The sequence below is a fragment of the Frondihabitans sp. 4ASC-45 genome (genome assembly GCF_049472575.1).
In the GTDB taxonomy this organism is placed as follows: Bacteria; Actinomycetota; Actinomycetes; order Actinomycetales; family Microbacteriaceae; genus Frondihabitans.
The window spans coordinates 1-53460 of the sequence record NZ_JBCEBN010000014.1 but is presented as its reverse complement, the minus strand read 5'-3'; the positions used below and the strand labels follow the sequence as shown (position 1 = coordinate 53460).

The 53460-nt window shown below is 69.1% G+C and carries 73 protein-coding genes; 47 read left to right on the top strand and 26 right to left on the bottom strand.

All coding sequences use genetic code 11. The features are described 5' to 3' along the window. Positions 1-345 precede the first annotated feature (345 nt). A complete protein-coding gene (locus tag VH571_RS16315) occupies positions 346-2151 on the top strand; it encodes a hypothetical protein (RefSeq protein ID WP_423265476.1) in 1806 nt (601 codons plus the stop codon). Positions 2152-2188: 37 nt separating this feature from the next. Here the strand turns inward: VH571_RS16315 and VH571_RS16310 are convergent, their stop codons facing one another. After that, on the bottom strand, positions 2189-2512 hold the full coding sequence (locus VH571_RS16310) for a hypothetical protein (RefSeq protein WP_423265475.1): 324 nt from the start codon (positions 2510-2512) through the stop codon (positions 2189-2191). A gap of 77 nt (positions 2513-2589) precedes the next feature. Between VH571_RS16310 and VH571_RS16305 the strand changes: the two genes are divergently transcribed. Next, positions 2590-3246, top strand: a complete 657-nt coding sequence (locus VH571_RS16305) for a hypothetical protein (protein ID WP_423265474.1) — start codon at positions 2590-2592, stop codon at positions 3244-3246. Positions 3247-3259: 13 nt separating this feature from the next. Here VH571_RS16305 and VH571_RS16300 read toward each other — a convergent pair whose 3' ends face one another. The 4 genes from VH571_RS16300 to VH571_RS16285 all read right to left on the bottom strand — a co-directional run bounded on the left by VH571_RS16300 (position 3260) and on the right by VH571_RS16285 (position 5568). Further along, positions 3260-3664: a hypothetical protein gene (locus tag VH571_RS16300; RefSeq protein ID WP_423265472.1), complete on the bottom strand. Its 405-nt coding sequence runs from the start codon at positions 3662-3664 to the stop codon at positions 3260-3262. A gap of 64 nt (positions 3665-3728) precedes the next feature. Further along, entirely contained in the window at positions 3729-4271 is a 543-nt protein-coding gene (locus tag VH571_RS16295) for a hypothetical protein (protein ID WP_423265471.1), read from the bottom strand. Beyond that, positions 4268-5107, bottom strand: a complete 840-nt coding sequence (locus tag VH571_RS16290) for a hypothetical protein (protein ID WP_423265470.1) — start codon at positions 5105-5107, stop codon at positions 4268-4270. The genes VH571_RS16295 and VH571_RS16290 overlap by 4 nt, the downstream gene beginning before the upstream one ends. A gap of 2 nt (positions 5108-5109) precedes the next feature. Beyond that, positions 5110-5568, bottom strand: coding sequence for an HD domain-containing protein (locus VH571_RS16285; RefSeq protein WP_423265469.1), 459 nt, complete (start codon positions 5566-5568; stop codon positions 5110-5112). 146 nt (positions 5569-5714) lie between these two features. Here VH571_RS16285 and VH571_RS16280 point away from each other — a divergent pair, with 146 nt between their 5' ends. The 4 genes from VH571_RS16280 to VH571_RS16265 are packed head-to-tail and all read left to right on the top strand — an operon-like array spanning position 5715 to position 9226. Beyond that, on the top strand, positions 5715-6377 hold the full coding sequence (locus tag VH571_RS16280; RefSeq protein WP_423265468.1) for a ParA family protein: 663 nt from the start codon (positions 5715-5717) through the stop codon (positions 6375-6377). Then, a complete protein-coding gene (locus VH571_RS16275) occupies positions 6374-6766 on the top strand; it encodes a hypothetical protein (protein ID WP_423265467.1) in 393 nt (130 codons plus the stop codon). Before VH571_RS16280 ends, VH571_RS16275 begins: the two co-directional genes overlap by 4 nt. Positions 6767-6806: 40 nt before the next feature. Next, positions 6807-8462, top strand: a complete 1656-nt coding sequence (locus VH571_RS16270; RefSeq protein ID WP_423265465.1) for a hypothetical protein — start codon at positions 6807-6809, stop codon at positions 8460-8462. Then, entirely contained in the window at positions 8459-9226 is a 768-nt protein-coding gene (locus VH571_RS16265) for a hypothetical protein (RefSeq protein WP_423265464.1), read from the top strand. Before VH571_RS16270 ends, VH571_RS16265 begins: the two co-directional genes overlap by 4 nt. 556 nt (positions 9227-9782) lie before the next feature. On the opposite strand, the gene VH571_RS16260 is transcribed toward VH571_RS16265, so the two are convergent. From VH571_RS16260 to VH571_RS16235, 6 genes are all read right to left on the bottom strand, one after another. Next, a complete protein-coding gene (locus VH571_RS16260; RefSeq protein WP_423265462.1) occupies positions 9783-11357 on the bottom strand; it encodes a hypothetical protein in 1575 nt (524 codons plus the stop codon). A 225-nt stretch (positions 11358-11582) separates the two neighbouring features. Then, on the bottom strand, positions 11583-11819 hold the full coding sequence (locus tag VH571_RS16255) for a hypothetical protein (protein ID WP_423265461.1): 237 nt from the start codon (positions 11817-11819) through the stop codon (positions 11583-11585). 62 nt (positions 11820-11881) lie between these two features. After that, positions 11882-13975 carry an FtsK/SpoIIIE domain-containing protein gene (locus VH571_RS16250; protein WP_423265460.1) on the bottom strand — a complete coding sequence of 698 codons (2094 nt, stop codon included), beginning with the start codon at positions 13973-13975 and terminating at the stop codon, positions 11882-11884. Beyond that, the gene (locus VH571_RS16245) at positions 13972-14259 is read right to left on the bottom strand and encodes a hypothetical protein (protein WP_423265459.1); all 288 of its coding nucleotides are present in this window, start codon (positions 14257-14259) and stop codon (positions 13972-13974) included. The genes VH571_RS16250 and VH571_RS16245 overlap by 4 nt, the downstream gene beginning before the upstream one ends. 89 nt (positions 14260-14348) lie before the next feature. Then, entirely contained in the window at positions 14349-15062 is a 714-nt protein-coding gene (locus tag VH571_RS16240) for a hypothetical protein (RefSeq protein ID WP_423265458.1), read from the bottom strand. Positions 15063-15071: 9 nt separating this feature from the next. Further along, positions 15072-15803: a hypothetical protein gene (locus VH571_RS16235; protein ID WP_423265456.1), complete on the bottom strand. Its 732-nt coding sequence runs from the start codon at positions 15801-15803 to the stop codon at positions 15072-15074. A gap of 265 nt (positions 15804-16068) precedes the next feature. Between VH571_RS16235 and VH571_RS16230 the strand changes: the two genes are divergently transcribed. The 7 genes from VH571_RS16230 to VH571_RS16200 are packed head-to-tail and all read left to right on the top strand — an operon-like array spanning position 16069 to position 24167. Further along, a complete protein-coding gene (locus VH571_RS16230) occupies positions 16069-16296 on the top strand; it encodes a hypothetical protein (protein WP_423265455.1) in 228 nt (75 codons plus the stop codon). Then, a complete protein-coding gene (locus tag VH571_RS16225) occupies positions 16293-17315 on the top strand; it encodes a conjugal transfer protein (RefSeq protein ID WP_423265453.1) in 1023 nt (340 codons plus the stop codon). The genes VH571_RS16230 and VH571_RS16225 overlap by 4 nt, the downstream gene beginning before the upstream one ends. A gap of 2 nt (positions 17316-17317) precedes the next feature. After that, positions 17318-17665 carry a hypothetical protein gene (locus tag VH571_RS16220; protein ID WP_423265451.1) on the top strand — a complete coding sequence of 116 codons (348 nt, stop codon included), beginning with the start codon at positions 17318-17320 and terminating at the stop codon, positions 17663-17665. 5 nt (positions 17666-17670) lie between these two features. Further along, positions 17671-18309, top strand: coding sequence for a hypothetical protein (locus VH571_RS16215; protein WP_423265450.1), 639 nt, complete (start codon positions 17671-17673; stop codon positions 18307-18309). Positions 18310-18364: 55 nt separating this feature from the next. Beyond that, the gene (locus VH571_RS16210; RefSeq protein ID WP_423265449.1) at positions 18365-20965 is read left to right on the top strand and encodes an ATP-binding protein; all 2601 of its coding nucleotides are present in this window, start codon (positions 18365-18367) and stop codon (positions 20963-20965) included. Beyond that, a complete protein-coding gene (locus VH571_RS16205) occupies positions 20962-23031 on the top strand; it encodes a hypothetical protein (RefSeq protein WP_423265448.1) in 2070 nt (689 codons plus the stop codon). The genes VH571_RS16210 and VH571_RS16205 overlap by 4 nt, the downstream gene beginning before the upstream one ends. After that, complete coding sequence (locus VH571_RS16200) at positions 23028-24167, top strand: C40 family peptidase (RefSeq protein WP_423265447.1); 1140 nt, start codon at positions 23028-23030, stop codon at positions 24165-24167. Before VH571_RS16205 ends, VH571_RS16200 begins: the two co-directional genes overlap by 4 nt. A 9-nt stretch (positions 24168-24176) precedes the next feature. Here the strand turns inward: VH571_RS16200 and VH571_RS16195 are convergent, their stop codons facing one another. The 3 genes from VH571_RS16195 to VH571_RS16185 all read right to left on the bottom strand — a co-directional run bounded on the left by VH571_RS16195 (position 24177) and on the right by VH571_RS16185 (position 26042). Further along, complete coding sequence (locus tag VH571_RS16195) at positions 24177-24884, bottom strand: hypothetical protein (protein WP_423265446.1); 708 nt, start codon at positions 24882-24884, stop codon at positions 24177-24179. 4 nt (positions 24885-24888) lie between these two features. Further along, positions 24889-25623, bottom strand: coding sequence for a hypothetical protein (locus VH571_RS16190; RefSeq protein WP_423265445.1), 735 nt, complete (start codon positions 25621-25623; stop codon positions 24889-24891). Positions 25624-25736: 113 nt separating this feature from the next. Beyond that, positions 25737-26042 carry an ArsR/SmtB family transcription factor gene (locus VH571_RS16185; protein ID WP_423265444.1) on the bottom strand — a complete coding sequence of 102 codons (306 nt, stop codon included), beginning with the start codon at positions 26040-26042 and terminating at the stop codon, positions 25737-25739. 176 nt (positions 26043-26218) lie between these two features. Here VH571_RS16185 and VH571_RS16180 point away from each other — a divergent pair, with 176 nt between their 5' ends. The 18 genes from VH571_RS16180 to VH571_RS16095 all read left to right on the top strand — a co-directional run bounded on the left by VH571_RS16180 (position 26219) and on the right by VH571_RS16095 (position 39748). Further along, positions 26219-26875, top strand: a complete 657-nt coding sequence (locus VH571_RS16180; RefSeq protein ID WP_423265443.1) for an SAF domain-containing protein — start codon at positions 26219-26221, stop codon at positions 26873-26875. A 2-nt stretch (positions 26876-26877) separates the two neighbouring features. Next, on the top strand, positions 26878-27714 hold the full coding sequence (locus tag VH571_RS16175; RefSeq protein ID WP_423265442.1) for a hypothetical protein: 837 nt from the start codon (positions 26878-26880) through the stop codon (positions 27712-27714). Continuing rightward, positions 27714-29339 (top strand): ATPase, T2SS/T4P/T4SS family, encoded by a 1626-nt coding sequence (locus tag VH571_RS16170; protein ID WP_423265441.1) that lies wholly within the window; start codon positions 27714-27716, stop codon positions 29337-29339. The genes VH571_RS16175 and VH571_RS16170 overlap by 1 nt, the downstream gene beginning before the upstream one ends. After that, positions 29339-30208, top strand: coding sequence for a type II secretion system F family protein (locus tag VH571_RS16165; RefSeq protein ID WP_423265440.1), 870 nt, complete (start codon positions 29339-29341; stop codon positions 30206-30208). The genes VH571_RS16170 and VH571_RS16165 overlap by 1 nt, the downstream gene beginning before the upstream one ends. Further along, the gene (locus VH571_RS16160; RefSeq protein WP_423265439.1) at positions 30205-31089 is read left to right on the top strand and encodes a hypothetical protein; all 885 of its coding nucleotides are present in this window, start codon (positions 30205-30207) and stop codon (positions 31087-31089) included. The genes VH571_RS16165 and VH571_RS16160 overlap by 4 nt, the downstream gene beginning before the upstream one ends. A gap of 20 nt (positions 31090-31109) precedes the next feature. Continuing rightward, complete coding sequence (locus VH571_RS16155; protein WP_423265438.1) at positions 31110-31325, top strand: hypothetical protein; 216 nt, start codon at positions 31110-31112, stop codon at positions 31323-31325. Between the two features lie 10 nt (positions 31326-31335). Then, the gene (locus VH571_RS16150; protein WP_423265436.1) at positions 31336-31758 is read left to right on the top strand and encodes a hypothetical protein; all 423 of its coding nucleotides are present in this window, start codon (positions 31336-31338) and stop codon (positions 31756-31758) included. Next, entirely contained in the window at positions 31740-32198 is a 459-nt protein-coding gene (locus VH571_RS16145; protein WP_423265435.1) for a hypothetical protein, read from the top strand. Before VH571_RS16150 ends, VH571_RS16145 begins: the two co-directional genes overlap by 19 nt. Before the next feature lie 4 nt (positions 32199-32202). Continuing rightward, complete coding sequence (locus VH571_RS16140; protein WP_423265434.1) at positions 32203-32580, top strand: hypothetical protein; 378 nt, start codon at positions 32203-32205, stop codon at positions 32578-32580. Between the two features lie 19 nt (positions 32581-32599). Then, complete coding sequence (locus VH571_RS16135; RefSeq protein WP_423265433.1) at positions 32600-33256, top strand: hypothetical protein; 657 nt, start codon at positions 32600-32602, stop codon at positions 33254-33256. Continuing rightward, a complete protein-coding gene (locus tag VH571_RS16130) occupies positions 33250-34263 on the top strand; it encodes a hypothetical protein (RefSeq protein WP_423265432.1) in 1014 nt (337 codons plus the stop codon). Before VH571_RS16135 ends, VH571_RS16130 begins: the two co-directional genes overlap by 7 nt. Before the next feature lie 13 nt (positions 34264-34276). After that, positions 34277-37351 (top strand): hypothetical protein, encoded by a 3075-nt coding sequence (locus tag VH571_RS16125; protein ID WP_423265431.1) that lies wholly within the window; start codon positions 34277-34279, stop codon positions 37349-37351. An 11-nt stretch (positions 37352-37362) separates the two neighbouring features. Further along, a complete protein-coding gene (locus VH571_RS16120) occupies positions 37363-37929 on the top strand; it encodes a prepilin peptidase (protein ID WP_423265430.1) in 567 nt (188 codons plus the stop codon). A gap of 69 nt (positions 37930-37998) precedes the next feature. Continuing rightward, positions 37999-38628: a hypothetical protein gene (locus VH571_RS16115; protein WP_423265429.1), complete on the top strand. Its 630-nt coding sequence runs from the start codon at positions 37999-38001 to the stop codon at positions 38626-38628. Between the two features lie 60 nt (positions 38629-38688). Further along, positions 38689-39024, top strand: a complete 336-nt coding sequence (locus VH571_RS16110) for a hypothetical protein (protein ID WP_423265428.1) — start codon at positions 38689-38691, stop codon at positions 39022-39024. After that, positions 39021-39188 (top strand): hypothetical protein, encoded by a 168-nt coding sequence (locus tag VH571_RS16105; protein ID WP_423265427.1) that lies wholly within the window; start codon positions 39021-39023, stop codon positions 39186-39188. Before VH571_RS16110 ends, VH571_RS16105 begins: the two co-directional genes overlap by 4 nt. A gap of 6 nt (positions 39189-39194) precedes the next feature. Next, positions 39195-39488 carry a hypothetical protein gene (locus VH571_RS16100; RefSeq protein ID WP_423265426.1) on the top strand — a complete coding sequence of 98 codons (294 nt, stop codon included), beginning with the start codon at positions 39195-39197 and terminating at the stop codon, positions 39486-39488. Continuing rightward, the gene (locus VH571_RS16095; protein ID WP_423265425.1) at positions 39488-39748 is read left to right on the top strand and encodes a hypothetical protein; all 261 of its coding nucleotides are present in this window, start codon (positions 39488-39490) and stop codon (positions 39746-39748) included. Before VH571_RS16100 ends, VH571_RS16095 begins: the two co-directional genes overlap by 1 nt. Before the next feature lie 9 nt (positions 39749-39757). Here the strand turns inward: VH571_RS16095 and VH571_RS16090 are convergent, their stop codons facing one another. After that, a complete protein-coding gene (locus VH571_RS16090) occupies positions 39758-40000 on the bottom strand; it encodes a hypothetical protein (RefSeq protein ID WP_423265424.1) in 243 nt (80 codons plus the stop codon). A 251-nt stretch (positions 40001-40251) separates the two neighbouring features. Between VH571_RS16090 and VH571_RS16085 the strand changes: the two genes are divergently transcribed. Next, positions 40252-40416 (top strand): hypothetical protein, encoded by a 165-nt coding sequence (locus VH571_RS16085; protein WP_423265423.1) that lies wholly within the window; start codon positions 40252-40254, stop codon positions 40414-40416. A 1-nt stretch (position 40417) separates the two neighbouring features. On the opposite strand, the gene VH571_RS16080 is transcribed toward VH571_RS16085, so the two are convergent. After that, entirely contained in the window at positions 40418-40639 is a 222-nt protein-coding gene (locus tag VH571_RS16080) for a hypothetical protein (protein ID WP_423265421.1), read from the bottom strand. A 72-nt stretch (positions 40640-40711) separates the two neighbouring features. Here VH571_RS16080 and VH571_RS16075 point away from each other — a divergent pair, with 72 nt between their 5' ends. Genes VH571_RS16075 through VH571_RS16025 form a run of 11 tightly spaced genes read left to right on the top strand, consistent with a single transcriptional unit; the run spans position 40712 to position 44731 of the window. Beyond that, positions 40712-41122 (top strand): hypothetical protein, encoded by a 411-nt coding sequence (locus tag VH571_RS16075; RefSeq protein WP_423265419.1) that lies wholly within the window; start codon positions 40712-40714, stop codon positions 41120-41122. A gap of 28 nt (positions 41123-41150) precedes the next feature. Further along, complete coding sequence (locus tag VH571_RS16070; protein WP_423265418.1) at positions 41151-41531, top strand: hypothetical protein; 381 nt, start codon at positions 41151-41153, stop codon at positions 41529-41531. Next, on the top strand, positions 41528-42025 hold the full coding sequence (locus VH571_RS16065; RefSeq protein ID WP_423265417.1) for a helix-turn-helix domain-containing protein: 498 nt from the start codon (positions 41528-41530) through the stop codon (positions 42023-42025). The genes VH571_RS16070 and VH571_RS16065 overlap by 4 nt, the downstream gene beginning before the upstream one ends. Beyond that, entirely contained in the window at positions 42022-42453 is a 432-nt protein-coding gene (locus VH571_RS16060; protein ID WP_423265416.1) for a hypothetical protein, read from the top strand. Before VH571_RS16065 ends, VH571_RS16060 begins: the two co-directional genes overlap by 4 nt. Beyond that, positions 42450-43202, top strand: coding sequence for an HNH endonuclease family protein (locus VH571_RS16055; RefSeq protein WP_423265415.1), 753 nt, complete (start codon positions 42450-42452; stop codon positions 43200-43202). The genes VH571_RS16060 and VH571_RS16055 overlap by 4 nt, the downstream gene beginning before the upstream one ends. A gap of 10 nt (positions 43203-43212) precedes the next feature. Next, on the top strand, positions 43213-43635 hold the full coding sequence (locus VH571_RS16050; RefSeq protein WP_423265413.1) for a hypothetical protein: 423 nt from the start codon (positions 43213-43215) through the stop codon (positions 43633-43635). Further along, the gene (locus tag VH571_RS16045; protein WP_423265412.1) at positions 43632-43823 is read left to right on the top strand and encodes a hypothetical protein; all 192 of its coding nucleotides are present in this window, start codon (positions 43632-43634) and stop codon (positions 43821-43823) included. Before VH571_RS16050 ends, VH571_RS16045 begins: the two co-directional genes overlap by 4 nt. Then, positions 43820-44053, top strand: coding sequence for a hypothetical protein (locus VH571_RS16040; protein WP_423265410.1), 234 nt, complete (start codon positions 43820-43822; stop codon positions 44051-44053). Before VH571_RS16045 ends, VH571_RS16040 begins: the two co-directional genes overlap by 4 nt. Before the next feature lie 14 nt (positions 44054-44067). Further along, the gene (gene nrdH / locus VH571_RS16035; RefSeq protein WP_423265409.1) at positions 44068-44292 is read left to right on the top strand and encodes a glutaredoxin-like protein NrdH; all 225 of its coding nucleotides are present in this window, start codon (positions 44068-44070) and stop codon (positions 44290-44292) included. Then, positions 44289-44498 carry a hypothetical protein gene (locus VH571_RS16030; protein WP_423265407.1) on the top strand — a complete coding sequence of 70 codons (210 nt, stop codon included), beginning with the start codon at positions 44289-44291 and terminating at the stop codon, positions 44496-44498. Before nrdH ends, VH571_RS16030 begins: the two co-directional genes overlap by 4 nt. Positions 44499-44515: 17 nt before the next feature. Continuing rightward, positions 44516-44731 (top strand): hypothetical protein, encoded by a 216-nt coding sequence (locus VH571_RS16025; RefSeq protein ID WP_423265406.1) that lies wholly within the window; start codon positions 44516-44518, stop codon positions 44729-44731. Between the two features lie 4 nt (positions 44732-44735). Here VH571_RS16025 and VH571_RS16020 read toward each other — a convergent pair whose 3' ends face one another. Then, positions 44736-45908, bottom strand: coding sequence for a competence protein CoiA (locus tag VH571_RS16020; RefSeq protein WP_423265405.1), 1173 nt, complete (start codon positions 45906-45908; stop codon positions 44736-44738). 140 nt (positions 45909-46048) lie between these two features. On the opposite strand from VH571_RS16020, the gene VH571_RS16015 reads away from it, so the two are divergent. Both VH571_RS16015 and VH571_RS16010 read left to right on the top strand, forming a co-directional pair. Next, a complete protein-coding gene (locus tag VH571_RS16015; RefSeq protein WP_423265404.1) occupies positions 46049-46507 on the top strand; it encodes a hypothetical protein in 459 nt (152 codons plus the stop codon). 4 nt (positions 46508-46511) lie between these two features. Continuing rightward, on the top strand, positions 46512-46748 hold the full coding sequence (locus VH571_RS16010) for a hypothetical protein (RefSeq protein WP_423265403.1): 237 nt from the start codon (positions 46512-46514) through the stop codon (positions 46746-46748). Here the strand turns inward: VH571_RS16010 and VH571_RS16005 are convergent. Both VH571_RS16005 and VH571_RS16000 read right to left on the bottom strand, forming a co-directional pair. Beyond that, positions 46737-47660 carry a hypothetical protein gene (locus VH571_RS16005; protein ID WP_423265401.1) on the bottom strand — a complete coding sequence of 308 codons (924 nt, stop codon included), beginning with the start codon at positions 47658-47660 and terminating at the stop codon, positions 46737-46739. The genes VH571_RS16010 and VH571_RS16005 overlap by 12 nt on opposite strands. 9 nt (positions 47661-47669) lie before the next feature. Next, entirely contained in the window at positions 47670-48095 is a 426-nt protein-coding gene (locus VH571_RS16000) for a hypothetical protein (RefSeq protein WP_423265400.1), read from the bottom strand. 55 nt (positions 48096-48150) lie between these two features. On the opposite strand from VH571_RS16000, the gene VH571_RS15995 reads away from it, so the two are divergent. Next, on the top strand, positions 48151-49068 hold the full coding sequence (locus VH571_RS15995; RefSeq protein WP_423265399.1) for a hypothetical protein: 918 nt from the start codon (positions 48151-48153) through the stop codon (positions 49066-49068). A gap of 27 nt (positions 49069-49095) precedes the next feature. Here VH571_RS15995 and VH571_RS15990 read toward each other — a convergent pair whose 3' ends face one another. Further along, the gene (locus tag VH571_RS15990; protein ID WP_423265398.1) at positions 49096-49335 is read right to left on the bottom strand and encodes a hypothetical protein; all 240 of its coding nucleotides are present in this window, start codon (positions 49333-49335) and stop codon (positions 49096-49098) included. A gap of 74 nt (positions 49336-49409) precedes the next feature. Here VH571_RS15990 and VH571_RS15985 point away from each other — a divergent pair, with 74 nt between their 5' ends. Then, complete coding sequence (locus VH571_RS15985; protein ID WP_423265397.1) at positions 49410-49853, top strand: hypothetical protein; 444 nt, start codon at positions 49410-49412, stop codon at positions 49851-49853. Between the two features lie 348 nt (positions 49854-50201). On the opposite strand, the gene VH571_RS15980 is transcribed toward VH571_RS15985, so the two are convergent. From VH571_RS15980 to VH571_RS15955, 6 genes are all read right to left on the bottom strand, one after another. Further along, on the bottom strand, positions 50202-50627 hold the full coding sequence (locus VH571_RS15980) for a hypothetical protein (RefSeq protein ID WP_423265396.1): 426 nt from the start codon (positions 50625-50627) through the stop codon (positions 50202-50204). Continuing rightward, positions 50624-51022, bottom strand: coding sequence for a hypothetical protein (locus VH571_RS15975; RefSeq protein WP_423265395.1), 399 nt, complete (start codon positions 51020-51022; stop codon positions 50624-50626). The genes VH571_RS15980 and VH571_RS15975 overlap by 4 nt, the downstream gene beginning before the upstream one ends. Beyond that, positions 51019-51273, bottom strand: a complete 255-nt coding sequence (locus tag VH571_RS15970; RefSeq protein ID WP_423265394.1) for a hypothetical protein — start codon at positions 51271-51273, stop codon at positions 51019-51021. Before VH571_RS15970 ends, VH571_RS15975 begins: the two co-directional genes overlap by 4 nt. 78 nt (positions 51274-51351) lie before the next feature. Further along, positions 51352-51555: a hypothetical protein gene (locus VH571_RS15965; protein WP_423265393.1), complete on the bottom strand. Its 204-nt coding sequence runs from the start codon at positions 51553-51555 to the stop codon at positions 51352-51354. 61 nt (positions 51556-51616) lie between these two features. Beyond that, complete coding sequence (locus VH571_RS15960; protein ID WP_423265391.1) at positions 51617-52102, bottom strand: hypothetical protein; 486 nt, start codon at positions 52100-52102, stop codon at positions 51617-51619. A gap of 82 nt (positions 52103-52184) precedes the next feature. Beyond that, entirely contained in the window at positions 52185-52631 is a 447-nt protein-coding gene (locus tag VH571_RS15955; RefSeq protein ID WP_423265390.1) for a hypothetical protein, read from the bottom strand. Positions 52632-53460: the final 829 nt, after the last annotated feature.

Sequence of the window (53460 nt, the reverse complement as noted above, 5' to 3'; positions counted from 1 at the left end):
GCGAGTCGCCGGCGGGGCGGCGGCAAGTGCCACCGAGGCACCACCCAACCACCTCCACCAACCCCCTACTCGTCCCCGTTTAGTGGAACTTACAGACTTACAGACTCCGGCACTACCGGACTCCGCAACTCACAGACTCCCGCACTCCGACACTCACAGACAGGCGGGGCGGGACGGCGACAGCGAGGCTCGAGGATGAGCGGAGGGAGGTAGGTCAGGACGAGGGCCGGGCTGCCCGGTCCCTGCCCACCTCGTGCCCTTGACGTTTTGTAAGTAGTGTGGTTTGGTTTGTGAAACCTTGACTCTTTGGAGACTGTAATGGCGGCGTTTTGGACACGGAAGAAGATGGCTCGGAAGCTGGGCGTGACCCCGCAGCGGGTGCACCAGATGCAGGCCTCGGGCGTCCTCGTCTCACCGGAGCGCGATGCTGATGGCGACGTCGAGGGCTGGCCTGAGACCTACGCCGAAGCCTTCGTAGGGCGCCGGCTCGGCCGGCGGGTCTCACAGTCGGTCTTCGGCCTCTCCCCCTCGACTGTGCCCGCCGAGCTGGTGGACGACACCGTGCTGCGCCTGCGCTCGAGCGACGACTGCACGATCTTCGCCATGCGACTCCAGCATCCCGAGGCGTCGGTGGTCTTCCTGCAGCCGCTCGCGTTCGAGCCTGAACCTGTGTTCGCCGGCGCCGCGCCGAGTGGCACCGCGCGCAGCGTCAGAACTGACGACGAAGAGATCCGCCTCGCTGTCCGACGTAGCGCCGACCTCTGGTTCGATGGCGACGTTACCCAGGCGGCCTTCGTGCTCGTGACCGAGCGGTATGGCTCTGCGTCGTTCTGGGACATCGTCGTCACCGATGACCCCACCGCTGTCGAGCAGCAGCGAGTAGCACCCCACTGGCTCGAGGTGGGCTCGCACGAGCAGCTGCCGCTGGTCGATGCCGGCACAGTCACCGCGGCCGTGCTTCGCGACCGTCTCGGGCGCCCCGTCCCAGCATTCTTGCCCGATCAGCTGACGCCCTCCGTGCTCGAGCGATGGCAGGCGAACGGCCGACAGCCGGTCGTCATCGTGCGCGACTACGGCGCGAACGATCGCGCTGTAGTGGCCGCCATGATGATCGACGCACTCGAACCCGTGCCGGAGGCCACCCGGGCCGCGATGGTCTCAGCGGTCCTCGAGGGCGTCAGGTGGGAGGACAGCGGCGCTGCCCCGTCGGAGCTCACCCCGAACATGGCCGCTGGTCTCGCCGATTGGGACGATGATCCCGCCGCCGTCGCTCAGCAACTGGTGCTGCAGCTCCCCGACTTCGCCAGCCGTGCGAGCGCTGCAGGGCTCCGCGACCGGCCGATGACGGTCCCCCTGACGCCGAGTGCGTTCACGAAGATCGCCAACGACACGCAGCGCCTCCTCTTCGACCTGTACGGGGTGCACGGCAAGCAGCCGGCTCCGCGTGTGGTCAGCGCGCTCGAGCTCGGACTCGATGCCCTCTTCCGACAGACCCAGACCGCCGCGTATCGCGCTGGCGACTACACCGGGACGGCTGATCTCTCCCCGCGAGGCGTCGCGCCGTTCTCGTTCAGAAGCTGGTCCGACCAGGCTTTCCACCCCGTCAGCATCGCGTTCGAGAACAGCTTGACCACCCCGGTGCGGGCCGATGACGCTGCGTTCCGGGCGATCAGCGCGGAGCTGCTTCGCCAGGCGGAGATCTCCGTCGACGCGGAGCAGCTCCGCGGCTTGCGCGTCGAGCTGTTCCGCGACGTCGCGGGGGTCCACGTCGGCCGGCTGCGAGCAAAGGACAGGACGTACTACTGCGTGGCAGTGCCGGTGCTCCCAGAGGGTGCGGAGGCTGCCGGCATCGTGCGCAGCTTCGCCAGCATCGTCGTGGAGCCCGACTCGCAGATGCGCCCTGTGTTCCTCGATACCTCTGCTGGCCCGACGGTGATGCCGTTCGGACGCCCCTTCTCCGGTGGGTTCACCCACGGCTACTCGGGTCATGGCCCGGGCAACCTCCAGACCTCGATCATCGCCTTCCTCGAGCGAGCCGGCGGCCGGCCAGTCCCGGACGCGACAGCGGAGCTCGTGCGCGCGGCCGTGCATGGCGCTGCCCAGGACGAACCCCTTGTCATCCCTCGAGGGCTGCTCGCACTCGGCGCGTGATCTCGAGCGGCGCCAGCGTCTGAGACGCGCGGCCGCATCAGGAGTCGGAACGGCTCACTTCGACGCTGTGCTGGCTCCAATCGAGGTCTGGTTCACCCTCCGCGAGACCCCCGTCGGCGAGCTCGTCGCAGAAGTCGATCGCCTCGCGGATGTCGGCCCGCTCGCGCAGCCAGGTGCGGCCGCTGACGGTGGGCGCGTGGGCGTACACGTCGACCCGATCGATCGCGTGCTCGTACATGGCGTTGCCCTCTGCTGCCGTCCAGGTCACCCGGAACCACGCCAAGGGTGCGCTCGAGTCGGACTCCTCGCGTCGGATGCGCGCCGTGCGAGTGTCCTCCCAGACGAGCAGGTAGCGGGCCACCCCTCAAGCCTCGCACCTCCCGACGCGCCCGCCGGGCACCGGTGGCCTCCCCCGCGGCGCCGCCGTAGCGTTGTGGCATGGGGACCGATCAGAACGCAGAACGAGACGCCATCAACAGCCTGCTCGAGGCACAGCAACGGTGGAGCGATCAGACCGACGAGATCCAGCGCCTGGGCGAGGGCGGTATCACCGGATTCACCTTCGGCCCGTGGTTCCTCGAGAACGGTGAAGCGCAGCTGCGCGTCCTCCTCCGCGCCTTCGACGTCGTCGACGTGTGGAGGTCCCTGTCGCAGCCGGCGCTTCCAGAGGGTGCCGAGGCCGAGCGTGACCACCTGATCACCACAGTCGCCGCCGTCGACGATCGGCAGCAGCTCCTCGACGACGTCGAAGTGATCGTCTCGGAGCGGCACGAGCTCCGCGCGCGCCTGGCGACCGACTACCACCTGGTCGACCCAGACATCACTCGTGCGGTCAGCGCCTCCGCCGACGCCCTGAAGGCTGCCGCCGGCGAGCTGCTGCAGGCGGTGGGCCTCTTCGCGAACCGGGTCGGCGAGCTCAACGCCAGGATGAGCATGCGGGCGTTGCAGGTCGCGGCCGATCGCCAGGGAGTGGCGTCGACGCAGATGACCGAGACCCGTGGGGACGACGGATCACTGCTGATGGGAGTCACGGTCGATCTGCAGCAGCGCACCGCAGCGCCCAGGGCGCCGTGGTGGCGGTTCTGGCGGCGGTGAAGTCGAAGGTCAGTTAGGCCTTGTCGAGGAGGTCTGCAAGTTCGCGGAGCGCCTGCGCGACCACGTGATGCTCTGTCTCGCCAGCCAGCTGCAGGGTGACTGCCCGAGGAGAGTCCGGAGTTTTGTCCTCGTCGTTGAACCAGATGTTGCCGGCGTTCGTGGCGTCGATGCGGATGCTGGTCTGTCCGCTGTTCCCGTCCGGGACGCCGAGCTTGACCGCGACCTCGAGCTGGCCGCCCAGGCTGGGGAACTGCAACAACTTGACGGCGCCAACGCTGCGCAGCGCTGATTCGCGCTGCGCCTCCTTCTCTGCCTCGTAACGGTCGTCGATATGGCGCTCTAGGTTCTCCTGCGCTGCGGAGGAGGAGCCCGCCAGTCTGTAGAGCTTCGAGTCTTCGTCTTCGTCGCGGTCCGGCACGGCAGCTCCTTCGGTTCGTGCTCCGACCGTGGTGTCGGAACGCTGTGAGGCATACATCCGCAGGTTACGCGGTGGCCTTCTCGGTGATGCGGCGGGCTTCCACGACAGTGTCTTCGACGACGCGGGCCTCGAAACGGCCAATCTTGTTGAGGCGGATCTTCTTGCCACGGCGGATCTCGCTGGCGAATGCGCGGGCGGCGCCGTTGGTTCGGCCACTGTAGATCCGGACCCAGTGGTCACCGCGGTTGTTCACGAGGATCTCGATGACCTGACGCTCGCTGGTCGGACGGGCGGTGGTCGCCGCCGGCAGGCCGAGATCGTGGCTGGTGAGGGTGTCGCTTGAGCGGAGGTCCTCGAGGAGCCAGCCGGCGGTCTTCGTGCTGACCTTGGCCAGGCCCGGCAGCTGAGCTGCGGCGCGCTCGGGCGGGATCGCGGTGTAGCCGGCGGACTGGTTCGGGTCGTAGAAGTCATCCTCGACGGCGGTGCTGCGGTGCCAGCTGCCCGTGTTGGGCAGGTAGACGAAGATCCGGTGCTCGCCGCCGGTCTCATGGGCTGCGATCCACACCAGCTTCTGGTCGCTGTCACGCACCTCGTAGAACTGGGTCATCGGCTTGTCTCCTCGGTCTCATTGTGCGCCACAGAGTAGGGATTCGGGTAGATCTTCTCGAGCAGCGGAAGGCCGCCGATCTCCGTGAGCTCGTCGAGGCCGGCGGGTGTTGGGATGCTCCTCGAGCGGATCGTCATCCGCTGGTGAGCGGCGGCGCGTTCCTCGTACGGAGTGGTGCGACGGTCGCGCTCGAGCTCGTAGTCCACGTGGTTCTCGTCCTTGACGCCCTGGCTGAGCTCGGAGTGGAACTGGACCTCCACGGGCCGCTCGTCACCGTGCTGCACGAGGACGTGGATGCCCTTGTAGGCGTTCCCGTCGACGTAGGAGTGCTCGGCCGAGACGACGGTGTAGCCGCGCTGCTGCAGGCCGCTGATGGTGGTTCTGACGGTGCCCGGGAGGTCGTCGTGGCGTTCTGTGACGGCCGTGTAGCGCAGCAGGTCGGTGAGCTTGTCGGAGGTGGCCTGTAGTCCGCCGGCGTCGCGGGCGGCGCCGCTGACTGTGGCGCGCTGGCGGAGCTTCCGGGCCAGGGATGCGGGGCTCTTCATCCGGAACTCCAGGCCATGCGGGTGGGCGCCGGCGGGGATCGCTGCAACGACGTCGCCCGTGGTGCGGCCTTCGACGGCCCGGGTCTCGGCGAGCACGGCGATGGTCTCGGTGGCGATCGCGGGCTCGTAGTCCCGCCAGACGGCCTCAGCGCCGTCCTGCGGGCCGTTCGCCGCCCAGTCGACCTCGGGGAGTCCGTCGTGCTGCTCGGGCGCGAGGTCGCCGTTGGTGAGCTGCTGGAGCCGCCGACGGTCTCGGCACCTCCGCCCTCCCTCGGCGCACGACTGGCACACGGTCAGGCCAGCGTGCCGTCGAGCAGCTGCCTCGAGCGGGCGTACTTGCTCGCGAGCCGACGTCGAGTGGCTTCGTCGAGCTGGGCAGTGCGCTCGGGGTCGGTGTTGTCCTCGATGTCTGCCCGCTTCACGGCCACCGCGCGGGAGTCCGATCGGACACGGGCGAAGTACTCCTCCGGGGGCTCCCCCACGCGCTTGGTGACCGCGTCGACGACGTCGACGACGTCGATCGGGATGCCGGCGCTGATGAGGTCGTCTCGGGTGAGATCGGTGTCCTCGAGGACGTCGTGCAGTAGAGCCGCGGCGATGACGCCCGGCGCTGCGGCGGGGTCGTGTTGGCGGACGCGCTCCGCCACCCGGATGGGATGGCTGATGTAGGCGTGCCCGGTCTTGTCGACCTGGCCGGCGTGCGCCTTCTCGGCGATCGCCAGCGCCACGCGCTCCAGCTGATCTGTGCTCATGCGTCCAAAGTAGCACGTTCCTCACATGACTTACAGACTTACGGAGTCCGTGACTTTGTTACTAACGAGTTCTGTAACTCTGTTGCTTCCGGAGTCCGGGTGTGATACATTCGTCAATGTCAGATCGAATTGGGAAGGGACAACGCATGTCGCCACGAATCATTGGGGTGGTCAACCAAAAGGGGGGCGTCGGGAAGTCGACGGTCACGATGGGGATGGCGGCCGTCTGCGCCGAAACCTCCAAGGTGCTCGTCGTCGACATCGACCCTCAGGGATCGGTCACGTTCTGGAGCGACCAGGCCGGGGACAACCTCCCCTTCGACACCACGTCGGACCTGGACCCGAAGAACCTCTCCCGCCTCCGCGAGCTCCCCTACGACGTCGTCTTCGTCGACACCCCGGGCTCCCTCGAGAACGAGCACATCCTGAACCCGGTGCTCGACGAGGCGGACTTCCTGATCCTGCCCACCGAGCCGGCCCCTCTTGCCGTGCCCCCGCTGCTTCGCACCGTCAAGCGCCTCATCGAGCCGCGCGGCGTGGACTACCGGGTGCTGATCAACAAGTACGACCCGCGCACCCCTCAGGACGCCGACGAGGCTGCCGAGCTCATCGACAACGCCGGGCTCAAGCGCTTCCAGACGCCGATCCGTTCGTACAAGATCCACACCCGGGCGCCGATCGACGGCCTCGTCGTCACGCAGTACAAGTCCTCCCGATCCGACCTCAAGGCGGCCGAGGACTTCCGCCGCGTCGCGATGGAGATGGTTTCGCTCTGGGCCAACGCCTCGACCAACAAGGGAGGCCGATGATGGCCCGCAAGAAGCTCACGTCACTCCTGGACGCACCCGCCGACCCCGAGGTCACCGAGGCGCCTGCCGAGACTGCGGCCGTCGCTGACGAGCAGGCCGCGCCTGCCGCCCCTGCCGCCGAGGAGCCGGCGCCGGCGGTGTCGCCTCGGTTCGAGGACTTCCTCCGCAAGGAGGCCCGGTTCCGGGAGGACCAGCTCGACGAGCTCTCCCGGCACGCCCGCCGGCTGCAGCGCCTCCGGACCGCTCCTGGTGAGCGCATCACCGACAACACCCTGATCCGGGTCGCGGTCGATCTGCTCATGACCCGCGTCGACGACCTGCAGGGCTCCAACGAGGACGAGCTCCGCTCCTCGCTCGGCCTGCAACTCACTGACTCTGTAAGTCTGTAACTACGGGAGTCCGTAGGTGCAGCACTCGGAAGGAATCGCGATGGATGACAGCTTCCGTCCCCGCGGCTGGACACCGAAGGAAGTCCCGACGATCTGGCTTGACCAGACGACCGGGCAAGGCGTGACCCGCGAGGGCACCTCCGTCCGCCCGAAGGTCGGCACCGGCCGCAAGAACCCGAACCTCACCGACCTACTCGACACCGCTGCCACCTACGGCGCCGAGCGGATCATGCTGACCGGCAAGCGCCCCGAGCCCGCCCCTGGTGTGCGGCACTGGCTCTTCGTGCAGACGCCGAACTGGGTGCCGGGCACCCACTGGGTCGCCGGGGGACCGCCCACCGGCCGGTTCCACCACGCCATCACCGGTCAGAAGATCGAGGTGCGCACAGCGGAGGAGTGGTTCGGCGAGGTGCCGCTGACGCCGGCACAGGCCCGCCTGGCGTGGGAGACACTCGGGGAGATCATCGCCGGCGTCGACGAGCGTGCCCGGCTGATGCTCTCACCGGCCGCGACCGGCACGAACCTGTGGGCCTGGTCCCTTCCTCGGAACGTCAACCCAATCCCCGTGTCGGCGGACATGGCGGCCGAGCTGCACGGCACCTCGGGGCAGCACCACCTCGAGCACCTGGTCGCTGGACCGAACTTCTCCGAGCACGACGACTGCGTGGCCCTGATCGACCCGGCCCAGGTCAAGAAGATCCAGACGTTCGCCCACACCGACGGCCGGTTCATGTACGCCTCCCTCGGCCGCGAGCTCGGCATCGGCCCGGGCCTGCGCCTGAACCGCGCCGGCGCGTACGCGCTGCTTGAGGAGGAGCCCTACGCTCGCGCCCGGTACTTCGTGCGGTTCAAGGTCCCGGAGAACTGGAACCACGTGGGCCTGCTCGGTGTGCGGCATCAGCGCGTCGAGGACGGCTGGTACTACCCGAACCGCCCTGGCGCGGTGGGGGAGACGTGGGCGGATTCCTCCGAGGTGTTCGTAGCCCGGAACGCCGGCTGGCTTGTGGAGCCCCTCGAGGCGGTGAAGTTCACCAAGGCCAAGCCCCTGGACACGTTCTTCGAGCGGATGAAGCGGGCTCGCGATCGCGTGCAGGAGAACCCGGACATGCCGCCGATGCTCCGGTCGGCCCTGGCGGGGGCGCTCCGAGCGATCCTGCTCTACACCGTCGGTAACTTCGCCTCCGCCGGCCGCGCGCAGACCCGCGTCGCCGAGAGCGCGTTCGACGTGCCGGCTGAGTACCAGTCGACGATGGTGCGCCAGGGGAAGGTGTTCGTCTACCAGATCCCCAGCACGGTGACCGAACGGACGCGGATGTTCTATCACCCGGAGTTCGCAGTGCAGATCTGGGGCCGTGGACGCGCTGCGGTGCTCTCGAGCTCCTCGGCTCTGGGGAAAAGCACCGCCGGCGCTCTCGCCGTTCCGGGGAACACCCTCATCGGCATCAACGGTGACGCGATCTACACGACCGAGGTGCCGTCGTGGGCGCTGCCCACCGAGCACGGTGGCGGCGACGACGGCAAGACGGGGCGCCTGCGGCTCGTGAGTGCTCTGACGGGGTCGTTCATGACGCCGGACTCGCTGCAGTCCCGCGACGCGCTGCGCAAGCGCGCCGACAAGGCCGGCCCGGCCAGCGCGTGGGAGAGCATGGCGGCGATGGCCGACTCGGACGTCGCCCCGGTGAGCGTCAGCTCGTGAGCGACGCCACGTCGCGTGAGGGCGGCTCCGCGCAGCAGCTGCTGCAGGAGCTCCGCGGCCGAGGGCTCAGCGTCTCGGAGATCGCGGGGGAGCTGCAGCGCTCTCCTCGCATGATCCGGAAGGTCCTCAACGGGGAGACCAGCGGCGCCGTCTACCGGGCGTCGCTGCTCGAGCTCGCTCGCACCGGGCAGACCACGACCGTGCCGCCGCGACGTCGATCGAGATCCGGTGACCTGGTCCGGGTGCGCAGCAAGGCCGGCGCCGCCGAGCCGACGGTCGTCCCGCAGGACACCGGCGGCCGGTACACGCCGAACCGGCAGGGTGGCCGGCTGCGAACGACGACGTACCTCGGTGGCGGTGGCCGGCAGCACGAGCTGCAGATTCCGAAGGGCAAGACCGCCAAGGGTCGCGAGCAGGCGAACTCCGAGATCCTGCACCGGGTCCGCTCCGCTGCTCGAGGGCAGGCCCGCGACACCCAGCAGATGATCAAGGCCCGCATCACCTACGCCAACGGTCGAGTGATGGAGGTCAAGGAGTACAACGCCTCGACGATGCTCAAGCGCATCAACGACCACGGCGGCGGCGCCCTGGGATGGTTCCGCGACGAGAACGGCGAACGGTACACGAACCTCGACGTCGCCGATCAACCGATCACCGGCGTGACGATGACCGTCTACGGCAAGGCGAAGACGCAGGAGTACGACCGGCAGCGCACCCGCGGCCGTCCGCGCCGCACACAGTCCGGGTGGCGCCCGAACTACTGAGCTCGGCCGACACAGCGAACGGTCCGTGAGGCGATGGGGGGATCGCGTCACGGACCGTTCGTGTTCTCCGAGTCGTGGGGGGACGACCCGGAAGCTACTGGGGGGAGCAGCTATGCACCCACGCTACTGCCGGCCGTCGTCGTCCGCACCAGACCCACCGAGTGCACGTGGCCGGCTCTCGGCGGGGCGCTGCGCCACCGCGGAGATCCCGCCAACGAATCTCGCGATCGGGCTCTACTTTGACTTTTCCCCGTGGATAAAATGGCCGGAACGTGCCCGCCAGGGCTAAGGACCGGCCATCTTCTCCCCGAGTTCAACTCAGTACCTCCGGAACTTACAGACTCCCGGACCCCGGCACTTCCGCTCTCCCGGAGTCCCAGACCTCGGCACTCCGGTCGTCCCGGACTCACGCACTTCCAGGGCTCGGCACTTCCGGACCCCGGCACTTCCGTGCTGCCGGACTCTGCGAGTCCCGAACCTCGGCACTGCCGAACTACCGGCGATCGCCCGACCGGGCCGCGGCCGATCGGGGCGTCGGCGCCGGGTCGGGCGCTGATCAGCTGCGGCTGAGGGCGCGCGCCGGCACGTACGGTTCGCGGTGTCGCAGCGACTTCGGGGGAGATCCCGCGGCGCGCACCGCTGCAAGGCCGGCGGCCCAGGCGTCCTCGCCCTCGGCTTCCATCCGAGTTCGCGCCTCGTCGAGCTCCTGCTGCCACTGCGGCACCGACCTGGTGCCGGTGAGCGACCGGGCGTGCGGCGCAGCGGCACCAGGAGCGACGTCGCGGCTGCTGGTGACGGTCTGCGCAGGTTCGGCGATCGAGGGGGTACCGGAAGGCTCTGGGGTGCTCTCGGCGGCCTTGAGGGCCTGCAGGCGGACCCAACCGTCGCGGAACGGTTCGTCGGTGGCCCAGAGCTGTTCGAGGTCGCAATGGCCGCGGAACTCCGGGGGAGTGGGGGGTACCTGCGCTGGGGTGGTCGGCCGGCGGAACGCGCGGGCCAGTCGGTGGCGGAGCCAGCCGAGCCCGTCCCGGAACCGGAAGTGCGGCTCCCAGCGCAGCACCCGCTCGAGCAGCTCGTCCGCGGTGTACGAGGCGTCGATGCCGAAGTCGTCGAGGATGCGAACCAGCCCCAGGACCGACCGTCCCTGCGTGAACCGGCCCACCACAGCACCGTCCCTGCCGATCACGGCCTGGTCCAGCTCCGCCACCAGGCGACGGAACGCCGGCGAGCGATCGCTGAGCGGCCGCATCCGCGCCCGTGTGCTTTTCACCTCACCGCGAGATCTCCCCTGCCCCGGGCGCGAAGCGTCCGTCCGCCGCGAACGCGGCTTGCTAGGTATCTCTGTAACGGGAGAAGTGCTCTTACTAGAGATGGAGCGATGTAGGTGGAAGGTGCGCCCCTTCGACGGAACCGGCTGACCCGCTGCCGCAGCCGCCCGATGCCCGGGGATGATCAACGCCGCCTCGTTGCCCACGGCCTTCTGGTAGAGCCCCCGGGCGCGGAACATCGCCTGCTCCCGACGCGACAACGGGCGCCCGATCCGGATGGTCGAGTACAGGCCCAGCTCGGTGAGGATTGCGGTGACCTGCTGCACTCGCTTCACCGCGGCCTGCACACGACGTCGTCCCTGATCGGAGGAGCTGTCGAGCTCGTCGACGTCGTCGAGCAGGCCCGCCCTCGTCGCGATCGTCTGATGCGACGCGGTCACCCCTCGTCCGGTCGCGTGGTCGGCGAACGACGCCAGCGATCGCACAATGGCCCAGAACGGCTCGTCGGCGACCCACTTGCGCGTCCACGCCTTCCGCAGCTCCCGGCCCTCCGTCGAGTTGCACGCAGCCGCGACCGCGGCGAGGTACTGCTGACGGGAAGACCACGCCGGCAGCGCCGCGTACGCACCCTCGGGCGCCGGGAGCGTCGACGAGCGCCGGCCCACGCGGGCGCTGTCGGACCAGTCAGTACCCCACGACGTCGGCGCCTTGAGCGCCACCCGCCGGCGGCCACGAGAGTCCTCGAGTACACGCCAGGCGACCCTCCAGGGCGTGCCGGGGTTCGGTGCGCCCTGAGCGATGGCCGGAGCCGAGCCGCGCTGTTCTGCCGATGCGGGGGGTACCGAACTGTCGGACCCCGGCACTTGCGAACTTACAGACTTCCGAACTTTCGGCGGCGTGGCGTGGCTAACCGTAGATCTAGGGCTTACGATGAGATCACCTCTTCCGGTCCCCTCCGGTGGGTACGACGAAGGCCCGGCTGATAACCGGAAATTCGAAGGAACGAACTCAGAACCTGTAGGTCGGCAAACTCGGCAGGTTCAGAGCCAAATACGTGGGCCCCTCGCTTCGGCGGGGGGCCTTTTGGTTTAGGCCTCGTCGATAGGCAGCTCCCCATCGGTCGACGGCACCGGGTAGGTCCACCACACCGGGACGCCACGCTCGTCGAGCTCGAGGTGCTCGACGACGCGCTCGAAGAAGACCGCGCTCGAGATCTCGAGACGGTCTGCGATGGCGTCGAACCGATCCTTGGCTGCACGCTCGACGACATAGCCCATCGGGACGGGGTCGTTGAGGGTGCCGCGAGGTCGGCGGTACGGAGCCATGCCCACAACATAGCTCTGTGCACATGGCTATTGGTGGTTGTTGTTCTGGCGTGTCGCATGTGTCAGTGCTGCTCCGGGAGGCGGGTGTCGACGCGCTCATCGACGGGGAGCGAGATCGTGCCGGGCTCGCCGGACTCGTAGTCGCGGTAGGACAGCTCGACGTAGCCCTCCTCGGCGTCGTCGTAGCCGGCGAACTCCAGGACCCCCCACATGCCGTCCTCGAGCTCGACGAGGGCGCCTTCGGACTGGAGGTACCCGTTGCCGTCCAGGAGCTCTTCGACGCTGGTCGTGGTGGGGGCCGCGTAGCCCTCGAACGGCTGCAGCTGCTCGTCGGGCTCTTCCGCCTCGATCTGGATCTGCTCGATCTTCTTCGCCGCGGGGGTCTCGAATACGCCCGCCATCTTCCGGACCGGCATCGCGTCGGCGACAGTTGCTTTGGTGATCCGGGCGGCCATGTAGTCGTTGAAGTCCGGACCGGTGTTGGTGGCCTTCTCGTCGTCGAGGTCGGGGAAGTCGTCGGGGTCGATGATCCGCTTGGTCTCCCAGAGGTCGACCTTCGGCCGCAGGCTCTGCACCAGCTCGAGGTCGGTGGGGAACGCCCACTCGGAGGGCTCGTTGGGGTCGGTCTGTTCCGGGTCCGGCGTCCAGTACGTCTGCAGCTCGACGGGGGTGCCCTGCTTGTTGCGGGCCATCCCGCGGCCCTTGCCGTTGACCGGGACGGTGGTGCCGGTGACGAACGACTGCCACATCATCTTCGCGCCCTCGGGGGAGAGCTTTCCGAGGCTGACGCGGAACCCGAAGTTGTCGCGCATGTCACCGGTCAGGAACTCCGCGTCGGGGCGCTGCAGGCCCAGGAGGAGGTGGATGCGGAGCTTCCGGCCGAGGCTGACGATGTCGGAGAACTCGGTGAGGGTCACCGGCGTCGTCGAGGCGCCCTTGGGCTTCACGGTGCGGTACCAGGCGAGCAGGGCGTTCCGGAACGTCTTGAACTCGTCCACGACGAACAGGACCGGCTCGAAGTCGTTCAACCGCACCTGACGGCTCTCGTACGCCTCCATGCGTTCCTGCATGAGGTCGTAGACCGCGCGGGTCACTCGGGCCTGGTGATCGATCCGGCCGGCGATGAGCTCCACGTTGGGGTACTCCCGCAGGCCGAGCAGCTCGATGCGCTTGCCGTCGATGCCCCAGATGTGCCAGCCCTGCGCGGCGAGGTACATCGTGATCCCGAGGATCACGACGGTCTTGCCCTTGCCGGTCTCGCCGGTGACGAGGCCGTGGGCCTGGTCCTTCGGCTTCCAGACGATCACTTCGCCGTCTTCGTCGACGCCGACCGGGACCGCCATCGAGTCGTACGTCCCCTTCGGGTCGACGACCTCCGGCGCCACCGCGGGGTTGGCGATCAGCGACTCCAGCTTGGGGCGCAGCTCGAACCGGACGAAGTCCTTCTGCAGATCCCAGAACGCACGCCACCGGCCCGAGAGCACGGCGCTGGTGGCGGTCTCGATGTGGGTCCGGACGCCCTCTCGGGTGAGACGGGGGGAGACCTCGAACTTGACGGTGATCTCGCGCGGGTCGCCGGCGTCGTCGGTCTTCGTGGACACCTGGGCGTCGCCGAAGATCTTCGCCATGTGGGTGCGCACCCGCTCGGTCTTCTCGTCGGCGTCCCGCTCGGTGGCGTTGTCGTGCTCCGCGAGCCAGACCAGGCCGCGTCGCTCGTTGTGCTTCACGACCCGGTAGACGATCCCGAACCGGGCAGCGGCGCGACGTCGGAGCTCGCTGACCAGCTCGAGGGCGTTCCCCTCGACGGATGCGACCGTGTTGTAGCTCAGTCGGATCTTCCGGGGGGTCCCGATCCAGCCGCCGCGCCATGCGCGCACGAGCACCCGAGAGCGGTCCGGTTCGGGCCAGCCGAGGACGGGGGTGACAGCGATGACGAACAGGTCGGCCATCGCCGTGCGTCGGCCGGCGCGCAGCCGGAGCGCGATCGTCGCGGCGATCAGGACGATCGCGAGGACTCCGACCAGGATCGCGGCGCCGGGACGGTCGAGGGCCGCGGCGATGCCTCCGGCGATGACGGCCGCAGCGAAGACGGCGATGACCGGGACGAACCATCCGCCGGTGCGGGGGAGCGGGCTGCCGTTGGCGACGCGGGTCATGCCCGGCTCCGCTTCTCCTGCGCTGCGCGCACCCGCGAGCGGATGACGAGCACCACGATCAGGATGACCAGCACGAAGGCACCGGCGACGACCGCGATCCGCGGCAGATCAAGGCCCGCGCCGGTACCGACGGGGATGAGTACCCCCTCGGTGGCGAGCACGTGGGCCTTGACGAGCCACGTCTGAGCGGTGGGTACCGCCGAGGCCAGCAGGGCCGGCCCGATCAGGACTACAGCGAGGATGCCGGCAAACCAGGTCCAGATGTCGTCGTTGCTGTTCTGCACAGCGTCTCCCTTCGTCGCGAGGCCAGGGGCGGCCCTCACTGGTTAAGGGGTGACGTCGACGGGGTCGACCGGGACAAATCCGTTTCGAGTCAGGGGATCTCGGGCGCGGCGTACCGCGTCGACGCCCACGTGATCGGCAGCTGGTAGGTGCCCGTGGTGGTCTCGTACTGACCGCCCGTGGGCTGCTCCTCGGGGCCAGTCGAGAACGCGTGGATGCACCACGTCAGCGTGTGATCGACGGTGGTGCTGGTGTGCGGGTCGAGGCCGGCGCAGCTCGTCGACGTCATCGTGTTCGACGCCGGCAGCGGGTCGGAACCTGGGTGGGTGGCGATCGTGAACCGGGAGAGGTCGACCGCCGACAGGTCCGCGATCGAGGAGGTGCCGGTGCCGTCCTCGTCGACGACACCGAGAACGACCAGCGACACCGGCATGGTCCAGACGGTGCTGTAGCCGGCAAGGGAGCTGCGCTGCTCGAGCACTGCACGAGCCTGGTCCTCCGGCAGCTGAGTGAGCTCGTCCATCGTGACGCGGGCGTAGACCGTCTCACCGCTCGAGGTGTCGATGGTGACCGTCGCCGGCAGGCCGACGGACAGCTGGGCGCCGGTGGTGCTGAGGCGGGTGTTCAGCAGCTCCTGCAGACCGCGCCCACTGTTCGTCTCTGGTGTGGTGGTCTCGTCGACGGGCGAGGTGGTCGAGGACGCTGCGGGCGTCGGTCCCGACGCGGCGGGACGGTGGGTGACGCCGATGATGACGGCGGCGACGATCGCGGCGACGGCGAGGACGGCGAGGAGGATCTTGCGCATCGGTCGGCCTCAGGCAGCGTAGGAGGTGCGGGCGGCGACGCTGATCCGGGACCGCACTCGAGCGAGGCGCTTGCGGACCCCCTCCGGGCTGATCCCGAGATCCCGGGCGATCGTCTGGTGAGTCTCCTCGCCGAGGTAGGCGCGGCCGAGCAGCGCGACCTCGGCGTTGGTCACGACGCGGGTGTCGACGGCCCAAGTCAGCAGGTTCGCGAGCTCGGACTCGGGCGAGGGCTCCGGCTCGGTCCAGGCGCCGGCGACGTGCTCGAGGATCTCGTCGGTGACGCAGTTGGTCAGTCCAGCGATGAGGCGATCGTTCGCGGACGGCTTCGGTGCGATCACGCTGAGGGTGCCCATCGTCAGGTTCGCCATGACGCGCGAGCGGAGGTGCAGCTTGTAGTGGCGGATGCTCTCCCACGCGGCACCGATCGCGATGTCGACCCGGTCGTTCCGAGTGAGCTCGTCCAGAGCGTGCACCCGGTGCGCCATGCTCCGAGCCGCGGGGATGAGCAGCTGCAGCAGCACCCGCTCCGAGACGCGGTCGCCGTGATGGGCGAGGCAGAGCAGGTCGTGCAGGAGCTCGTCGCGAGCATCGCCGGTCAGGTCGCGGGCACGCTCCACCATCGTCTGGACCGGCACGGCGCCGTGCTCACCGAAGACGTGCACCCGGCCGGCGAACTCGTTCTCCCACTCGCGGCGCAGCTTGTTGTCGAGCGAGAAAGCGCGGTTGGTGATGGTGCCCATGAGAACCCCCGAGGTGAGACGGACTGCGGTCTCAAACGACGGTCCTCAGCGCGGGGGTACTGCCGGGGGTACCGGCTGCGGGGATCTCGGAGGCAGGGGAGCGCTCCGCCCGCGGTCCTGGGCAAATCCGCATGACCCCGCGGATCGCAGGGGGATTCAGGCCCGGAAAATCTCTCGGACTTTTTTGTCCCGGTCGGCACTGGGGAGGGCACCCCTTAGGAGTGAGGGGCTATTCCGAGTCCCGCCATGACGAAGGGACCGTGCGATGCCCACGCACGAAGATGTAGCGCCGCAGCTGCCGGAAGGCCTACTCGGTGAGATCAGCGAGCACGCACGAGTGCTCTCCGCATACGACCAGGCTCAGGACGTCGCGCTCGAGCTCCACGAGAAGCCGTTCAGCCCCGAGACCAGGACCCGCGCCCTGGAGTACCTGCAGTCGCCGGAGTACGAGCAGGCCGCTCGCACGGTGCGCGGTCGTCGGGACGCATCATGAAGCTGCCCGGCAAGAAGCACGCTCCCGAGCAGCCGACGTCGACGCCGGCCGCGGCTCCTGACGTCGAGCCTGTCGCTCAGGCGGCCACCTGGACCAACGGCTCACGGCTCGGCTCGAAGGGGATCTCGTTCCTCATCGTCGGCGCACTCGTCTGCGGCCCCGTCGGCCTCGTCCTCGCTGCCACCAGCGGCGGCTCCAGCTCGGCTGCTCCGCAGGAGGCGAAGACCGAACAGGTGTCGCCGCTGCAGCAGTCGGCCGGATCGTTCGCGGCCGGGTACGTCGGCGCATGGCTCGGCGCGACCCAGGACGACAGCGCGGCGCTGGGCACCTACACCGACACCAACGTGCAGCAGCTCGCCAAGACCGGATTCGAGTACCGCAACGTCGCGGTGGCCTCGATCGTCAACGACGAGAACGCGCAGCTCAGCCAGGTCGTCGTCGCCGCGGATGTCAAAGACGACACCGTCGAAGAGGGCAAGGGCGACCAGTGGCCCCGTCGCTACTTCCAGGTCGTCGTCTCCGCCGCCGGCTCCAAGCTCGTCGCAGTCGGGCTGCCCGCCCCGGTCGCCGGCCCCGCCGCCGGTACGGACTCCCCTCGCCTCAACTACGGCGACTCGATCTCCTCGAGCTCCGCGGCGGGCAAGACCGTGACCGCGTTCCTCGCGGCCTACCTCACCGGCCAGGGAGCGACCGAGCCGTACACGGCCCCGTCGACGTCAATCCCGGCGATCTCCCCGGCGCCGTACTCGGATCTGACCGTGTCCTCGATCGACGGCGAGACCGCCCCTGCAGAGCAGCCCGAGGACGGCGCGACGGTCAAGGTCTACGCCACCGTCGTCGCCGCCAACTCGGTCGGCCAGCAGGCCACCTCGACGTACACCCTCGACCTCCGCGCCCGCGCGGACCGGTGGGAGGTCGCAGCGCTTGGCACCCCGCCGGCACTGTCCGACCAGACCGCCACCAGCGCCACCACCCCGACCCCGTCGCCGACCGGCGACTCACCCCAGAAAGGCAACTGACCATGTCCAGCATCACCGCGCTCACCACCATCGCCGCCTCGAGCGTCAACGACGCCAGCACCAAGTTCTACGTGCGAGCCACCGCCGGGCTCGGAGAGGCAGCCCCCCAGATCCTCGCGGGCGGCATCATCAGCACCGCGACCGACCAGCTCAACCAGTTCAAGACCCTCGTCGTCGTCATCGGCGGTGTGATCGGTCTGATCGCCTTCTTCATCATCGCCGCCAGGAAGAGCTGGGCGATCGGCGGGATCATCCAGGGCCTCTTCGTCGGCGCCCTCATCGCGTTCGCCGTCGGCGGCGGCGGAACGATCTGGCTCGGCAACCAGTTCAAGGACCAGCTGGGTAGCTGATCCCGATGGCAGAGCAGACACCGCAGGTCGCGCGCTTCTTCACCGGCGCGCGACGCATCCCCGTCCTGATCGGCAAGATCAACGGCGCCCGCATCCCGGGTGGCCCGTACACGCTGACACAGCTCGGAATCGGCGGCGTCGTGCTCTGGGTCGGCTACAAGACGGCCGACATCTGGGGTCCCGGGCTCTTCCCACTGATCCGCCTGATCGTCCTCGCGGGCGCAGCGTGGGGAGCCACATGGGCCGCCGGCCGCATCCCGGTCACCCGGCGCCGCCTGCCCGACCTCGTCGCCGACCTCGGCACGGCGATGTCCGTCCCGCAGCTCGGCAGCTACAAGGGCGCCCCCGTCCGTATCCCACGCCCCCACTACTACGAGGGCACGGTCCTGCTGCAGCTGCCCACCGGGACCGGAAGCCCCGCGGTCGCCGCAAGGAGGCCGGCGGTGATCGCCGACCAGGTCATCGTCGCCGAGATCCCCGCACCCGTCAGCCCACCGACGGCACCCGAGGCTCCCGACGAGCTGACACCGACCATTCCCACCGCGGACGAGCTGCCGGCCAACGTCATCCCCCTCCGCCGCACCTACGCGACCGGCGTCGAGCGTCTGCTCGAGCAGGCCCGCCGAAAGGAATCCAACTCATGAGCACCGAGCTCGAAACTGCACCTCTCGCCGGACCCCAGAGCGGGGCGGTGCTCTGATGGCTATGCGACTGCCCGTGGTGGCGATGACCGGACACCTGATGTGGACCCGCACCGGAACGGTGTGGGCGACCTGGCGGCTGAACGGCCTCGCGAAGGGGTTCGGCAGCTCGGACATGCGCGCCTGGTCGAAGCTGCACCACCAGAACCTCTTCCAGTCCGTCCGCGGCGAGTACCTGATCCTCGGCCTCACCGCCGACCTCGACCCGGTCTCGGTCGTCAACCGGATGCTCGAGAACGTCGACATCGACCAGAGTCCCGCGTGGGCCATGGAAACGATGCTTACCCTCGACGCTCTCGCCGAGCGCCCCCTCGGCAAGCGCGAGTACTGGCTCTCCGCACCACTGCGCATGGGGAGCGCCAAGCAGAAGGCCGGCGCCGCCTGGCGCAACGTCGACACGTCGTTCCGCGACCTCGTGTCGCTGCCCGTGAACCCGCCGACTCCCAAGGAGATCCTCGCGGCGCTGCAGACCGCCGGGAAGCTCGAAGAGCAGCTCCCCGTCGCGTTCGAGCCCCACCGGGCCAGCGTCGCCGAGCAGGTGTGGATCGCCACCCACTCCCAGACCCGCGGGCTCGGCATCGACAACGCCGCACCAGAACCCGCCGGCAGGACCCTCGGCGGCGTCGCGCAGCAGTACGGCGAAGACGACCCCTCCGACCGGTTCACCTCGCCCGCCGTGTTCCCGAACCCGCTCCTCGACGAGGGCGGTCAGACCGATCTCACCAACAAGCTGGCCAAGTTCGACCCGTTCAGCCGTCGCTACCTCAAGGTGCAGAACCTCCGCGAGGAGACGACGTCGTACCAGACGCTGATGGCCCTGGCCGGCACTCCGAAGGGCGGCTGGGAGACCCCCGCCGTCGACTGGGTCGGACGCATCGACGAGCTCGGCGTCGAGGCCGACTGGGCACTCCGCCTGAACGTCATCGCCGCCGGCGAAGCCGCACGCCGCAACAAGCGCGCCGAGACCAACCTCAACGACCAGCTCGACCAGCAGGACGGCACCGCCTCGATCACCGGCTCCGGCGGGCAGCTCGTCCAGACCGCCGCGACGCTGCAGGACTACCACTCCGAGCTCAACCGCTCGGACAAGGAAGTCGAGGTGCAGGCGACGATGATCCTCGCCGTGGCCGGCCCCACTGCCGAAGAAGCCCGCTCCCGAGCCCAGTTCCTCCAGAAGGACTTCAAGGGCATCGACTTCACGTTCGACATCCCGCTCGGCGCCCAGGAGGCGCTGTGGTGGGGCATGCAGCCCGGCGTGCCCACATCCCGTCAGGTGCGCGAGTTCGTCGAGATCACCACCGGCGCGATGTTCGCCTCGATGGTGCCCCTCACCTCGAGCGAGCTCGGCGACCGGACCGGCATGATGCTCGCCGAGAACGTCACCTCCGGCACCGCCCGGCCCGTCCTGCTCGACTTCGAAGCGCACGTGCTCGCCGACGTCTCCGCGTCGATCGCGTGTGCTGCAGAGCCCGGCGCCGGCAAGTCGACCCTCCTCAAGACGCTCCTCGGCGCCAACCACGACCGCGGCGCCCGGATCGTCGTCATCGACCGCACCGTGCTCATGGAGTACGCGAAGTTCGCCGAGTCGCTGGCCAAAGAGCAGACCGCCATCGTCGACCTCACCGACCCGATGTGGTCCCTCGACCCGCTCCGCGTCTTCGGAGCGCGCGCCGGCGCCGCCGCAGCGCAGACGCTGATGTCGGCCCTCCTCGGCATCCCCGCCCGCTCCCGCGAAGGCGCGCGCCTGTCCAAGGTGCTCGGCCCCGAATACGCCGCCGAGCACGAGCTCACCTCGCTCGGAGCGCTCTACACACACCTGCAGGAGCTCGGCAAGGGTGGCGACGTCCAGGCGGAAACCCTTTCGGACCTGATGGGGCTCTACGTCGACAAGCACTTCGGCAAGGTGCTGTTCGACTCACAGCTGCCGGCGCTGGATCTGTCCAAGCGGGCCATCGCATTCCTCACACACGGCGTCTCGCTCCCCGACGCCGACGAGATCAACAACCCCAAGCTCTTCGACGAGATGCCGATCGAGAAGCTCTTCGGCCGCGCCATGTACGCACTGCTGGTCTCGATCAGCCGGCAGGTGTGCTTCGCCGACGACGACGACCTCGCGGTGTTCGCCGTCGACGAGGTCTTCCACATCACGGCATCACCCGAAGGCCAGCAGCAGCTCAAGATCTTCTACCGCGACGGCCGCAAGCACAAAGCCGGCGTCGCCGTCGCCAGCCAGGACGCCCGAGACTTCGGCGACGAGCTCTCCCGCGGCATGATCAAGACCCGCGTCGTGATGCGGCAGACCGACCGCAAGCTCGCCGCAGGGAACCTCGAATGGTTCCACGAGGGCCTCGGCGAGGACCCGTCGATGGTGGACCTCGTCACGCAGGATCTCTCCCCGATCGGCGCGAACGGGCAGGTGGCCCCCGACCGCCGAGGCGAAGCCCTCTACCTCGACGTCCAAGGCCGCATGGGCAAGATCCGCGTCGCACTCCCGCAGGAACCCGAGCGACGCAAGACGGTCCTGTCGACGCCCTCGAGGGCCATCACCCCCGCCGAGCGTGAGCAGACAGCCCTCGCCGAAAGCGCGGTGTCCGCATGATCCTCTTCCTCGCCTCCGGCTACCGCACCACCCGCTACCGACTGCGCCGGCTCTGGGCGTGGGCCGTGCTCCACCCCAAGACCGCGATGCTGCTCCTGCTCGGCGTGTGCTGGCTCGTGTCCGCGATCATCGCCGTCCCCGCCGCCTACGCCGACGGGTCCGCGAACTCGTCGGCACCGCCCTACATGCCGCCCACCGACCTCAAGGACTCCTCCGGGGTGCCGCTGTGGCGCTACTCCGTGCTGCCGCTGGACCGCGGCGACGTCTGGCACCCCACCAAGACAGTCGTCTCGGGCATCGTCGACGGGGTCTGGATCTTCAACCTCGCCTGCCTCTCGTGGTGCCTCTGGCTGCTGTCGTTCCTGCTCGAGTTCACCTGGGTGGACTGGATCGCGACGCCCGTCGGCGCGATCGCCACAACCATGCAGTCGGTGCTGTCGCAGATCGGCTGGCCGGCACTGGCGATGATGATCGCCGGTGGAGTGTTCGGAATGGCGATCGCCCTCGGCAAGTTCGCCCGCGGCACCATCGACCTCTCCGTCTCGATCCTCTGCTTCGTCCTCGCCACCGGCGCCCTGGCGAACCCCGTCACAGCGTTGACCGGCGAGCACGGCGCCCTCACTTGGGCGCAGTCCACCGGCGCGAACCTCTCCGTCAGCGTCCTCGACACAGAGGGCGCAGACCCCACCGGCACCCCCGACAAGTCCCAGGCACAGGAGATGATCTCGCAGTCGCTGATGGGCGGGCTCATCGACGTCTTCGTCCGCATCCCCGCGCAGGAGGTCGCCTTCGGGCACTCCCTGAGCGGCGAATGCGACACCACGTTCACCAACCAGATGAAGAACGCCTCCGCCTACGACACCAGCTCCACCACCGTCCGCGACGCCGTCGGCAAGTGCGACAAGGACGCTCAGGAGTACGTCACCCACCCCAGCCCCGGGCAGGTGATCACAGCGCTGTCGATCATGGGCGGCAGTGGCACCCTGCTCCTCATCGCCCTCGCGATGGCGCTGGTGTGCCTCATCGCGGTCATCTACGCACTGCTGAGCGCGTTCAAGCTGATCGGGTACGTCTACGCAGCGATGCTGCCCGGCGTCGCCCGAGAGGGGCTCTGGAACTCGTTCATCGGCATGTACGTCGGCGCGCTCTCCGTCGGGGTGTCGATCGTCACCCTCGCCGCCTACCTGCGGATCTTGTCGTCGGTGATGAAGGCCGTCTCCGAAGGCGGCCTCCCGATCGTCGCGCAGACCGCGGTGATCAACATCTTCGTGATCGCCTTGATCATCACGCTGGTCACCTTCTACGTCCGGATGCGCAAGAAGGGCGTCCGTCTCGCCCAGTGGCTCTCCAAGCTCGGCTACGGCGGCAACGGGCAGCCCAGCTCGATGTCTCCGATCGGCAAGGAAGCCCTCCGCACCGCCGGCCGCTACGCCGCGAACCGGCTCAGCCAGCGACCGCAGAAGAAGGCCCTGCCGGCAGCGCCCGAACCGTCCAGCATCGACGGCGGCCACCTCACCGCCACCACCAGCCGCGCCGCCGGCGGCGTCGGCAAGGCCGTGCGCGTCGCGTCGACTGTCGGCCAACTCGGCGCCGCAGCTGCAACGGGTGGCACCTCCGCGGTCGCCATCAAGACCGCCCAGATCGGCGGACGAAAGGTGCTCCAGCGCCACGCCCTGAGCGCCGGGGCCTCCGCCGTCGGCAACGTCCTCGAGCACAAGACGGCCAGGCCTGCCCCCTCGACGTCTTCGTCACCGTCGACGCCCACTCTCAGCGCCCCGGCAGGACGGGCCGCGCTCACCAGCCCGAAGTCCTCCGGATCTCCCGCCGGGCGGACACCGGCGATCGGTTCAGGACCCACACCGGCCCCCACGCCGCCGGCACAGAGCCCCGCCGTCCCGTTCGGTCGCCAGATCGTCGTCGACAAGAGCGGCGTCGGGCAGATCGCTCCCGCCGCACAGAACCGCGGCGGCGTCTACCAGGTCACCCGAATGCGGCCCGACGCAGTGCAGCAGTCCCCGGTCCGAGCTGCGCTCGAGCGGGCCGCGAAGAAGGAGCTCGTCTCGTGAACAAGAAGATGCTCGCCATCGTCGCCGGCGGCGCCGCGATCCTGCTCATCCCCGCGATCGGGATCGTCGGATTCACCGCGACCTCGCTGCAGCTGCTCGTCAGCTCTCCCGTGGCCCTCGGGTGCGCCGCCCCAGGCGGCGGAGGCGCTGCGGCGGCTCCCGCCGGGGAGGATGCCACCGCGGCCGGCCAGGTCGACAGTGGCAACGGCAAGACGCTCACGCTCACCGGCGAGCAGCGAGACAACGCGCAGACCATCATCTCGGTCGCGAGGGGACTCAACATCCCTTCGCGGGGAGTCCAAGTCGCACTGATGACGGCCCTGCAGGAGTCCACGCTGCGCAACCTCGACTACGGCGATCGCGACTCGGTGGGGATCTTCCAGCAGCGCGCGAACTGGGGTTCCCTCGAGGAGCGGATGGACCCTGTGTACGAGGCCAAGGCGTTCTTCGGCGGCCCCCTGGGCCCGAACCACGGCACCCCGAAGGGGCTGCTCGACATCCCCAACTGGCAGACCCAGACCCTCGGCGAAGCGGCACAGGCCGTGCAGATCTCCGGGTTCCCCTCGGCCTACGACAAGTGGGAGACCGCCGCCGCGAACATCATGAGCGACGAGGGCGTCAACGTCACTGCCGACACCGTCTCGCAGACCACCAGCAGCGGTAGCGGGTGCGGCGGAGGGGGTTCGAGCAGCGCCGGCGGCGCCGACGCGCAGACCGGATCGTGGTCGGCACCCAACGGCAAGACCGGCGCCGACATGGTCGCCTACGCCGAGCAGTACGTCGGGAAGGTGCCCTACTCGGGAGCGTGCGGCTCTGCCGGCAGCCCGACGGCCGGCTGGTGCTGCACCGGGTTCGTCTACTACATGTACCACCAGGTGCTCGGCATCGATCTGCCCAGCCCCGTCGTCTCCGGCCAGCTCGCGCAATCGCACCAGATCCCCGCCTCCGAGGCGCAGGCCGGCGACCTGGTCGCCTGGGTCGGGCACCACATCGGCATCTACGACGGCAAGGGCGGCCTCATCCACTCGCCCGACTGGGGCCGGAACCTCACCCACGCGAAGAGCTACCAGTTCACCATCGGGGGAGTGCAGCCCACGTTCTGGCGCGTCAACGCCCTCGGCAGCGGCAGCTGGTGACGCAGGCGGTCAGCTGTAGCGGCGCTGGGACTGCCGGTCGCGCCCCACACGGGCGAAGAACGCGCATGCAAGGCCGAGCGCCACGGCGATCGCCGCGACACCGCTGACGACCTGACCCGGGGAGTACGCCGCCGGCAGGACCAGCGTCACCAACGCCACAACGAATCGGACGAGCGCGAGCAGAAACCCGACCAGCAAGAACCTCGAGGTGATGCGGCTAGAGCGCTCCGAGCTCGCCAGCCCTGCACGCACGTGCGGGATGAGCAGCGCTGCGATGTACGCCGGGTAGGCGGTCGCCAACGTCGAGTAGAGCCGGACGAGCGGCTCGCCGAGGTTCCGGGCGAGATCGGGCGCCGGGGTGCCCGTGTGCACGGCAGCGAAGATCCCAACCTCGGCGAGCATCAGGACGATGAAGACGACCGTGCCGGGCAGCCCCGACACCAGCCGCTGCGTCCGAGGGGCGTCGTAGGCCCGCGCTACCGCGCTGCCGGCCAGCAGCAGGCCAGTGAACAGCAGCAGCTTCGCGACCAGGTCGAGCGCATTCGGCACCGGGAAGAGCGGATCGAGGGCGGCGTAGACACCCGGCGTGATGAGCGCGAACGCAGCAACGATCGAGAGCGCTGACAGGACCACCGTCAGGTTCTTCCCCGTCAACACCGCCGGCAGTCGCGTGAGAGCGAGCGCCGCCAACACCACGACGATGAGATACCCGATCACCATGTCAACCCAACGTGTCCTGAATTCGTCGCGCGGCGTCCTGGTCGGCCGTCCGCCGGCGGGCACCCCGGTGGGTTCCCGCTAGACGAGCTTGCACCAGTTCGATGAGCGCCACGTCCCGAAGCCGTGAGAGAGCATGTTCCCGGGCACCCTCGGGCCACCCCGCCTCCGCGAGGGTGAGGACCCCCGCAGCGGCCAGGCCACTGGTGAGGGAGGTGTGTGCGATCCGCGCCGCCTCGACGAGCTGCCGCGGTCGGAGCTTGTTCTCCGTGATCGCCGTCGCGAGGTTCGAGGGCGAGATCGCGAACCGGTCTCCGAGCTCCTGGCGGATGGTGCCCGGATCGACGGCGTCGAGCCAGTTACGGACCGAGTCGAACTGCGGCGGGTCCTGCCACTGTCGTGCCGGCCGCAGCAGCTCGCCGTAGCCCTCCTCGCGGCGTGCCAAGAGCTCCACCATCGCGTCCGTCAATGTCACCTGTGACAGCACCTCGACCTGCAGCGGCGGTCGGACGCCAGCGCTGAGCTCGTCGTACTCATCGAACGACGACAGGGCCTCCACCGGGGAGACGCCGAGGGATCGACATGCCTCGATCACGATCGACTCTCGCACGCGCCCACGGAGCAGCTGCGCACTCAGCGTCGTCCGGTTCACGCCCGCCATGCGCGCCAGCGGGGCCGTTCCCTCAGGCAGGCCGACACTGACAGCCCACCGTTTGAACGCACTTGCGGCAACAGACATGTGCGTCCCTCCTCAGCGAAGCGGCCCCGAGCGTGGGCAGGAGAATCAGAGGATGGATGCTCAGGGAGTAGAACGAGCCGTGTAGCTCTGTAATATTGTCACCCAGAGGGGGGTTAGGTCAGGTGGGAGCTCAATGTGTCTCGGATCGCATGGATCGCGTCGACGTTGGCGGACCAGTAGATGACCGGACCGCCTCGTTCCTGTGTCACTCGGCGCTGTCGGATCACGCCGGCCTTGAGCAGAGCGTTCAGGTGATGACCTGCGGCATTGCGCGAGAGACCCGTCGCGGCCATGACGTCGATCGCTGTGACGTCGTCGCTGTCCATCACGACGCGCAGCGTGCGGACGCGAGCTGGGGTGCCCGACACCACAGTGCAAGCGTCCTCGAGCGAGGGGGCGTCGGTGGGGCCTTCGGGCATCGCCACAGTCTACGGAAGTTGTTGCCAACGTTTGGTAATTACCATAGATTGGTAAGTGAGATCAGGTGGGCGTCGTCCGCCGATCAGGGGGCCAGCCGATGGGTCCAGGGCAATTTGTCCCGGTTCGTGCCGCAGAGGGCACCTCTCATAGGTAGAAGAACTTCGGAGGGAACCACGTGGCTATAGCTACAGCAACACCGACGGCCGCACCGGCGCGAAGCGAGGACAGCTCGATCGCCCCGGTGCGCACCCGCCGTTCATGGGTGTGGAAGGCCGGCGCCGTGGCGATCATCGTCGCCGGCGCGCTGGCGGGCGTGTTCATCTACTCGTCGAGCTCCAACACCGAGCAGGTGTTCGTCGTCAGCCGGGATCTCGCACGTGGCGACGTCATCAGCCAGAACGACCTCTCGACCCTTGACATCGCCGAGGGGCAGAGCACCAAGGGCGTCGCCGTCGCCGACTCCTCCGACGTCATCGGTCAGGTCGCCACCGTCGACCTCCCCGCGGGCAGCATGGTCACGAAGTCGTCGATCGCGTCGGCCCTGAGCGTGCCCGAGGGCAAGGCCCTCGTCGGGCTCAGCCTCAAGCCCGCGCAGCTGCCCGCGCAGGCACTCGTGGCCGGCGACCGCGTCGCGATCGTCCCGGTCGCCACCGACGCCGCTGCAGCCGGCGACTCCGCGGCCGTCACCGGCGTCGTGTCTGACACGACCCACGACGACGCCGCCGGCACCACCATCGTCGACGTCTACGTCAGCGAGACCACCGCCGCCGACCTGACCAGCCGCGCCTCCGCCGGCGCCGTCGCGATCTACCTCACCCCCGAGGAGAAGTAGCCGTGTCCGTTCTCGCCTTCACCTCGTTCGCCGGATCGCCCGGTGTCACCACCGCGGCGTTCGCGTTCGGTGTGCACTGGCCGCGCCCGGTCATCGTGTTCGAGGCAGAGACGTCGAACGTCACCTCCTCCATGGCCGGCTTCTTCCGCTCGAACCTGCGCCCCGACGCCGGCGGACTCGACAAGGTCGCCGTCGCCTACGCACGCAACGCCCTCACCTGGCAGGACCTCGTCGACCCGCAGCGGGGACTCGCCATCGCCGTGCACGAGCTGCCCGAGATCGCGCAAACCCCGATCCCCTCGATCCCCAGCAGTCACCGCATGTGGGTTGTCCCCGGCTTCTACCGGCTCGGCATCGTCGACGGCGTCCGCGGCATGTGGTCCCGGTTCCCGCACCTGTTCCGTGCGCTCAGCGAAGCCGGGTTCGACGTCATCGTCGACCTCGGCCGTATCGCGCACGAGGACATCCGCCTCCCCATCCTCGACGGCGCCGACCGGGTGCTCACGTTCGCCTCGAGCACGATGGTCGACCTCAACCGGATCTACCGCCGCACGGAGCTCCCCGACCTCGCCGACCGTCTCGAGGGCGTCGGCCGCGCCGAGAAGTACCGGCTCGTGCTGGCCGGCGCACCGGCCGAGTCCGTGCCGGCAGCATCGTTCAACGACCACCTCATGCCCGTCATCGCCGAACTGCCCTTCGACCCCGAAGGCGCCGCCGTGTTCTCCCTGGGACGCCCCGACGCCAAACCGAACCGGAACTCCTACCGCCAGGCGATCCGCCGTGCGGTGAGCGCCGTCGACGAGCAGTCCCGCAGCGACCTCGACCGGAAGGCAGTCTGATGGCCGACGAGAACATCCCCCAGATCGGTATCGAGCAGCGCCCGTTCCTCGGCGACCTGATCATCCGCACCGGCACCACCGCCGACGCACAGGAGACCCCGCAGAGCGGCACCCCGAACGGGCAGTCCCACCTGTTCGCCGCCGCCACCGGCTCGTCGCGCCTGCACCTCGTCGAGGACTCGGCGCCGGTATCCGTCCCCGAGCCCGTCGTTCAGGGGTCCGCCCCGCAGGAACGCCCGCGCGCTCACGCCGCCCGCCTGGCCGTCGACGCGCACGACCACACCGCGCTCGAGGACGACGTCGACTGGATCCTCGTCGACAAGTTCGTCAAGGAGCTCAGCGTCGACACCGCGAACACCCGCAGCCGTCAGGACTTCGACGTCGCCACCGCCGCCGCCGGCCCCGAAACCGCCTACGAAGAGGCCGCGATGGCCGACATCGTGCGCCTGGTGCAGCGGCACGTCGACTGGTCCGTCATCAACCTCGGTCCGGACACGGAATGGTCCGAAGAGACCCGCAACCGCTACGTGCAAGCCGTGTTCGACTCGGCGTTCCGCTACGGCCGCTTCCAGCAGTACCTGCGCGAGCCCGACGTGGAAGACATCTCGATCGTCGGCTACGACAACGTCATGGTGACCAAGTCGAACGGCGTCAAGGAGCGGCGCCGTCCGTGCGCCAGCAGCGACGAAGAGCTCGAGCACTTCATCGCCGACCTCGCCAGCTGGCGAGGCCGCGCGTTCAGCCGGCCCAACGGCCACCTCGACCTCGACATCGGCGGCGCGCGGTTCTCCGCCACCGGCAAGCCGATCACCTCCGTGCCGAACGTCACCATGCGAAAGCACAACCACGTCGACATCGACATGCAGACCCTCGTCGAGCTCCAGACCATCAACAACAAGATGCTGGGTCTGCTCATCACCCTCGCCCAGGCCAACGTCTCCGCTCTCGTGTCCGGCTGGGCAGCGGCCGGCAAGACGACCTTCCTCCGGGCGTGGATGTCGGCCATCCCGTGGGACGAGAAGATCGTCACGATCGAGACTGAGCACGAGCTCTACCTCGGCAAGCAGAAGCACCGCCACGCTCAGGTCCAGGACTTCCAGTACCTGCCCTCGAACCTTTCCGGCAGCGACATGGTCGCCACCTACAGCCTCGAGGACGCCTTCCGGGAATCGCTGCGCTCCTCCGCGCAGCGCATCCTGTTCGGCGAGATCCGCGGCGCGGAAGGTCCCGTCGCGATCAAGGCGATGCAGGCCGGCAAGGGATCGATCTCGACCATCCACGCCCGCAATGCCGACGACGCCCTGCACCGCTTCGCGGACATCCTGATGAGCGAGCAGGGCCTCAGCGACGACACCGTGCCGCTGCGCCAGATCCTCCGGAGCATCGACATCGTCGTGCACCTCGACACCATCCCCAACGCCGACGGCACCCGACGTCGCATCGTGTCGGAGATCGCCGAAGTCATCCCGCGCCCCAACGAGCAGCTGCCGATGGCTGCGCAGCTGTTCGCGTGGGACTACGACCGCGAGGAGTACACGATGCCCGAGAAGCCCAGCGTGCAGCTCGCAACGACCCTGCGTCGCGCGGGGCTGCACACGGACTTCTTCTGGGGAGACGCGAGCTGATGGCCCTCCTCGCAGCCCTCGTCGGCGCCGGCATCATCGGCGGGATCATCCTGCTGATCGTGGCGTTCCAGCCGGCGCCGCCGAAGCGTCAGCGCGACCGACGTCCGGCCAAGACCACCGCGCTCTGGGCGCGTACCAGTCCCCGCACCCGCCTGCTGCTGCTGATCGGCGTCGTCGTCGGTCTCATCAGCGCCACCCTGTCGGGCATCATCGTGCTCGCCGTGGTCATCCCCGTCGCGTTCGTCGGGCTGCCGCTCCTGCTCGGCAAGCAGGACACCCGAGAGCGCGACCTCCTGTCCGCCCTCGAAACCTGGGCTCGCAGCCTCGCCTCGACCGCCGACACCGGCTCGTTCACCCTCCGTGAAGTCATCGCGGTCAGCCGCGCCTCCGCACCCCCGATCCTCCGCATCGCGATCGACCGGATGCACAACCGCATGTCGGGCTCCTGGTCCAACGCCGCAGCCCTCCGCGCGTTCGCCGACGAGATGGACAACGCCTGGGCCGACGAGGTCGTCATCTACCTCATCCAGGCCGCAGAGTTCAACGCCGGAGGGCTGACGAAGGCGCTCGAGAGCCTGGCCGACAACCTCGCCACCCAGGTCAAGCAGCGGATCGCGATCTACAACGAACGCGACAAGCCCCGACGCACCCTGATGACCCTCACCGGGATCGTCGCGATGGTCCTCCTGGGCATCGTCGCGTTCTCCCGCACGCCCCAGCTCGCCGCGTACTCCACCCCGGTCGGAGAGATCATCCTGACCGTCATCCTCGGCTCGTTCGTGCTGCTGCTGGTCTGGGCGAAGGCGCAGACGCGCGGCAAGCCCGAGTCGCGCATCATCATCAACCAGGCCCCGGAGGAGAGCGCATGAGCCCCGTCATCGTGGCCCTGCTGCCCGGCGCCGTCGTCGGCCTCGGACTGGCCCTGATCCTGCTGCACTTCGCCCCGCGCATCATCCACGTCGACGACGCCCTCGACCGGCTCGGCGACCTGTCCCTCACCCCCGCCTCGGCATCGACCATCACCCGGTCCGACCGGATCGGCTCCTGGGTCAGCCGGCACGTGCCGAACATCCCCGGATTCGCGGCACCGGTGAAGCAGCTGGACCTCCTCGAGATCCCCGTGAGCAAGTTCTACGCACAGAAGCTCCAGTTCGCGGCGTTCGGTTTCGCTGGCCCGCTGATCATCCCGATCTTCTTCCAGCTCGCCCTCGGGTTCTTCTTCCCGCTGCCGCTGATCCTGAGCCCCGTCCTGGCGTTCATCATGTGGACGGCGCCGGACGCGACCGTCCGTGCGAAGGCGCGCGAAGCGCAGCGCGAGTTCACCCGCTTCGTCACCGTCTACCTCGAGCTCGTCGCCGTCGCACTGCTCGGGAACACCACCGCGGACAGCGCCCTCACCAGCGCGGCGAGCGTGTCCGACTCCTGGGTGTTCCGCCGCATCCGCCGGGAGTACCAGGTGGCCGACCTCACCCGCATGTCCAAGTGGGACGCCCTCGACCGGCTCGGCGAACAGATCGAGGTTCCCGCCCTCGTCGAGATGTCTCGCATGATGCGGATGGCCGAAGCCCGCGTCGGCCTCCGCGACCAGCTGCGCGCCGCCTGCGACAAGCTCCGCACCCAGGTCGCCGCCGACGACGCAGCAGCCGCAGAGCGCGTCACCTCCCGGATGGACGTGCCCGTCATGCTCACCCTCGCGCCGATCCTCGCCATCGTGATCGCGCCCACACTGCTTCAACTGACCACCCTGTAACCCCAACCAAGGAGAACGAAATGAGCAAGATCAAAGACCGCCTGCTGAACCGTCTGGTTCGCACCGACGTCGCACTTCGCGAGCGTGTCGAGAAGCTCCGCGAGGACCAGGAAGCCGGCCTCGAGCAGGCAACCTGGACCGCCATCGTCGCCGTCGGCGGCGCTGTGCTCGCGATCGCGATCATCGGCCTCGTCACCGCGTTCGCGACCGGCTACCTCGGCAAGCTCCCCGGCTGAGACGCGAATCGTGAACGCCATCAGAAACCAGAGCGCACGGCTGCGCCGCACGCTCGGGCGTCGCCTCGGGGAAGAGGACGGTCTCGCCAGCGCGGCCATCGTCCTCCCCGGGGTGATCCTGCTGGTGTTCCTCGCGCTCCAAATCGCCCTCTGGTACCTCGGGTCCAACGTCGCCCAGAACGCCGCCGTGGCGGCCTACAGCAGCGCCCGCGCCTACCAGTCATCCGGTGCCGCCGGCCGCTCCTCCGGGGCCGAGATCGTCAACCAGACGGGTGGGTTCCTGAACTCGCCAAACGTCCAGGTCGACCGAGGCGCCACCACCGTCACCATCACCGTTACCGGCCAGGCCGTCTCTCTTATCCCCGGGGTCAGCATGCCCGAGGTCAGGCGCACCATGACAGGGCCGATCGAGCGATGGGTGCCGGCACCGTGAAGTTCATCCGCCGAGTACTCCGCGACGAACGCGGCGACATCGAGGACATGCCGAACCTGGCCATCCTCCTCGTCGGCGTCGTCGTGCCCTTGATCGCCGTCGTCGTCTTCATGGGCCGCTACGGGCTCGCCGACAACAGCGTCCAGAGCGCCGCCGCCGCCGCGGCCCGAGACGCCTCCCTCTCTCGCACCGCAGGAGAAGCCGTGCCGCACGCCAAGAGCGCAGCCACGATCGCGCTCACCGGCAACGTCAGATGCGCGAGCCTCGACGTCTCGATCGGCGGCAACGGGCTCAGCACCGGCCTGGGCGAGACCGGCACCGTCAGCGCCACAGTCCAATGCACCATCAACACCTCGGACCTGGCCTTCCCATTCATCCCCGGCTCGATGACGATCACCAAGACCGCCACGAGCCCCGTCGACCCCTACAGGGAGAGGTGACCCGGTGAAGTACACCCCGCTCATCGTCGTGCTCGCCGCGGCCCTCATGCTCATCGCCGGCATCGTCGTCGACGGCGACGGAAAGACCCAAGCGGTCCAGCAGTCGCTCACCGTCGCCGAGGGCGCCGCCCGAGCAGGAACCAACGCCGCAACCGGCAACGCCGTCAACGGCGACGCCTTCACCCTCAGCAGCACCGCAGCGGTGAACGCCGCCAACAACTACATCTCGGCCTCGGGTGCTCGAGGCGAGGCGCGCATCCAGGGCGACCAGGTCGTCGTTACCGTGCAGATGACGTACACACCGAAGATCCTCGGCACGTTCGGCATCGGGCCCCTGCCCGTCCAAGCCTCCGCCGCAGCACGACTCGTCGACGGCAACTGACCCAGCGAAGGACGAACACATGACCATCACACGCAAGCTCGCACCGCTTACCGCGGTCGCTCTGAGCGCAGTCGTCCTCCTCGCCGGATGCACCAGCACCCCCGACTCGAACGCAGGACCCACGAAGACGCCGTCGTCGAGTGCCAGCGCGACACCGACACCCACGTCGACCCCCTACGAGCCCGTGAGCGACCCCGGCAAAGTGAGTCCGCCCAAGAGCAGCGACGACGCCTACGTCGCCGCCAACCGCACGGTCAAAGACTTCGTCGCCGTCCAGTACGAGATCCAGGCAGACACCGGGGCCAAGCCTGAGCGCATCGAGCCGTTCGCCATTGGAAGCGCTCTCGAGAACGTCAAGACCGTCGCCGCCGGCCTCGCCGAGAAGAAGATCACCACCAAGGGCGCCCCCGTGTGGACCGCAGACGCATCCACCACCACATTCGGCGTCCTGACACCCTCCCAGGGCACCCCGATCGACAACGGCATCGTCTACCTCAAGGGCTGCTACGACGTCTCGAAGCAGACCGCCACCTACGACGACGGCTCGGCCGCCCCGGTCTCGGCGCAGCGTGTGACTCCGGTGCAGTTCAACGTCCGCTACGTCCCCCAGGACAAGTCGTGGAAGGTCGACGCCCTCCAGAGCATCAACGGGCAGCAAGGAGCACCGGCATGCTGATCCGACGAGTGCACGCGCTCCTACTGGCGATGGTCTTCGTCCTCGTCGGTGTGCTGGTAAGTGCCGCGCCGGCAAGCGCCAACGGCTGCGATCTGGACCCCTTCAGCCCGACCTGCGTCGTCACCATTCCCGTTCCTGGTGGCGGTGGGGGCACGACTCCCAACCCCGGCGGCGGGGGCGGCGATGACGGGGCGCCCGGCGGCTTCACGCCCGGCCCAACGACGTGCAAGTTCGACGACACCGAAGTCCCGTGCTCGAGCGACCAGGGCAGCTACAGCAACAACAGCAACTGCACCGGCTACGTGAAGCTCCAGGACCCGCAGACCGCACCGCCTGCCGGCAAGACCGCCGCGGTCGGCGCCTGGTACACCTGCAGCGCCTACTGCCCGCCCGACGCCGGCGGTGGCCGCGACTGCTACGGCGCCTCGTTCTGGTCCGACACACCTCCCGCAGGCGTTGTGAGGTACACGCCGGCGCAGGCCGCTGCCGCGCTCGTGAAGACGTTCCGGCTGCGCGGTATCGACATCGGCATGGCTCCCGAGAGCAAGACCCACTCCGACGACCCCGCCGGCACCGCTCCGTACCGCCGAACCTGGGTCGGCATCCCCGTCTGGCTCTGGGCTAACGACCCGGCGCCGCTGAACTACGGTCCGTACACCGAGACCGGCACATTCGGCGGAACGACGGTGACGGCCACGGCCAAGGTCTCGTCGGTCACATGGACGAGCGGGGACGGCCAGAGCGTCACGTGCGCCACCGGCACTCCGTTCAACCTCGCCGCGATGAAAGACCAGCTCGCGCAAGACTCGCCCACCTGTGGGTTCCGCTTCAAGAAGACCTCCGGCGCGGACCAGTTCACCGTGACCGCCACGAGCCACTGGACCGTCACCTGGACCGGTGGCGGCGCCAACGGTGAGATCGCCGTGCGCGACACTCCGAGCAGCACCACCGTCCGTGTCGGCGAGCTGCAGTCCGTGAACACCGACGCCGTGAACCCCCTCGGTTAGAAAGGACCAGCTGATGCGCAAGCTTCTCGCGGGCCTCGCCTCCCTGATCGCCCTCCTGGTGATCATCATCGGAGTCCCGGCCGTGCTGCTCACCGTGGCCGGCAACCCCTTCCCGACGGGAGGGCAGCTGCAGAGCATCGTGTCGCTCACGCCGGACTACGGCAACGTCATCCTCCTGAGCAAGCTGCTGCCACTGATCGGGTGGGTGGCATGGGCTCTGTTCGCCATCCCGATGGTGATCGAGATCCTCGCCTCCCTCGGAGGTCGCACGACGAAGAAGCGGTCGTGGGCGTTCAAGGGCCAGCAGCAGCTCGCCGCGACGATGATCGCCGCCATCCTCGTGATGTTCGCCGGGTTCGGCGGAGTCATGGGAGCGGCTCAGCCCGCATCAGCTGCCCCCGCCCCCGCGACCACCACGACAACCTCGCAGAGCGCCCAGCAGGCACCTGTCACTGCAACAGACACGGCCCCCTCTCCCGTCGCCGAGGCACCGGCACCCGTGGCCGAGGCGCCCGCTCCCGCGCCCACCATCGACGTCGCCCACACCGTCGCCGACGGAGACACGCTCTGGGATCTCGCTGAGCAGTACTACGGCGACGGCACCCGCGACATCGACATCTACAAGGCCTCCGCGGCCACGGTCCAGCCCGACGGAAGCCACCTGACCGACCCTGACGTCATCCGCCCAGGATGGAACCTCACCGTGCCTGGTGTGGCCGCCCCCGCCACGCCGGCACCGGCCCCGGCACCGGCGCCGGCCCCGGCTCCCGCCCCTTCCGACAGCGGCGCCGCACAGGCGGGTGCCGATGCAGCATCGCCGCAGGCTGACGCCCCCACCGACCAGGCTGGCGGTGCCGGCGGAAGTGGTGCCGTGGGCGGAGGCGCGACCGTCGAGACGCCCGCGCCGGAATCGACCTCGACGCCCTCCGCCACCCCGTCGACGAGTGCGTCGAGCAACGCCGGCGCCGAGCAGGGTGCGACCTCGGTCGACGAGGCGGACGACGACATCGACCTCAGCATCCCGCTCTCCACTGCCGGCGGAATCGCCGGCCTGCTCGCGGCCGGTCTCCTCGCCGCCCTCGGCCGCCGCCGCCTGCAGCAGCGCCGCAAGCGTCAGCCCGGCACTCGGATCGCCATGCCTGAGCCCGAGGTCGCCAACCTCGAGCTCGAGCTGCGGATGATCGAGAACCCGCTCGGCCTCGAAGACATCGACAACGCTCTCCGCGGTCTGCAGATCTGGGCCGAAGACACCGGCGCGGTCCTCCCCGAGCTCTTCGCGCTCCGCCTCGAGGAGCAGGAGATCGCGCTCTACCTCAGCGAGCCCGCGGATCTCCCGGCACCGTTCGTGCAGGCATCCGCCGATCGCACCGCGTGGGTCGTCGAGCCCGGAACGGCCACCGCTCCCACTCGCGAATCGGTCTCCCCGTACCCCGCACTGGCGACGATCGGCATCGACGACCACGGCGGCGTCCTCATGCTCGACCTCGAGCAGGTCGGATCGCTGAACGTCGTCGGTGACGAAGACACCGCCCGGGGCGTTCTCAACGCGATCGCCGTCGAGCTGGCCGAAAACCCGTGGTCGGAGCAGATCGAGGTGACGCTCGTCGGCATGCCCCACGGCCTCGCCCGGGATCTCGACCGCTTCCGCGTGCAGCACGTCGACGACGTCGCCGCCCTCGTCCGGAACCTGCGCACGAGCCTCGAGGGGCGCGAAGCCTCGTTCGAGAGCTACGGCGTCGACGGCGTCCACAGCGCCCGCACCCGCGCCACCGACGCCGAGTCCTGGGCGCCGCACGTGGTCATCCTCGGGCAGCTGCCCGACGAGGCAGTCCAGGCCGAGCTGCAGGAGCTCGTCGAGCGCGTGCCACGGCTCGGGATCGCCACGGTCGCCAACGGCGACATGGTGGGCAACGGTTCGGTCGTCCGGATCTCCTCCGCCAGCAGCGCTGAGCTCGTCTCGCCCGGCGGAACCATGCCGCCCCTGCCGTTCACACCCCAGGTGCTCCAGGGTCGCGAGCTCGAGCTCGTCCAAGAGCTCTTCGCCACCACCGAGCAGGCGCCCATCGCCGCGCCGCCCACCACGCCCGTCGACATCGTCAGCACCCCGACCCTCGTGCCCACACCGGCCGCAGGCGACGATCTGACGGCCGCAGACGTCGAGGTGGCAGAACTGACCACCGAGGCAGACTCCACAGCGGAGAGCGCCGCTGAGGACGTCTCCGACGTCACTGAGGACGCCGAGCTGGCGCAGCAGCCCGTGTCCGATCTGGCCGACGAGAACGTCACCGACCAGGTCACCGATGTCTCACCTGAGCCGGAAAATGTCCCATCGGCCGGCGCAAGCGCCACCGCACCGGACTGGCCCGCCCCCTACGTGCGCATCCTGGGTCCCGTCGACGTGCTCCACCTCGGCGAGCCGGACCGGCTCCCCGGCCGAGGCTTCGAGCTCCTGGCGTTCCTGAACCTGTCCGCGCCGGTGAACGGCACCATGCTGCAGCAGGCGTTCTGGCCCGACACCGTCAAGGCCAAGGACAACCAGCGCAAGCTCGTCCGCCTCGTCCGCAACGCTCTCGGCGCCGCGCCCAACGGCGAGCAGCTGTTCCCCGAGAACAAGAACCAGGAGGGCTACCAGCTGCACCCGGTGATCCGATCCGACTGGGACGACTTCCGTCGCCTCATCGGCGACGACCTCTCCCGCACCAGCAATGAGGACCTCGTCGCTGCGATCCGACTCGTCCGCGGAACCCCGTTCGCAGGCATCAGCACCCGCCGCGGCTGGTGGGCCTGGATCTCCGTGCTGCAGGAAGAGCTGATCGCCGCCGTGATGGACGCCGCCGACGAGCTCGCCCGCCGCGCGCTCGAGATCCGCGACGGCAACCAGGCCCGCTACGCCGCCGGCGTGGCCAAGGCCGTGGAACCGCTCAACGAGGCCGGCTGGCGCACCGAGCTGCGAGCCGCGATGCAGGACCGCGACACCGACGAGATCAACCGCATCGTCGACGAGATGTACGCCCGTGTCGGCGGCGGAGATCCCGACTACGAGCTCGACCAGGAGACCGCCGAGCTCGTCGACGCGGCCACCCGATGACCGGGGGCGCCGTGACGGTTGCACCACGCCTGGCCGCCCCGCGCCCGCTCATCACCTCAGCGGCGGCCGGCGGCGCAAGTGCGCTGCTGGCCCTCGCCGCTCACAGCGCACTCGACACCAGCGGGTACAGCTGGCTCCTCACAGTGCTCCTCGCCGCCGCCGCAGCGGTGCCCGTCGCGATCGACATCCGCATCCGCAAGCTCCCAAACCGATGGGTAGCCCCGATCGCCGTCGCCGGTGCCGTCCAGGCGATCGCGGTCGCATACGCCTCGGCCGACGTGTGGCGGTTCCTCTGGCCACTCATCGCCGCGGCGATCGTGTTCGCCTTCTACGGCGCGCTCGGCCTGGCAGGCATGTTCGGTCTGGGCGACGCGAAGTTCGCCGCGGCGCTGACGATCACGGTCGCGATCTACGCCGGACCCTTCGCCCTCTACCTGATCCCCATCGCGATGGTCCTCGGCGCCGTCTACCGGCTCGGCCTGCAGCTGTCCGGCCAAAGTTCGGGACCCCGCGCACACGGCCCAGCGATCGCAGTCGCAGGCGTCTCGGTCCTGTTGCTCGCCGTCGTCTTTGGCTGAGTAGTCAGACGACTCCTGCGCCTCGGCGGGCGGCGCGTCGGTGTCGACGGCGAGCCCTACGCTCGATACGTGAAGAGATCCGTCCTCGGGAAGTGGTGCCTCGGCATCGCCGGCGCCCTCCTCGTTCTCTACATCGCCGTCATTGCGATCAGGACAAAGGCCGCTTCGGAGAGCGTTCTGTTCCCCTACCCCTGGGTGTGGTGGCTGGTGGCTGCGCTCGTCGTCATGGCCGTTCTCGGCGCGATCCTCACCGACTGGCCGTTGTGGAGCAGGACGACCAGCCAGCCTCCGTCAACCCCTGTCGCGAGCTCGCAGCCGGCCGCTGCCGGCAACCCAGCCGCGGCGACCGGCCCCACCTGCAACAACACCTTCCACGGGCCGGCCAACGTCGCTCAGAGCAGCACCGGAGTCGAGCAGACGGACGCCCCTGCCCCGTCCACGTCTGCTCCGAGCGCCCCCGCATCGAGCAATGCGAGCATCCGCGGGCCGTGGACAGAGCACCAAGGTCTTCGGTCGTCTTGGATGATCGGTGACAAGCCCCGCCCCGTCCGGTGGATCAGCAACGGCGCGAAGCTCGGCGACCTGCACCAGGCCGCCAAGGGTGGCGGCTGGGACGTCTACGACGTCGCGGGAACATACCTCGGGGGCGTGCCCACCGAGAAAGCCGGCATGGAGATGTTGAAGAAGCACGAGAGCTAACCAGGGCAGCACCCGATACGAGCGGCCGCAACGACGGAGGGTCGCCGTACGATCCCGCTCGTGGGAGTCCAAGGGCCAGGTGACAGCGTCAGGAAGATCCTCCGGCGCCCGATCCCTTCGCACCCGCTCGCCGTGCCCCCGCAGCCCGGAACGTTCGGCGTGTGGCAGGTGCGCCGAGTCAGGGATGCGCCGATCGGCTACGTCCTGTCCCGCAGCGAGGGCGGCGACACGGTCTACCACTGCTATGCCCAAGGACGAGATGCCGCCGGCGGCCGGCCCTGGCTCCGCACCATGAGCAGCCTCAACAGCGCCGTCGCATGGATGGTCCAACACGAGGGGGAGCTGAGCCACCTGACCAGCACCCTGCAGCCCGAGCCCGAGGAGTGGCCCATATGACCGAATCCGCACCCACCTGGGTCGTCCGACACCGCCCCAAGGGAGACACCACCGCCACCGCGGCGGCCGTCTCAGTTCCGGCCGTCACGCCGGCAGCAGCGATCGAACACGTCCGCTCGACTCTGCCGGCAGGCCACGTCGTGACCTCCGTCGCCCGCTACTGACTCCTCGTGTCGTCCGCCCCCGACTACCGCTGGTCCCCACCAGAGCACCCCGATCCGCCCGAAGACCGACCACTCGGGATCGACGCCGACCCCGCGGCAGCAACCGCCGACGGCTACCCACCTGTGTGGGTGCGGGTGCAGTTCACAGGGACCGGTGAGCAGCGGTGCCCCGGATTCGTCGAGCGTGCGTCAGCCGAGCGGGTCTTCGTGCAGCTGGTGCACATGGGGTTCGTGCACCACGTCTGGCTTCCGCGCGACCGCGTCACGCACCGGGAGCTCAAGCAACGAGGACGGCCGTGATGGCGCGACGTCGACGCGACCGCTGGCTTCCGCCGGCCGCCCTCTCAGTGCCGGCCGACGCTCGAGGGGGGCCGGCCCTCGAGGTGCGGCCACCAGCGCCGGTCCGCGCGTGGCTGCAGACCGGTGAGCAGCAGATGCGCGTCAACGCCACTGCGCTCTGGGCCACCCCCGACGCGGTCCTCGTCGAGTGGGGATTCGGGCAGGCCAAGGAGGCAGCCTGGGTGTGGCGGAGCGCTGTCCGCCACCGACGCGAGACCTGAGAGTCTGGCTCAGCGCCGCCGCAGTAGGCGGGCGAGCCACCCGCGCCGAACGGGCTCAGCAGCGCCGTCGACTGTCGGGCGCCCCGTGCGCGATCGCCAGGCGTCGTACTCGCGGCGCAGTGCGGCCTCGTCGCCCAGAATCGCCTGCGCCTCGAGCTGGTCGAGCTCCACGCCGAGACGGCGACGCTGCGGCCGGTTCCTGAACTCCTGCGTGAAGCGCGCGAACTCGTACCGGTCCTGGTCCATCGTCATGCTCTGTTCCCCCTGAGCGCCGCAGCGCAGCCCCGATCGTAGGCAGGCCTGCGCGACCCTGCCAGCCCGCCTTCTGGGGCAGTCGACCGTCCGGCACGCGGCCTCGCTCCTCGACGTCGGCTGCGCATCTGAACGACTTTGTCCGCCAAAACGCTCCCCACGTCACCTACTCCGGCAGAGGGGCGCGATTCGCCGCATGTCTCTCCGTCGCCGGCGCCAACGCTCGGCAGCCACCTCTCAAGGAGACACCCATGACCACCTTCGCCCTCAGCTACCTCGCCGTGATCACCGTCGCCGCTGCGCTCTGGATCTTCGTCCCTGGGCCGATTGGTGCCCGCGCCGGCGCCGTGTTCCACAGGCTCACCAGCGCGCCGCGGCAGGGGAGCGACGTCGCCGCCCTGCTCGAGGGGAAGTGAGCTAGCGGCCGGATCGCCCGCGAGTCGCCTGCTGGGTCTTCATCAGCCCGGTCTCTGTCATGCCGAGGATGAGGGCAGCGTCACGCCAGGTGATGCCGGCCGCGCGGGCGCGCTCGACGACGTCGAACCGGGTCGCGATCGCCGCGTCGAGCTCTGAGCGGAGCCGTGCGACCTCATCGGCGACCTGCTGCAGTTCGGCGCGCGCTTCTTCCCGGGAGTCCATGCCAGCACTCTAGGGCAACAGAGTTACCCAACCCGGTTGACACACCCAACCCGGTTACGTAACCTGGTTGGTATGAGGACACAGTTTGAGACCGGCCAACGAGTCGCCGGCATGTACATGGATCGCCGCGGCGCCTCCGTGCTCGACTACACCGGCGTCGTGCAGTCCGTCGAGCCCGCGGCGCTCTGGCCGCGTCTGACCATCCGCTACAGCGACGGTGAGATCCGGACGACGTCGGCGCACCCCGACTTCGTGATCCCGATGGGCTCCGCGATCGCGTACGCCCGACGGTTCCACGCAACGGCCCCTGAGGCCCCGTCGACCGCGGAAAGCGTCGCGGCGACGCTGCAGGGCCAGGGCCACCACCTGTCGATGCTCGAGCTGATCCGCGTCGTGTGGGTCCTCCGCTTCGACCCCGACGCGCTGCTCGAGGCGGGGGCTGACCAATTTGTCCCGGTCGCCGTCTCAGACGGCACCCCTTAACGAGTAGAGGCAGACGAAGGGAACCGCGATGACGATCGATCTCACCGACCTGGTGCCGCTGACGATCCATGTGCCAGCCGCCACCCTCATCCGCCTGACCGCGATGGGCCGCATGCGGCCCGATCCGGCCCAGCCCCAGCAGCTGGTCGAAGCGCTCGTCGACAAGGCGATCCACACGCCCCGCCGCACCCCTCCCGCGCCTGACATCCACCGTTCGCTCGACAGCCTCACCGGCGGCGACTCCATGCAGATGCTCGGCCTCCGCCTCTCCGGCTACACGACCGAGCAGATCGCGCACGCCCTCGGCCTGTCCCTCGGGGACACCCTCACCCACTTCGAGCAGCTCGACAGCGCTCACCACCGCAAGACCCACCGGCAGCCCCGGAACCGACAGGAGGCCATCGCATGAACCGCCCCGACGACGTGGACTTCGGCTTCGACGTCCCCACCCGCGTCGACCTTCCGAGCGCCCACTGGAAGATCCTCGACGAGTACGCCACCGCGCACGGGACGACCGTCGCCGCCATGCTCCGCTCCACCGCGGTGCACATCCTCGACGCCGTCGGCCCGGCCGTTCTCGCGGCGCCCGCACCGCGGCCGGTGCCCGTCCCTCGGCCGCGGCCCGTGCCGGTACCGGCACGGCTGCCCGCCCCGGCGCCGTTGCCGGTGGCGCCGGCACCTGACGAGGAGCCCGCCGCGGCGCAAGCCGGCCCGGCCGTGGTGACCCTCCCGAGCGTCGACGTCGACGACGTGCGCCGGCTGCACGCCCAGGGCCTCAAGGACAGCGAGATCGCCGCCGAGCTCGGCTGCACCCCTGGCACGGCGTTCCGGCTCCGCAACAGCAAGCTCGGTCTTCCGAAGAACGTGACCGGGCGCCCCACCAAGCAGCAGAGGACCGCGTGAACACCGTGACCGACTTCACCTCCCACTACCGCCGCGCCCTCTCGTGGGCCTCCAGCCACGGCGCCGACACCACCCTCGCCGACCAGTTCGCCGAGGCCTACGCCACGCTCCTCGAGGAGGCCCCCGCCAACTCCTACCCCGACCCCTTCACCCCGACACCGTGCCAGTTCGCCGACGACAACGTCATCGACTTTGGGCAGCTCGTGGACACCACCCCCATCGGCACGGTCGTCCCCCTCGGCACCCTCTGGATCGCCCGCTGCACCAGCTGCAGCTGGAACCCCACCGCAGAGGACGCCACCACGTACGAGGCCGCGGAGCACGCCGCCGCCGTGCACAACTCCGACATCCACACCCAGGGCGGCCGGCCGCAGTGGAGCGACGTCGCCGAATGGGCCGAAGCCGAACGATCGAAGGCTCGCGCATGAGCCGGCGCAGGAGCGGCCTGACCGCTCTCGTGCTCGCCGGCCTCGCTGCCGTAACGGTCGGCGCCCTGCACTACGCCCCCGGCCAGTTCGACACGACGCCGTCCATCGGCGGCGACCCAACCGTGAGCGCAGCTGCCGGCGTCACCGCCCCGCTGCAGCAGGCCGGCCTCGTCGACGGCACCACCGTGAATCCGGCAGCGGTCCGCACGATCCTCGACGAGATCCCCGCCACGACCGCCACCCCGACGTCGACCTACGACCGAGACTCCTTCGGCCCCGCCTGGGCTGACAGTGACCGGAACGGCTGCGACCAGCGCAACGACACTCTCGCCCGGGACCTCACCGCCGTCACCTACAAGCCCGGCACGCACGACTGCGTCGTCCTCACCGGCACCCTCCACGACCCCTACACCGGCCGCGAGATCCCCTTCACCCGAGGCGAGTCAACGAGTACCGCCGTCCAGATCGACCACATGGTGCCGCTGTCCTGGGCGTTCCAGCACGGCGCCTCTTCCTGGCCCGAGGAGCGCCGCCAGCAGCTCGCCACCGACATGTCCAACCTGACCGCCGTCGACGGCCCGACCAACGCCGCCAAGTCCGACCAGGGGCCGGGGTCTTGGCTGCCGTCGTCGGCCTCGTACGACTGCACGTACGTCACCCGCTTCACCTACGTGGTGCACCGCTACGAGCTCACGATCGACACCGCCGACCGGGACGCGATCGCCCGCGTCCTCGACACCTGCAAGTGAGGAGACCCCCATGGGCTACCAGGTCTACGAAGATCCCGACCACCCCTCCCGGTGGGCGGGCTACGCCGTTCCCGCCGAATGCGACTGGGTCGACTGCCGCGCAGCGATTCACCGCGGCCTCAACAACAAGTGCGAGGACCACGGCGACTACGTCCTGATGCTCGATGGGCAGCAGATCGGCTACGACCGGTTCGACGACGAACCCGACGCCGAGGAGGTGTGGGTCGAACAGGCCGGGTGCGGCCTGTACTTCTGCGAGCCCCACCGCTCCCGGACGGGCGAGCACGGATCGGTGCAACCGAAACCCGACTCTCTCGAGTGGGAAGCCCACCTCCTCACCGATGCCTCGTGGGCGCCGTGGCGCGAGGAGCACCCTGACCTGGTCAACGCCATGCGCGCTCGAGCACCGCAGATCGCCGAGGCGTCTCGGTGAAGTTCGTCCGCTGCCCCGCGTGCGCCGGCACCGGCTACCTCGACACGGAGCTCGCAACCGACGGGCCGGCCGCCGTCGCCTGCGCCCACTGCTGCAGCTTCGGCTGGTTCGACCTCGAGACGGGGCAGCCGGCCGACGTCGAGCCACCCCTGTTCAGCCTCACCGAGGAAGGAGCGTTCCAGCGATGACCATCACCACGACCACGACCACGACCACGACCACCGCCGCGCCCGAGCCGCCGGCCCCCGGCGCCCGCGCCCGGTCCGTCGCCTACGTCAACGGCCTGATCCGCCGCTACGAGCACGACCGCGACACCACCGACACCCGCACCGACCTGGGCATCGCGCACCGCGCCGTCCTGGAGCTCACGATCGCCGACTGGCGCCATCGCCTCGAGGCGATGACCGACGCCGCCTGAGGAAGGACCCTCCTATGACCGTCACCGTGTACACCAAGCCCTCCTGCGTCCAGTGCACCGCCACATACCGAGCGCTCGACAACAAGCAGATCCCGTACGAGACCCGTGACGTCTCCACCGACGAGGCCGCGCTCGAGCGCGTCAAGGCGCTCGGCTACCTCCAGGCGCCTGTCGTCGTCACCGACGAGGACCACTGGTCGGGATTCCGCCCCGACAAGATCGCCGGCCTCAGCGCATGAAGAACGTCCTCGTGCAGACCGAACCAGTGACCATCAAGCGCGGCGCACCGGTCGAGCTCGTGCGCTGGCGGCTGTCCGCGGACGGCTGGACCTACGACCTGATCCAAGGCACCTACCGCCGCCGCAACCGCAAAAGCATCACCGTCGACGTCGGCGGCCAACTCCGCAACTTCCCCCGCCGCGAGTGGCACGTCTGCACCGCCTGATCTTCGAAACGACCCCCATGAGCAAGCGCTACGAGTCCGTCCAGACCGTCATTCCTCACGAGAACGACTACGACAGCAACTACGCCCGCACCACCAAGCTCGCCCAGCGCCTCGAGGACCTGAACTCATGGGCCAAGCGTGGGTACGAGGTGCGCCACACCCACGTGTTCCAGCACGACGGCACCGAGATCTACGTCGACGACCTCGTCAAGGATCTCGACGCGCCGCTCTGACCGCTCATCGAGCCGGCAGCGGGTCCGCGTCGATCGGCCCCGGCCAGGTGCCGAACGAGTTGAAGGACACCAACCCGCCCGATTCGTTCCGCTCCGCCGGGAAGACGACCCCGTCGGCATCCACGGGTGTGCATTGGCCGTGGCCGGCATCGACGCAGAGGTGCTGAACAGCCGTCACACGCCGGTCGAGCGGCACCCGCGCCGGCGCCACCGGCACCGCGTACGAGGTCCAGTTCCTGCGCTTGGCGACGATGAACCCGTCGCCGAGATGCCATCGGCACCGCGGGCAGTGCTGCGCCACGTAGTCGACGTCGGACTTCTGGCTGTGTGCTGCTCGGTACTCCGTGGCCGTCGGCAAGGAGCTCCGTGCGATCGCCGCCCGCACCTCGCCCTGGAACAACGACTCCGGGCGGTCCGTGGCCCAGGTCGGGTACCTCACGCCGAGCGACACCGTCCCGAGCTGTCCGCACCGCGTCTGCAGCTGCAGCCCGCCAAGCCACCAGAACGAGAACCACGCGCCGCAGCGCTCGTTGTGGCACTTCGCCATCGCGGAGACGACCTCGACGGCGTCGACGACCGCTTCGTACCGCGGCCGGATCTCACTGCGGAACCACCGGGTCAAGGCATCGCGCATCGGCATGAACTCAGAGGCCTGGGCGAACCCCATCGGGATCTCCATCTCCAACGCCTCCGCCGTGCCGCACACGTTGTACAGGCCGCGATCGCGGTTCTTCGGTCCCACCAGCCACACGCAGTCAACCTCGGACCGTTGGTACCGGGCGGTCCGCGCCGCGAACTCTTCCGGCGCCTGCGAGGCCCACTGCACCTCGATCGCCACCGACCGCGCACCCGGCCGGGACACCATCACGTCCGCGATCCACGATCGGTCTGGCGCCGGCGCCTCGACGATCGCGTCCCACCCATGCTCGCGGGCGACGTCGGCAACGAGCGCCTTCGTCGCCAGGTGCTCCGGCGACTCCGGGCCGCCCTCGTGCACGTCGCACGCCGCCTTGTGCCGGAAGTACCGAGTGCCCGCCCGTTCGACAGGGCCACCCGGCTCACCGCAGGCCATCACGAGCCCCCGCTCCCGGTAGGTCGCCCGCAGCGATGCCCACGAGTCATCGTCGAGCCGCCACGCCTCTACACGCTCAGAGCCCCACACAGCCACCAACGGCACCGGCGCCCCCTCGTCTTCCGCGCTCGCCCTAACCCTAGAAATCCTCCGAGGTGAACGAAACCCCTCAAACACGCGGCATCGAGGCTTAAATCAGCCCATCGCCGGTACATTGATCAACACCAACCCGGGAGGAGCCGCGCATGACAGACCTGGTCAGCTACGCCGACTTTGCCAAGGCCCTCAACGTCTCGATCGAGTCGGTGCGCGTCTACGCCGTCCGAGACGCCGACTTCCCCCGTCGCGTGAACCCCGACACTGAACGCTCCCCGCTGTTCCGCGCCGAGCAGCTCGAGGAGTACCGACGGCAGAAGCGAGACCGCTCCCGCGGACGCGCCGGCCACCCCCCTCGCGTCCAGGACGCCTCTGAGCGGGTCTCTACCGGCCGTACGGCGGGTGACCGTATCCGAGAGCTCATGGCAGCTCCCGACGCGCCAGTGAGCGACGTACGGGCGCTGGCGGGCCTTCTGCACCTCGAAGTGCCTGCCCTCCGCTACCGGCTGCGAGGTCAGACTCGGTGGAAGCCGGCCGAGCTCAAGGCCGTCGCTCGAGTGTTCCGAGTCTCGGTCGAGAGCCTCACCGCGGAGCCGGCCCTTGTCTAAGCAGGTGCGCGTCGAGGTAAACGACCGTGAGCTGCGAAAGCTCCTCGAGCAGATTGCGCGCCAGATCGAAGAAGCCGACCAGCACTTCCGACAGACCCACACGGGCCTCCCCGTCGACGTGGTCCGAGCGGATGCTCCCGACGCCCTGCCTTCGAACATCCAGCTCACCGACGAGGATCTCGACAAGTACGCCGTAGCGGTCGCCGGCGACGAGCCGTTCGAGTTCCACCTAGGCGGGTAGCACCCCGACAAGCTGCAGCGCGTGCTGCATGACGTCGGTGCCGACCTCGGATGCTGCCGCGGTGCCGAGCGCCATGGCGATCTTCGACACCACCGCGCGCACCTGGTTGGGTCGGGCCTCGCCGTTGACCTCGGCCCGGAGCTCGTCGGTCGCCGAGGTCAGCTCGGCCCGGACCTGCTCGTCCTCGATGCGGTCGAGCCGTCCGGAGATCTCGTCGACGAAGTTCCGGGCCTGGTCCTGCCAGGTGATGTTGATCGTCTGCTGCACGTCATGACTGCCCTGCGCCACGTTCGTCGGCCCGTTGAAGTGGTTGTTGTACGTGTCGCCTGCCGGCGCCGCGTCCCTTGGAGCTGGTGCGTTCACGGAGATCCCTTGCTCGACGGTGTACCGACCCTTCGCGGTCGGGAGAGGACGAAGCGGGTCAGGGCGCTGATCGGCCCTCGGACCCTTGATGTAGCCGTGGTCGAACAGGTACTCCCCGGTGCGCTCGAGGTCGTCCTGCGTGTAGGGCACACCGAGGTAGGTGGCGCCGCTTTCAAAGAACTGCTCCGGCACCGGTGATGCGCCGTCGTCGTCCTGGTCGACGACCCAGCTGAGGTACACGTCGCGCAGCTGGAAGCGCCGAGCTCGCCGGTCGTTCCGTGCCGTGTCAAGAGCGGCCCATGCATCGCGGCCGGCGCCGGTCGGCTTTGCGCTCCACCCGCCGTTGAATCGCCAGTCGACAACAATGAGATCGGCCGCCTCGAGCGCACGGATCTCGTCCCGCAGCGCCGACGTCGCATCGTGGCCGGCCCCCTCGTGGAGGAGATCCTGGGGCAACGCCTGCGGATTAGTGGCCCGCTCGTCGGTTGCGCGGATCAGCTTGCCGAGCACGTCGAGCTGGCGGAGGTCGGTGGGGGAGTACTCGGGCACGTCAGGACCTTACCCAGCATCGCCGACGTGGCCCTGTCGTGGAGGCGGCGCGGTCCACCGATGCGCCTCCACCTCGAGCAACGCGGCACTCTCGGTCACCAGGTCGTCGACGCTGAGATCCGGGTAGGTCCGAAGCGTGGGAACGCCGGCGAGGACATACCCGACGCCGAGCGAGCTCCAGACCGTGAGGATCGTCATCGGCGATTCCATGTCGTCGTAGTGCAGCTCCTCCGGCACCCACGAGGGCGGCCACAGGAAGCCGACACCGCTCTCGTCGATGTCGTCGATCTCCCACCCGCGGCGCACGAGGACATCGGCAGCCCTCCCAAGGGCCTCCACGAGCTCGCGCACGTTGAACGGCACCGGATCACTCGACTGCGCAAACGAGGCGCGCAGAACGCCGCGGACGTCGATCGGCTGCACAGCTGAGGTCATGGTCAATCGATCGTAACGAGACACCGAAGCGCACCTCACGGCGGATGCTTGGTGCATGAGCTCTGCACGCCCCGTGGAACGCCCGCTCGAGCGGATGGCGCGCGCGATCGTCGCGCACCACCTCGACACCCTCGTCGAACGCAGCGACGACGGCACCGCGCCGGGCCAGCCTGACGGGCTGATCTACCTCCCCGACGGCGGCTACGCGCCCCTCGAGGTGGTCAGCGATCACGACGTCGCCCACGCCAAACTCTCCGACGCCCTCGATCGCCAAGGAGACACGATCACCACGTCACCAGGAGAGCCCGGCTGGTACATCGCGCTGCGCCACGGGAGCAACCTCAAGCGCATCCGCCGGCGCGTGCCCGCGATCCTCCACGAGCTCCCCGCGGCCGAGTTCCTCGAGGGGGTCGTCCCAGCCGACACCTGGGCCGCCGGCCCCGACCACGCCGACCGCCTCGACGAGCTGTCCGAGCTCGGCGTCTCCTACCTCGCCGCCTACCCCGATCAGCCAGGGCTCATCGGCATCGGCACGAAGGGCTGGTCGAGCTGGGAGGACCCCATCGACGTCGTCTCGTGGGTCTCCCGAGTCCTCGACCGTGAGGACGACGTCGCCGCGAAGCTGCAGCGCCACGGCGGCCCGGAGCGTCACGCATTCATCTGGGCAACCCTCGGCAGTGCGTGGGCGGTCAACTCCGCACTCAACTGGCACCCCGACGCCCCACCGCTCCCCGCGCCCATCGGCCCAGACATCGACGACGACCTCTGGAACGCCCTCCTCGACCCCGAGCGCATGTCCGGCGAGCCGGCCCCACTCTCCGACCCGAAGCTCCCGCCGGGGATCACCCACCTCTGGCTCGCCAGCTCGCTCTCCCGAAGAGGTGCCCTGCACTGGCGCCCGGACGGCGGGTGGGAGCGCACCGACTGGCACACGCCCCTCCACGAAGACGACATCGCCGCAGCCATCGGCTGATTGCCACAACTGCCGACCACTAGGGAGCTACTCCCTCCTGAGCCGTTGGACTGCAATGACCCATCGCGAGCCGTCTTGAGCCCACCCCTCGGTGGCGAGGCGGTAGAACCAGGACTGGAGGATGCGATTGACGTGCTCGAGGTCGTCACCGTTCTGCACGCTCTGCCACCCGGGCGGCAGCGGGGCCATTTCGTCTCGGTTTGGCGAGAACAGCCGCCACTCGTGACGGTCTTCGTCGTACTCGATGAAGGCAAGATCTAGGGACATGCCGTCACTGTAGATGAGCAAATATCGGCGCGCTCGCCGTGACCCTCCCTTGTCGCCCTGCGAGACTCCGCGGCATGGAGAACGCGATCACGTGGGCGGCGCCGAGCATGACGAGGACCCGCGGGCGGCGTCGACCCGACTTCGGTTCTGACGACGGCTTTACGGCTTCCTGGTGGGGAGAACATGCCGACTTCGGACCGCCCGATCACCAGTGGCGGTCGTACTCGCAGAACGGCGAACAGGTCGCGCGCCTGCTGCTGAGCCTCCGCTTCTCTAGCCACACGAGTCCGCCGGCCCCTGCCGTGATGGTCTGGAACTTCGAGGTGCGCCAAGACCTACAGTGCAACGGAGAGCACATCGGCACGACGATCGTCGACGAGCTCGTGGCTGAGTACGGCGACCAAGAGATCTACATCGGCCCGACCCAGGATTCGATCGGCTTCTGGAAGCGGTTCCGCTGGCCCATGTGCGACTGCGACTACTGCGGTGGCCGCGACTTCATCGTCCGGCGGCCGTAGGAAGCAGAGCAGTCCAGTGGGCGGCGGACATGAGGAACGCCCGGCCTGAAAGGAACAACTGTCAGATCGAACCTTGGCCGGGCGTCCTGTAGAGAGATTCTACGGCGAGAAGGCGGCGAGCGCCGGTAGTAGCGACGTGATGGGTGGGCATCCCACGTTGGGGGTGGTGGTTGAGTCACCCCTGGTCGTTGTGTGGTTGTGCTCCCCTGTGGTCTGTCGCTGCCACCTCCTTTCATTAACTAATGTACGCGCTTTTTGCGAGAGAGTCAACCCGGTTGGGTGTCCAGGTTGGGATATTTCAGCCCCAACCTGGACCCTGCCGGTTCTCGTCGCGGTGGTGGTGTCGGGTCAGCCTCCCTCGGTCCAGCCGGTCGGGAGGGCGACCGGGTGACCGCATCCCTCGTGCACGTAGCAGAGACCGTCGTAGTCCTCGCGGCCGTCGTAGTCGGGGCTGATGCTTCGGTGGTCGTGGTCGAACTCGTCGGCGGCGATGGTGGTCAGTCGGTCGCTGGTGTCGAGCACGGCGAGGCTTTCGCTGTTCTCGACGTCGGTGCCGCACCAGGGGCAGCGCACGCCCGCGTAGGTCTCGCCGTCGTCGGTGATCTGCACCGGGACCAGGGGCGGCAGGTCGGCCTCTCGGAGTCGCTGCTCGATGGCCGCGCGGATCGATAGGGCGAGGTCGGGGTGAGCGTCGATGAGTCGGAGGACGGGAGCGAGGAGGGTCGCTTCCGCGCCGATGAGGGCCGTCGGTACCTGCTCGATGGTGTCGCTCATGCGCGCGCTCCGTTTGGGGTCGTGGTGCCGATGCCGCACCGGGTGCACGGCAGGTCTCCAGCGCACGCGGGGGCGTCGCAGAGGTCGCAGTACCAGGTGCCGTCATCCCAGTACTGGCGGGGGCGGAACAGGTAGTCGGGGGTGGGCGCGTCAGGGCCGCGGAGCGGCAGTCGAGTGCTGTCGGTGCGGTGCTCCCACGGCAGGGGGTCGCGGTCACCGTCGCCCTCTCCCTCCCAGACCTCGCGGATGACGTGCGCGGCGGCGTCGGGCCGACCGAGGGCGTCGAACAGGGCGGCGAGGGTGAACCCCTCGGACATGTTGATGCTGCACAGCACTTGGGTGCTGTCCCAGCCGAACACCATGTCAGCGGCGGCCTCGGTCTCAGTGGTGGTCACTGGTCCTCCCCTCGGATCGAGAGGTTGGTCCAGGTCTGCCCGTCGATGTTCCCGTGGCGCTCGTGGACGGCGCAGTTGGTCTCGTCCACGTAGTGGCGCACCTGGTCGATGGTTGCGGTGGTGGGGTCGAAGCGCTCGCCGTAGAGGGCCTCCCAGCGGGCGGGGTCGATCTGCACGACGCCCTGGTAGTTGGCGGTCTCGGCGATGTCGAACACGGCCCAGGTGGGCCGGTCGGTGGTGGTGGTGGTCATGGTGTGTGCCTCCGGTGGTCGTCGGTGAGGATGGGGGCGCGAGAGGGGGCGATTTCGGTTCGCCCCCTCCCGTGCCGGTCAGTCCTCGGGGGTGAGGGTGATCGTGTCGACGAACGTCGCGTAGTCGGTGCCGTCGATCACTGCGGTGTGCGCGAGCGCCCACCCCATGTCGGACGCCGCGCGGAGTTGGTTGTCACGGTCGTTCAGCGCCGCTGTGCGGGCCTCGTTCGCGTCGTCGCGCTTGGCGATGACGGTGCGGATGGTGGTGGTCTGGTGTCGCATGTCGGGTCCTCCCCGGTTGTTCGGGGAGGGGGCGGGGATGCCGCCCCCTCCGGGGTGGCGGCTAGGCCCGGTCGGTGCTGACTTCCTCGGTTTCCCAGCTGAGCGAGACCCACGACATTGCTTCGCGGAGGTCGCTCTCGGTGAGGTTGTCGCGGGCGATGGCGTAGGCGTCGTCGCTGTCGCGGCACGTGGCCGACTGGGTCGTGGTGAACGTCACCGTGACCTCCATCTCGACGTTGAACTCGCGCTCACGCGGGACGCCGCCCATGGCCTCAGCAAGCCGGTCGTACTCGTCGCAGAACTGTTCCTCGTCTGCCGTCTCTCCGGCACGCACCCAGAAGTCGTGCAGCCGGGGGTCGGTGCCAGAGGTGATCTGGTCCGACTCGGCCGCGGTCAACCGCTGGCGGGTCTCCGTGAGGCTCCGTTCGAGCTCGGCGATCCGCTGCGCGTCGAGCGCGAACCGGGCAGCCGCCCGCGTCGGCGTCCATGCGTCGGCGGGGTTGGCGACCTCTGCGGCGGGGGTGTGGATCTGGTCGATGAGAGTCATCGTTGTTCCTTTCGTTGGTGTTCGATCTGACATTGATAAATGTACGGGCGACCACCGACATTCGAGCGGCCACCCGTACCGATCACCAGATTTCGAAGCCCCCGCTGTGCCGGACGAAGCCCGCGAACTCGCGTACGTGGTCCACGTCGAGCCTGTAGCTGGCCTGCCACGGCTCCCGGTCGCCCTTGCCGTCGCAGCCGTTGCACCAACCGCGCGCGGCGAACCCCATGCGCTGGCCGACCTCATCGGTTCGCGTGCCCGTGCCGTCGCACTGCTCGCACGTCACACGCGGCAGGGCCGCGATAGCCGCGCTACGGCGGGCGGCATAGGCATCTAGGTGCCCGGACGTGCTTGCCTCGTCGAGGGCGTCGGCCAGGGTCACGGAGTCTGCTCCGTCCAGGCCGTCGCCGTCGTTCGACCCCAGATAGGTCACCTTCGCCATGAGGCCCGGTGCGACATCACAGAGGTACTCCGCGATCGGCGCCCACCCCCAGACGCTCGCGCGGAAGTACTTGCCGGTGTCGTTCATCGGGTGCTTCCCGAAGACATCCATACCCATGTTGTTGCTCCTCTCAGTCCGTGGACTCGGTTCGATCTGACATTGATGAATGTACGTTGAGCCACCGACATAGAGCCTTTCTGTCGCCGCCGCCGTCCCGCCCCGCCTGTCTGTGAGTGTCGGAGTGCGGGAGTCTGTGAGTTGCGGAGTCCGGTAGTGCCGGAGTCTGTAAGTCTGTAAGTTCCACTAAACGGGGACGAGTAGGGGGTTGGTGGAGGTGGTTGGGTGGTGCCTCGGTGGCACTTGCCGCCGCCCCGCCGGCGACTCGCCCTGTGGTGGCTGCTGCCGGGTCGGGGGTGCTTCCGGGCACCGGGGGAGGGTCGGGCGGCGTTCGGGCGGTGACGGGCCGCGTGCGGCTGCTCCGAGGCGGCCCGCGCCCGTCCCAGCCGCCTCCTGACCGCGCCCGATCTCGGGCACCGGCCATCCCCGCTCCTCCCGGCACGCCCTAGACCCAGCCACCCCCACAGCCGCACCCACCCCGAACAGCCTCCACACGCCCACCAGAGCGCCGAACAGCACCACACCGGTACCGACACCCACCCCAGGGGAGCCAGCCCCGCACAGCACCCCCACACCACCTCGATGAGGCGACCGAGCGCACCCGCCGACACCGCCGTGATCGCGACAGCCGATCACCACCACGAGAGCGACCGAGCCCGACCCCGACGAGCCGACACCGACACCCCAGGGGAGCGACGGCCGCCGACAACGCCACCGCACGAGGGCCACGCCAGTGGCCCCAGGATCGCGCCAGCGATCCGCCCGAGAGGGCGCGCCAGCGCCCGCTCGCCGCCCCCCC

Excerpts from the sequence above, each read along its gene's own strand:
- VH571_RS16315 (WP_423265476.1), top strand. The coding sequence starts at position 346 with ATGGCTCGGAAGCTGGGCGTGACCCCGCAGCGGGTGCACCAGATGCAG.
- VH571_RS16305 (WP_423265474.1), top strand. The coding sequence starts at position 2,590 with ATGGGGACCGATCAGAACGCAGAACGAGACGCCATCAACAGCCTGCTC.
- VH571_RS16295 (WP_423265471.1), bottom strand. The coding sequence starts at position 4,271 with ATGACCCAGTTCTACGAGGTGCGTGACAGCGACCAGAAGCTGGTGTGG.
- VH571_RS16285 (WP_423265469.1), bottom strand. The coding sequence starts at position 5,568 with ATGAGCACAGATCAGCTGGAGCGCGTGGCGCTGGCGATCGCCGAGAAG.
- VH571_RS16280 (WP_423265468.1), top strand. The coding sequence starts at position 5,715 with ATGTCGCCACGAATCATTGGGGTGGTCAACCAAAAGGGGGGCGTCGGG.
- VH571_RS16275 (WP_423265467.1), top strand. The coding sequence starts at position 6,374 with ATGATGGCCCGCAAGAAGCTCACGTCACTCCTGGACGCACCCGCCGAC.
- VH571_RS16270 (WP_423265465.1), top strand. The coding sequence starts at position 6,807 with ATGGATGACAGCTTCCGTCCCCGCGGCTGGACACCGAAGGAAGTCCCG.
- VH571_RS16255 (WP_423265461.1), bottom strand. The coding sequence starts at position 11,819 with ATGGCTCCGTACCGCCGACCTCGCGGCACCCTCAACGACCCCGTCCCG.
- VH571_RS16250 (WP_423265460.1), bottom strand. The coding sequence starts at position 13,975 with ATGACCCGCGTCGCCAACGGCAGCCCGCTCCCCCGCACCGGCGGATGG.
- VH571_RS16240 (WP_423265458.1), bottom strand. The coding sequence starts at position 15,062 with ATGCGCAAGATCCTCCTCGCCGTCCTCGCCGTCGCCGCGATCGTCGCC.
- VH571_RS16235 (WP_423265456.1), bottom strand. The coding sequence starts at position 15,803 with ATGGGCACCATCACCAACCGCGCTTTCTCGCTCGACAACAAGCTGCGC.
- VH571_RS16230 (WP_423265455.1), top strand. The coding sequence starts at position 16,069 with ATGCCCACGCACGAAGATGTAGCGCCGCAGCTGCCGGAAGGCCTACTC.
- VH571_RS16225 (WP_423265453.1), top strand. The coding sequence starts at position 16,293 with ATGAAGCTGCCCGGCAAGAAGCACGCTCCCGAGCAGCCGACGTCGACG.
- VH571_RS16220 (WP_423265451.1), top strand. The coding sequence starts at position 17,318 with ATGTCCAGCATCACCGCGCTCACCACCATCGCCGCCTCGAGCGTCAAC.
- VH571_RS16215 (WP_423265450.1), top strand. The coding sequence starts at position 17,671 with ATGGCAGAGCAGACACCGCAGGTCGCGCGCTTCTTCACCGGCGCGCGA.
- VH571_RS16210 (WP_423265449.1), top strand. The coding sequence starts at position 18,365 with ATGGCTATGCGACTGCCCGTGGTGGCGATGACCGGACACCTGATGTGG.
- VH571_RS16205 (WP_423265448.1), top strand. The coding sequence starts at position 20,962 with ATGATCCTCTTCCTCGCCTCCGGCTACCGCACCACCCGCTACCGACTG.
- VH571_RS16190 (WP_423265445.1), bottom strand. The coding sequence starts at position 25,623 with ATGTCTGTTGCCGCAAGTGCGTTCAAACGGTGGGCTGTCAGTGTCGGC.
- VH571_RS16185 (WP_423265444.1), bottom strand. The coding sequence starts at position 26,042 with ATGCCCGAAGGCCCCACCGACGCCCCCTCGCTCGAGGACGCTTGCACT.
- VH571_RS16170 (WP_423265441.1), top strand. The coding sequence starts at position 27,714 with ATGGCCGACGAGAACATCCCCCAGATCGGTATCGAGCAGCGCCCGTTC.
- VH571_RS16165 (WP_423265440.1), top strand. The coding sequence starts at position 29,339 with ATGGCCCTCCTCGCAGCCCTCGTCGGCGCCGGCATCATCGGCGGGATC.
- VH571_RS16160 (WP_423265439.1), top strand. The coding sequence starts at position 30,205 with ATGAGCCCCGTCATCGTGGCCCTGCTGCCCGGCGCCGTCGTCGGCCTC.
- VH571_RS16155 (WP_423265438.1), top strand. The coding sequence starts at position 31,110 with ATGAGCAAGATCAAAGACCGCCTGCTGAACCGTCTGGTTCGCACCGAC.
- VH571_RS16145 (WP_423265435.1), top strand. The coding sequence starts at position 31,740 with ATGGGTGCCGGCACCGTGAAGTTCATCCGCCGAGTACTCCGCGACGAA.
- VH571_RS16135 (WP_423265433.1), top strand. The coding sequence starts at position 32,600 with ATGACCATCACACGCAAGCTCGCACCGCTTACCGCGGTCGCTCTGAGC.
- VH571_RS16130 (WP_423265432.1), top strand. The coding sequence starts at position 33,250 with ATGCTGATCCGACGAGTGCACGCGCTCCTACTGGCGATGGTCTTCGTC.
- VH571_RS16125 (WP_423265431.1), top strand. The coding sequence starts at position 34,277 with ATGCGCAAGCTTCTCGCGGGCCTCGCCTCCCTGATCGCCCTCCTGGTG.
- VH571_RS16105 (WP_423265427.1), top strand. The coding sequence starts at position 39,021 with ATGACCGAATCCGCACCCACCTGGGTCGTCCGACACCGCCCCAAGGGA.
- VH571_RS16095 (WP_423265425.1), top strand. The coding sequence starts at position 39,488 with ATGGCGCGACGTCGACGCGACCGCTGGCTTCCGCCGGCCGCCCTCTCA.
- VH571_RS16090 (WP_423265424.1), bottom strand. The coding sequence starts at position 40,000 with ATGACGATGGACCAGGACCGGTACGAGTTCGCGCGCTTCACGCAGGAG.
- VH571_RS16085 (WP_423265423.1), top strand. The coding sequence starts at position 40,252 with ATGACCACCTTCGCCCTCAGCTACCTCGCCGTGATCACCGTCGCCGCT.
- VH571_RS16080 (WP_423265421.1), bottom strand. The coding sequence starts at position 40,639 with ATGGACTCCCGGGAAGAAGCGCGCGCCGAACTGCAGCAGGTCGCCGAT.
- VH571_RS16075 (WP_423265419.1), top strand. The coding sequence starts at position 40,712 with ATGAGGACACAGTTTGAGACCGGCCAACGAGTCGCCGGCATGTACATG.
- VH571_RS16070 (WP_423265418.1), top strand. The coding sequence starts at position 41,151 with ATGACGATCGATCTCACCGACCTGGTGCCGCTGACGATCCATGTGCCA.
- VH571_RS16065 (WP_423265417.1), top strand. The coding sequence starts at position 41,528 with ATGAACCGCCCCGACGACGTGGACTTCGGCTTCGACGTCCCCACCCGC.
- VH571_RS16055 (WP_423265415.1), top strand. The coding sequence starts at position 42,450 with ATGAGCCGGCGCAGGAGCGGCCTGACCGCTCTCGTGCTCGCCGGCCTC.
- VH571_RS16050 (WP_423265413.1), top strand. The coding sequence starts at position 43,213 with ATGGGCTACCAGGTCTACGAAGATCCCGACCACCCCTCCCGGTGGGCG.
- VH571_RS16040 (WP_423265410.1), top strand. The coding sequence starts at position 43,820 with ATGACCATCACCACGACCACGACCACGACCACGACCACCGCCGCGCCC.
- nrdH (WP_423265409.1), top strand. The coding sequence starts at position 44,068 with ATGACCGTCACCGTGTACACCAAGCCCTCCTGCGTCCAGTGCACCGCC.
- VH571_RS16030 (WP_423265407.1), top strand. The coding sequence starts at position 44,289 with ATGAAGAACGTCCTCGTGCAGACCGAACCAGTGACCATCAAGCGCGGC.
- VH571_RS16025 (WP_423265406.1), top strand. The coding sequence starts at position 44,516 with ATGAGCAAGCGCTACGAGTCCGTCCAGACCGTCATTCCTCACGAGAAC.
- VH571_RS16015 (WP_423265404.1), top strand. The coding sequence starts at position 46,049 with ATGACAGACCTGGTCAGCTACGCCGACTTTGCCAAGGCCCTCAACGTC.
- VH571_RS16000 (WP_423265400.1), bottom strand. The coding sequence starts at position 48,095 with ATGACCTCAGCTGTGCAGCCGATCGACGTCCGCGGCGTTCTGCGCGCC.
- VH571_RS15995 (WP_423265399.1), top strand. The coding sequence starts at position 48,151 with ATGAGCTCTGCACGCCCCGTGGAACGCCCGCTCGAGCGGATGGCGCGC.
- VH571_RS15990 (WP_423265398.1), bottom strand. The coding sequence starts at position 49,335 with ATGTCCCTAGATCTTGCCTTCATCGAGTACGACGAAGACCGTCACGAG.
- VH571_RS15985 (WP_423265397.1), top strand. The coding sequence starts at position 49,410 with ATGGAGAACGCGATCACGTGGGCGGCGCCGAGCATGACGAGGACCCGC.
- VH571_RS15980 (WP_423265396.1), bottom strand. The coding sequence starts at position 50,627 with ATGAGCGACACCATCGAGCAGGTACCGACGGCCCTCATCGGCGCGGAA.
- VH571_RS15970 (WP_423265394.1), bottom strand. The coding sequence starts at position 51,273 with ATGACCACCACCACCACCGACCGGCCCACCTGGGCCGTGTTCGACATC.
- VH571_RS15965 (WP_423265393.1), bottom strand. The coding sequence starts at position 51,555 with ATGCGACACCAGACCACCACCATCCGCACCGTCATCGCCAAGCGCGAC.
- VH571_RS15960 (WP_423265391.1), bottom strand. The coding sequence starts at position 52,102 with ATGACTCTCATCGACCAGATCCACACCCCCGCCGCAGAGGTCGCCAAC.
- VH571_RS15955 (WP_423265390.1), bottom strand. The coding sequence starts at position 52,631 with ATGAACGACACCGGCAAGTACTTCCGCGCGAGCGTCTGGGGGTGGGCG.